Consider the following 42,514-nt stretch of genomic DNA (forward strand, 5'->3'; position numbering starts at 1 on the left):
TCACCGCGGTTGCTCCTGCGGGGCTCGGTACGGTGCAGGTGAAGGTCACCACTGCGGCGGGTACGAGTAACGGGCTGCCGTTCACCTACGTGTCCGTTCCCGCGGTTCCCATCGTGGCTTCGATCACTCCGAATTCGGGGCCGGCGTTCGGGGGAACTTTGGTGATCTTGACCGGCACCGGATTCACAGGCGCTTCCGCGGTGAGTTTCGGCGCTACTCCGGCGACAATCTATTTCGTGCTCTCGGATACGTTGATCATTGCGTTGGCACCTGCGGGGACCGGTACCGTGCAGGTCACAGTCACCACTGCGGCTGGAACGAGCAACGGCGTTTCGTACACCTACGTCTGACCGCACCCCGCACGGGCTTCAGCCCAGGGCTAGGGCCTTCCCGAACACCGGAGGGACCGATCCGGATTCACGGACCGGTCCCTTCGGTTGTTGTTGTTCCCGCAACGATGTCCCCCAGCGGTCAACGCGTCGTGTCTACTTTCGCGGTGCTGATGGCGAGTCGAGGCGCGCCGTAGCCGATCCGCACGAGTGGAAACATATCCGCAACCTCCGACAGGTTGGCATTGCCGTGTAGACGGCAACCTTTACAGAGCCGGACCGCGGAAACGGTCGGCGGCACAGGGTGTCTCACCAACGAACGTTATCGACCCACTGCGGTCGCACGCCCTGCGGCAGAATCGGACGTTCGCCGACACGCCGCGCGGCATGGGCTGCGTTTCGCTTCGCCGCAGGCGATCAACGTCGGAAACCGTTGTGAAAGACAGTGATCAACGCCTCTGGCCGCATCGTCTTCGGTCGGTCGCTGACCTGCCCATCGCCGAGTTCCACCAACCGCCATACTCCATCAGCACGTAAAGCGAAGTCAGCTGTTACGAAAGGGAGGCCGAGACGAGCGATGGTATGCCCGACCACGATCGGATCGAGTTCAGCAGGGGGCATGTCCTCCGGGGTGTCGGGGTGCGGTCCGATCAACCGGCACCTGCCGTCGACCCACCAGGTACGAACCTCGGCCGAGAGGAAGTTCTCGAATCGGCGGACAACGAATCCGCCTGTCATGTCTTCTCCGCGGAGCTCTTGGAATCTGGTCGCCACACGCCAGGCGCTGTCTGCGTCGTCCACCTCGGGGATGAACGCAGCCTCGTGCCAGTAATGCTTCATCGACTTGGTGTAGTCGCGGAGCACGGCAGGGCCGGATCTCAGTTCTCGCAGCGCGCGGTCGAATGCGGTGCGATCGGTTCCGCTGGTCCATATCGACCGAGGTGTCATGTCGGAGAGCGCGGAGTACCAGCGCGGTAACTCATGGGCGCGCCGGTACTGCTCGGCGCTGGTTCGCAGTGTGACGTTTCGACGTCGCAACGCTTGATCGAATGCCGCGTACTGGTCGCTGCGCAGCATCCAGCCGCGGTAAACCGCCTCACCGCGCGCTCGAACGCGGCGAACGGCTTCGTCCGCATCGTCTGGACGGGTCAGCGCATCATGATCGACCAAGGCCACATCCATACCCGCAGCACGGGCCGCATCGGCCTCAGCGGCGAAATGCTCATCGACGCGGGATGGGTGAATTACGTCGGCTGGCACGAGGAGAATCACAGAACTCAGCCTCCTGGTCACCCAGCTTACCTTCAACCGGTTTCCGTGTTATGCATACCTTCCTCGATGTCACCAGCACTGTCTTGGCCGAGTCGAACAGTGCCGAGAGCGACTGCCGGATGGACTGCTGATCGCAACACCCTTGGTCCGTATCGCTTGTGGGCTGCCGCCCCGGCTCACTGGGGCGTTGGTCAGTTCGGGTCGGTGCCGAGCTGCGGGACGAAATGAGGTTGGTGGGTTTCGTGCATGCGGACTGCCACGAGCAGAGCTGTGGCGGCGGCCACCCAGACGGCGGCGTGCAGACCCATCGGGTCGGCGACGACGCCGCCCAGCACCGCGCCGACGGCGTAGCCGAGGTCTCGCCAGACGCGGCAGACCCCACCGCGCGGCCGCGCCTAACTGCAAGCGCTGGCGTCAGTCTCGAGTAGCCGATTTCAGGAGTTCGCCTTTCGCCCCCAGGCGTGCCGCTGTTGAGCGGGTGGGCGATCAGAACGTTGGGGCAATAAGCTCAGCGTCGACCGCACAGCTTCGATGGTGTAGCGGCGGTCGATCAGCAGTCGATCTCGTATCGATACCACTGGCGGGGATTGCCGTCCTCGTGCAACCAGAGCGTCGCGTCGCGTCCGATCTTTCCCCGCGCCCAGCCTGCTGGTGACCGGCCGCCGGGCAGAGCCAGAATTTCCGTGCCGGTCTCGGTCACCACGCCATCCTCGCGGCGGGCTTTGCGGATCGTCCAAACCGGCTTGTCGTTGCGGCGGTATTGATCCAGAAAGGCGAGTGCGGAATCCGATACCGCTAGGCCGGAGCATCCCGTAATTGGATTCGGTGTGATCGACCGAACCCCGCTCGCATCGACCTCGACTAGTGGAAATTTGGTGTAGGGGCAGGCGTGAACCAGTGCCTGGCCCACGTTGAGCGCGTAGCAGTCACACCAGTCGACCTCGTTACCGGTGTCGTTGTAGGCGAACCAGGGGTCTCCGTCAGGGTCGTTCCAGCGGGCTAGCCCGACCATGGAGCTGACCGACCACGTGCCATCCGGCATGGCGAATCGGTAGGTGGATTCGTCGAAGTAGCTGATCCAGATCCTGCCGCGGGGATCCGTCGACAACTGCTCGATGCCGTCTCCAGCATAAAAAGCACCTGCTCGCGTGCCGCCGCTATCGAAGGCAATGACGTTGCGGGTCAGTTCGCTTTCATGCGCCGGGGCGGATTGCTCATGTGGCCGTTGGGCGTTCGCCGCATGGATACGTGCCGCGCCCACAACGACGCCATCGCTCAGGGCATCGATTTCGGAGAACCATTGATCGAGGCCGTAGAGCAGGATCTGGTGCTCGTCGTCCCCGTCGCAGATGACGACGGTCGCGTCGAAAAGTGGTATCGGTGGCTTCCAAGGCCCTCGGCGGCGCCACGGCAAGGCCTCCGCCGCGCCCTGGGCGGGATCGACTAGCAAGGCCAGTAGCCGGCCTCGGTGGTCGATAGTGGAGGCGAGGACATCGAATCGTACGTAGCGCTCCGGCAGGGTTGCGTGAAGCGCGAGGTTGCGACTATCGGCCATTGGCCTTTCCGGTTGTCATGTGCTCGATCATGGCACGGCCCACCGGCTTTCCCACATGCGCCAGGGGCAAACGCACTGTAGCGGCTCCCAAGGCACGCGGCATCGTGGATCGGAAACAATCGTTCGCGGGTGCAGCGGCCACCGCGCCGGGGTGCTCGGATACGACTACACGGATCGATGAAATCTCACGCATAGGCCCGGCTTGGCGGGCCCTAGCCGATTCGAAACGCGCACTATGCGGCAAGAGAGGATGTTGTTAGCCGTGGCAACAGACCCGAACAAGCACTGTGTCGTCGGGCAGTGTCTCCAGGTAGTTTTCGATGCCGTCCGGTGGTATCGGGCAGTCGGGTCGGTCCTCACAGAACGTGGTCTCGCCCCAATCCTTATGTCGGCAAATGCCGCTCGACTCGACCCACCAACCGTCCAGGGTGAGCACATCGGGCCACGACAGGTTGTGCACCGCGACATTCAGCAAGGACTTCGGGCCGCCCGCGCACTCGCCTCGCTCGGGGCGCAGCACGATGCCGAATTGGTTGGGGCCGTCGTGAATCAGCCGAGGATCGTCCTCATGACCCGGTCGGACGTAGAACCCGGCTCCTTCCCCGCCACCCCGAATCCGCCACGTGTCCCACATATCTCGCTCCGGGAACCCTTGCCGCGTCTCGAATGGAGCGAGAGCTCGCGTGATCGCGGCTTCCACGTCATCGATCGCATCCGGCGGCAGACAGATCGTCACCCAACGTTGCGCCAACCCACATCCCTCCCGCCGTACCGCGCGGCCCAGGCTACCTCTCGGAATCGACGAACGCAGCGGAAGAGGACGACGAAAGACTCAGGCTGCTACGCCTGGCCGAAGTACTCGACCTGACCGTTCACGACGTCACCGTCGAGGACGACGGGAGCTTGATGGTGAGTTTTCACGACAACGTCTGCTTGCGTGTGTCTGGACGGAAGCAAGATTTGCCTCCATGGCCCAGCGAACTTTGAGGTAGTCGACTACTCGTGTCCGCGCTCGTAGTGGGTCCTAACTTTGGCGGTGCTCGACGAGGTGGGCGCCATCGCCACAGCGTCGGCACTTCGCTCCCCGTGGGTGCAATGCGAGTTCGCTCGCGAACTAGAGGAGGCCGCCATGACCCACAACCTTGGGCGCGTCGTCGCCGATGGCAGGTCGGTGACCGAGGCGTCGGGCATCGACCTGGTCCCGTCTGCTGGGTCGGTCGGACCGGCGAGGTTCGTGATCCTTCACTTCGACAACGTCAACCTGCACGGCGGGGCCGAACTGACCGTCGATTTGGGTTACGGGCAGGACGTGTTCGCCGCTGGCTCTGGTACGTCTTTCTGGACCCGGCCCGCCGATCCCGGGGCCGGACCGGTTCAGAGACCGATCCAGATCCGCATCATCGGCGGCACTGGCAGTGCCCGGCTGGTTGAGTACGGCGTCGGTGAGCCTTCGATCACGCCTGGCAATTCGCCGGGAACCGCCTCGGGCAGTCAGAGCAATCCAGACGTCTTCCTGCACACCAGCCCCTACGAGGAGCCGATTTACGAGACTCGGCTGGAGTGCAATCCGGGCTTCGCGTGGCACAACGCCGCTTGCTCGCTGGCACCTGCTGTACCGGATTCGGTCAAGGACCGGGTCGAAGCCGCCACCGGCATCATCGTGGAGATACACGAGGGCCACGTCTCCAGCTGCACGGGAACGCTGATCGGCGCCGACCTCTTCCTCACCGCTCGGCACTGCCTGACCGATCCCGCGCGGGAGGATCTGCGCAGCGCCTCGGTGACGTTCGACTATCACTACAACTGCGACGGGAGCCGACCGGACGGCCATGTCACCCGCTTCTTCAAGGTGCTCGCCGACGTCGCCTCCGGTAGCCCGCCAACGGGCGTCAATCCGCCGGTCGCGGACGATTGGGTGGTGCTACGGCTGGATGCGGCTCCCGGCGCTCTGCCAACACCCCTGTCGATGCGCAGCGCCGAGCTGATGGTAGGCGAGACCATCTTCACCATGCATCACCCGAATGGGGCGGCGAAGAAGACCCAGGCCGGCATGTACGACGGCGGCGGCGCGATCTCTCACTTCGACTACGCCGGCGGCAGTTCCGGTTCATCGTTGTTCGACGTGAACGGCCAAGTGATCAGGGGGCCGCTGGCCCAGGGCTCGGGGTGCAGTGTCTCCTACGCGCCCGTAGCCAATGTGATTGCGGGTCTCGCGGCCCCGCCTGCTCTACCGACGCCGGTGGATGTCATGTTGGTGTTCGACCGGTCGGGCAGCATGTCGAGCAGCGCCCCGCCGGTTGGGCGGAGCAAGCTCGACGAGGCCAAGGATGCGGCCGCGCTTTTCGTGCAGTTGGTGCGTGAGGGAGGCGGGGACCGTCTTGGGCTGGTGAGCTATTCCTCGACGTCGAATCTCGACACCCCGCCTGCTGCCGTGGCAACGGCCAAGCCCGCCCTCGTCGGGCCGCCGCCGTTCTCGACCGGCACGATCGGCGGCATCAGCGCGGGCGGGTCGACCAGCATCGGCGCGGGACTCGAGTCCGCGGGGGTCGCGCTGACCAGCGGACCGGCTGACAACGCCATCCTGTTGCTTACCGACGGACTCCAGAACACCGCTCCGATGATCGAGGAGATCGAGCCGAGCCTGGGCGCAACCCGGATCAACGCCATCGGGTTCGGCTGCGACGCCGAAATCGACGGAGCGCTGCTCAACCGGCTTGCGCAAGACCACGGTGGCCACTTCACCCGCGCCATCGACGGCCTGTCCTTGCGCAAGTTCTTCGGCCTGGCGTTCGGCAATATCTTCGAGAGCGGTGCGATCACCGATCCCGGCTTCCTGCTGCCCGCCGCGAAGACACAATCCGATCCGCACCGTTTCGGCGTCTGTGGAGAGAAGCGGATCACCGTCATCCTCGGCTGGGACGATCCAGCGACTCCCCTGCAGGCGTGGGTGCGCACACCCTCGGGAAAAGTGGTGGGCGACAAACGGATTCAGCCGGTCCGGGGTCGCAGTTGGCTCTTCTGGCGCATCCCTCTGCCCTATGAGTCGGAGCGCGACGGCACATGGCAGTGTGTCGTCGAACGGGTGCCTACCGACGGCGAGTTCTCGCCCCCACCTACGGATGTTCGTTATGTCTTCCTGGTGGTCTGCTCTGGCGGGCCGAAGCTCACGCCACTGGTGAACCGGCGGCGGGTCTACACAGGGGACGTGGTCGATCCGATGCTTGGACTTCACTATCCGGATCGAACCACGCCGCACGGCGCCGGCGTCTCGCTCACCGTCGATGCCCCGGCGGTGGCGCTGGGCGAGCTGACCGCTCAGGCACACCTCGCCGCGCCTGTGATCACCGGCGATGCCGTGGATTCCTTCCACGCCACGTTGCAGTCGATCGCCAAGTCGGCGGGCGGCGAGCTACCGGTGGCAGCCTCGACCATCACCGTGCCACTGTTCGACGACGGCATGCACGGCGACGGTGCCATGGAACCCGACGGAATCTTCAACAATCCGCTGAAAGACCTCACCAAGGCCGAGGGAACCTACCACTTCCGCGCCGTGGCTACCTACGGCGAAAAGTGCCGGGCGAGCCGTGAGGCGCATTGGTCGATCCACGTCGAGCCCGGCATCGATCCGGGCAGAACCGGAGTCGTGTTCGAACGCGTCGACGACAACGGGGTGCTGGTGATCACCCCGCGCGATATCTACGGCAACCGGATCGGACCGGGGCGCGGCAACATCTTCGACGTCTCGCCGTTACCGGGCGTCAGGATCGGCGGCAAGATCAAAGACCGCGGGGATGGATCGTATGAGGTTCCAGTTATCTGGGACGAATCCGTCGCACCAGCCCCCGGCGTCGTCCTGCAGCAGCCCGAACGCGATCCGGTGATCATCCAGGTGCCGGGCGGCAAGCCGCCAGGCGGCGACTGCGCCGGGCCGGCCGAGGACCTTCTCGAGTGCATCGGCGTGGCAAACCCGGAAGTGAAGCGCGTGCGGGTCAAGAAGGTCGTGCTGGAAGTCGACCTCGCGCATGATGACTGCGGCTGCTGATGAGCCGGGCTCGAGTAGGTTCTACGCAATTGTCGAAGCACATGAAGTGACCGCCCGTCGGCTGGCTCGACGAGCATGGTGGCCAGATACCCGCCGATCGGGCGGCGAGTGCCGGTCATGGGCGGAATACCGCCCGGATACAGCCGTCCCGTTTGTACTTGAAGATGTTGTAACCGTGGACCGCGTCTTCGAGCGGCATGTCGCGGGTGATGAGGTAGGAGGGGTCGAGGTCGCCTGTCGTCTCACGCAGCGTCTCCTGGATGCTGTCGACCGCGGTGTAGTCGATTGCCTCCGCCTCGAACTGCTTGCGCGCCAAGTCCAATCGTTCCGGGAACCGAGATATCGAGCTCTTCGCCACGCGTGTAGTCGATCTCGAAGGGTGCCATCGCGTGCGCAACCGCCGCCTCCACCCGCGCGGCCTCGAGCCGTGATACTCATACTGGCCATGACGATAGTCGATCACTTCACCGGCGTTGGGACACAATGGATTCAGTCCGCAGCTCAGGAAGCGCATCTGATCTCGATGCACGCGCGTGAACGCGCCCGATCACACGAGCGATAGTGCCGCTGGTCCGTCGTCAGGTGGACGCATCCGATGTCGATGGTTGCTGTGCCTGCCCGCGGTAGGGAAAAGCACCATGGCCCGGTTCGAGCAACGGTTCGGCCCTGCAGCCGATTTCACCATCGCGGAATTCGTTGGTGTTCACTGCGGACGGATCGAACTGGTCGACCTGGCAACGCTTGTCCCGTCGTTGACACTTCCGCCAGAGCTGATCTGAGGGTCGGATACACCCGCAATCCGACACTCACGGCCTGCCAACTTTTGAGGCCGACAAGGCGTTCGCGATACACCGGCCAGCCGGATCGCTGCGGCGACGTCCGCAGCGATCCGCGGCGCCGACGAAATGCTCCGCCGCGCGGCGCACATGCCTCCGAAGCGACCGGCTTCTTCGGTCGTAATCCGTCCAGGGATCTCAGGTTGGAAGCCAATACTGGCAGATGCCGTCGCCAGTGATGGTGCCGAGCTCTTCAGCGCACACAGTGATTACTCGGTGAGAGGCGAGGTTTTCGGCACGGAGGAGAACGCAGTGAGCACGCCAGTGACCCAGCGTCACAGGCTGATCGGTGGCGTACATCCTGTGTTGGTCGACGGCCAGGGGTGGTACTTGTTCGGGCGCCGCGCCGACAGGGGCTCGACCGCTCAGCCGATGGGCGCGGTCAAGCGCAGGCTCGGTTGAGTTCGTCGGTGAAGGGAGTGAGGTCCGGGACCGCGTCATCGATCAGGGCGCCGGCGTAGGCCGCGATGGCATCCCGTTCGGCGCCCTGCGCCGTCTCGGCCAGGCCGCTCAGCCTGCCGGACAGCGCGGTCGCGGTCGCCTCGTCCATGGTGCCGCCGGTGGCGTCGATGGCGATGTTGATCAGCTCAATGGCTTTGGCACAGCTCGGGGACTGGGCGTGCGCGGGCGTGGCGGGCAGCGCGATCAGCGCGCCGACAGCGATGGCGAGGGCGGCGGCGGACGAAGACTTGATCATGATTTCCTCTCGGAGGTGTACGAAGCGAGACCGTAGCAGAGATGACGACATCGAAGCTGGAGAGTATTAGCTGGGGTGTCATGTGACCTCACATTTGCGGTGGCCGCGACGACTAGAGCGGCCGCTGATGACGCTACTTTCAAGCGATTAGGTCCTTGCCTCCCAAGTGATTTCAGCAATTCGACGATGAGGGAAGGGTGGGCGCCGAAACCTGTTTTCGGGGTTCGAGTTGGGGCGCGTTGCGATCAGGAGCAGGTCGGGCTTCCGTACTGGGCGGCGCTGAGGATCAGGAGGTAGCCGGAGGCGATGATCAGCATCCCGGTGCTGAGCACTGCCCTGGGGAGCGGGGCCTACTCTTCGGGGGTTGTGCCACAGGTAGGTGAGTGCGAGCGCGCCGAGCAGGAGCATGACAATTGCGCCGGTGGTTTGGATTGTGTGGATCAGGGCGTAGTCGCGGTCGCGTTGTTCACGGAAGCCATGGACTGCCACGTCGCAGAAGTCGCCGTTCGCTCAGGTGATGAGGTAGCCAGCCAGGAAGATGGTGGGGCCGAAGAGGATTGAGCCGAGGATATAGAGAAGCGCCGCGGGGATTGGGCGGATCCGCATTCGAACAGGCCGCGCGCGAGGCCATCATCGCCGCGGCCCGGTCCGGCGGCAATCGAGAGCCGTCCACGGGTCGTGAGTGTGTGGTGGATGGATGCCGCATCGGGAACGACCTATGGACCGTCGTTGCCATCGCGCAGGGAGTGGATCATGCTCCGCAGGATCCGGAACGCGTCCGACTGCTCGGCCTCGGTCATGCCGGCCAGCATTCTGACCTCGACGGACCGGACCGCTACGGACGCCTTCTCGAGGCTCCGCCGGCCGCGAGGCGTGAGCCGCGTGGGAAGAACCTTCCCGACGGGCGCCTCCGCGGGCCTGATCACGTAGCCGTCTCGTTCCAGGGCCTGGAGCAGCACGTTCATCGTCTGCCGTGTCACGAACGCGCCCCGCGCGAGCTCGGAGTTCGACAAGCCCGGTCGTTGAGCCAACAGCTCGAGGCAGGAGTAGTGCGTCACGCTCATCCCGAGCGGCCGCAGCACCTCCTCCATGGCTACGCGCAGCGCGCTCGACGCCTCTTTCAGCAGGTAGCCCAGTGACGTCTCCAGGTCGACGCCGACACCGTCTCGACTCATGTCAGTATTCTGACATAGACTTCCTCATGTCAGAAAGCTGACACACACTGAGGAGTATCACCATGCCCGTCACCGGCCCCGACTTCATCTCGCTCCAAGCGCGCGACCTCGACGCTTCGCAGGCGTTCTACGAGCGGTACCTCGGCCTCGTCCGCTCGCAGACCGGACCTCCGCACGCCGTCGTCTTCGAGACGAAGCCGATCGCGTTCGCACTCCGCGACGTCGTTCCCGGCACCGATCTCGCATCCGCTGCTCACCCCGGCATCGGTGCTGCGATCTGGCTCCACGCCACAGACGTCCAGGCCATTCACGATGCTCTGGTAGCCGACGGTCACACCATCGTCTCCGCACCGATCGACGGCCCCTTCGGTCGGACATTCACCTTCGCCGACCCCGACGGCTACCACGTCACTCTCCACGACCGCACCTGACAGGCCAAACGCACCGACAACTGGCCTCGGAATGCCTGCGTTCGGGTCATTTCCGGGAGAACCTCCACCTGATGAGAATCAGGTTCGTAGGCCGCAACCGCCCGATACGCGGCAATATCGGACGGTCCCCGCGGACGCCGACGGCCCGAGATAGCCTCGGGCCGTCGGTCTTCGGACTGTCGTATCTTGTTGCCGGCAGGTATGCAAAATCCCCTTGGGGACTTCGAATTTGCCGCTACTTGACCGAGTTGGCCAACTGATCGGCATACGGGGCGGTGAGCTTTCCGACAAGGGGAAGCTCAGCGCGGACACCGCCGGTGTTGTTCGCCTGGACCATGGCCAAGACCCAGACGACGACCGCGAAGACCGCGACCGCGAGTCCGGCGAGGCTGAAGATGATTCCCGCGACTCCGAGGAGCGAGCCGACGATGCTCAGAACAATATTGACCACCGAGACCGCCCCGAAGAAGACGATCGATTGCGAGGCATGGAATTTCACGTCGGGGTCGTTCTTGCCAACGAACAGGAAGACGATTCCGGTGAGCCACCCCAGTGCGTAGGACAGGATCGCGCTGGTCTTCTTGTCCAAGCCGGCGGGCTGCGGTTGGTTCGTGTGAGGTTGAGAAGATGTCATGGGGAAAGTAGACGCCGCGCGCGCCACCTACCGATCCCAAGTTTCGCCCGAACCCCCAGGTCGAGGGCCGGCCGGCGACCGGGATCCTGGCGTGGTTCTCGCGACGAGATGACTGCCAACGACCTCGAAACGCCCGTCGGTCTCCGAGCAGGGCCCGACGCCCGTCGATACCCGGTGCCGGTTCGGTTGGGACGACCACTGACCAAACTGGCCCTGCTCCGACCTCGACCACAGATGCCGCAGCGGACTCACCGAGGGGTCCGCAGCCAGATAATCCGACCACGTCAAGGCCAGACGCCAGTTCTGGTGAGACAAAAACGAGGCCAGTGTCTGCGCCGACAGTACTGACCACTGGGTGAATGCACAGTCCCGACGACGACTGCCGCGAGAACGACAACCATCGCGGCATCACGACGGCAACGAAGGAGGTACCTTTTACTCAGGAGAGCCGGGAAGTCTGGTCGGCGTGTCGCATTCACCGACCCGAAAGGGCTTTCATGTCCACAGCAGCCGCGCCGCCCGCGCGGGCCATCGATACCCGCGCCGCCATCTCGCTCGAGCATCTGTCCAAGCACTTCGGCCGTACAGTCGCAGTCGACGACCTCACCCTGACCGTCGCGCCCGGTGAAGTGTTCGGCTTCCTCGGACCCAACGGGGCGGGCAAGTCGACCACCATTCGGCTACTTCTCGGCCTGATCCGCCCCACCGCCGGCACCGTAAGGGTGTTCGGTGAGGACGCCGGCAACGTGCGGCGCGCGCACCGCCACCTCGCCTACGTGCCCGCCGATGTGGCGCTGTGGCCGTCATTGACCGGCGCCGAGACCCTCGAACTACTCGCCGAGGTCGGCGCGGGCATCGACCTGTCCTACCGGTCCGAGTTGATCGAGCGCCTCGACCTCGATGTCGACAAGCCCGGCAAGACCTATTCCACCGGCAACAGGCAGAAGGTCGCCTTGGTCGCCGCCTTCGCCTCCCGGGCGCCGCTGCTCGTGCTCGACGAGCCGACCAGCGGGCTGGATCCGCTGATGGAACGCGAATTCCGCCGGTGCGTCGCCGAGGCCCGCGAGCGCGGGCAGACGGTGTTCCTTAGTTCACACCAGCTCGGCGAGGTCGAGGCGCTGTGCGATCGGGTCGCGATCCTGCGCGCCGGACGACTGGTGGAGATCGCGACCCTGGCGGAGCTGCGCCGACTGCACCGCACCATCGTGGAGGTCGCTTACCAGGGCGAGGCGCCGGTGCTGGACGGGGTGGACGGTGTCGAGGCCGTCGAAGCGCTCGATGAGGGCCGGATGCGGTTCACCCTGTCCGGGCCGCCGGCGGCCGCGCTGCGCGCGCTCGCTGCGGCGCAAGTGACAGCGCTGTCTTCTCGGGAACCCACCCTCGAGGAAATCTTCCTCGACTACTACGGGCAGGCGCAGCGATGACCGTCACGACGATCCGAGCGGAGCGGGTGAACGGTTCCCGACCCGGGCGGGCGGCGGCCCGGCTCGCCCGCCGCCAAGCGCGGCGAGCGGCGGCGATGGTGGCGCTCACCGCCGGCGGCCTCTCGGCTCTCGTCGCGGCTCAGTACCGCACTACTTTCGCCGACAGCATCGACGCGGGCGCGCTGCGCGCGCTGGCCGAAAACCCCGCTGTGCGAATCTTGTTCGGAGCCCCACTCGCCCTCGATGACCCCGGCGGGTTCACCGTCTGGCGCACCGGCACCCCGGTGCTGGTGCTGTGCGGTCTGTGGGCACTGCTGGCCGCCACCCGCCTCACTCGCGGCGAGGAGGACGCCGGGCATTGGGACCTGCTCCTCAGCGGCACGCTGCGCCCGGTGGACCTGGTCGCACGCTGCGCCGCCACATTGTGCCTGGCTGCCGCCGTGATCGCGACGGGCCTCGTGACCGGTCTGGTCGTGACTGGTACAGACCCCACCGGAGCGCTCCTGCACGCCCTGTGTGTGTTCGGCGCGACCGTGGCCTTCGCGAGCGTGGGACTGCTGGCCGCGCAACTGCTGCCGTCCCGGGCGGCAGCCGCCGGTCTCGCCTCGGCCGTGCTCGGCGCGAGCCTGCTGCTGCGGATGCTCGCCGACGGCGTCCCCGCGCTCGCGTGGACCGCCTGGCTCACCCCCTTCGGGCTCGCCGCCCGCGTCGCCCCCTACGCCCACAACCGGATCGAGCCGCTACCCGTCCTGGCGGTACTCGCCATCGCGCCCACTGCGGCGGCGCTCGTCATCGCCCGCAGGCGCGACCTCGGCGGCGCTCCGATCACCTTGTCCGGCACCAGGCCCGCCCGCACACGGCTGCTCGGATCGGTGCACGGCTTTGCCGTGCGGCGCGCCCTCGCACCCACCACCGGTTGGGGCGCGGGCATCGCTGTCTACTTCTTGCTGATCGGCGCGCTGATCTCCTCGATCCTCGAATTCTTCGCCGAGAACCCGCGTTTCGCCGAACTCGCCGCCACCGCTGGCTTCGGCGGACTCAACTCGGCCACCGGGTTCGCCGCCGCGATCTTCGCCCTGCTCGCCATCCCCACTGGCCTCTACGCCGCCACCCGCGTCGCCGCCCTGACTGCCGACGAGAAGGCGCGCCGCTGGACTGCGCTGCACGCGCTCCCGCTGTCCCGATACAGGTCAGCGGGAACCGAAATCGCTGTCACCGCCGCAGGCCTCGCGGTGTTGTTGCTCACCGCAGCGCTAGCGATGTGGGCCGGTGCGGTGCTCACGGGTGCACCGCTGAGTCTGTCCGACGCTATCGCCGGTGCCGCCAATGTTTCCCCGGTCGCCCTGCTTTCCCTCGGCGCGGCGGCACTGGCACTGGGCTGGCTCCCGGAAGCCGTCGGTGCAGTCGGCGCGGTGCCCGTCGTCGGCGGGTTCCTCCTCGACGTCATCACCCAGAGCACCGACGCGCCCACCTGGGTCGGCGAAATCTCCCCCTTCGCGCACCTCGCCGCCGTGCCGGACACCGCACCCGACTGGCGAGCGAGCCTCACCCTCACCGCCATCGCGATCGTCGCCGCGATGATCGGACTGTACGGCTACACCCGCCGCGACCTGAGAGGCTGAATCGCCATGTCACCGTTCACGATTGGTCACGGGCGCGGAAAGGAGCGTGTCCGTTCGAACTGCGGGTGCCCGTGACCTCACCGCGTCCGGATCAGATGTCGGATCGCGACAAGTAAGGTGCGATCGCGGGTACTGCCGCGACCGGATGGCCGACCGCCAAGCCCTGCTCGATACGCCGAAGCTCCATACAGGTTCGCCGCGGTGCAGCACACCCGTCAGAAATCCGGTGACCGCACCGGCTCCGGCCAGATCGTAGCGAGACAGCGCCACGTCGGCGGTGCCGTCGACCAGTCGGCAGAACGCGTTGTCGATCCGGTCGAAGCCTCGCCCGGTGTAGCAGCTCACCAGCAGCGCGCTCGCGGTCACACGGGCCGCCGGGCGGGTCAGGTCGATCGTGACGCCCCAGCGCCGGAGGAGCTTGCGAAACCGCATCCGCCGTCCTGGCGCTTCACCACTCGGCAAGTTCCTCTACGCTCTCGTCATGGAACCAGGCGGCCTGGTGATGGAGCGAAAGATGTTGCGTGGGATGAAGCAACCCGCTGAGCGCGCTGCCATGCCGCCTAGCCGTACACACGACATCGTCCAGCAGCCGCTGACAGACGATCGATCGACGCCTACCGGTCCATCTCAGGACATCCGGTGACCCTGCGCTCGAAGCGCCCGATCGTCGTCGGCGTCGACGGCTCCACGCACGCCTTACTCGCCGTGGAATGGGCCGCCCACAGCGCCGTGCGCCACGGCGCGCCGCTTCACCTTGTCCACGCGATCGGTACTGGCTGGGATTTCGGACCACGAATCGGGGTCCTGGCTCTGCACAACCAGGCGTACCGGGACGAGGGCGCGGCGGCACTGGCCGCTGCCGAGCAGGTTGCACGAGCAGCTGTGAAGTCGCATCTTGTCGACATCACCACCGAGGTCGAGGCACCGCCGCCGATTTCGGTGCTCACCGGACGATCGCGCACTGCGCAACTCTTGGTCGTCGGCACTCGCGGAATGGACAGATTCGAACGAGCATTGCTCGGCTCGGTCAGCACTGCGCTGACCAACCGCGCCAAATGTCCCCTCGCCGTCATTCCCACCCGTAGCGCAGCCGAGCCCTCACATCTCCCCGTCCTGGTGGGCGTCGATGGTTCGGCCTGCAGCCTGCTTGCTGTCGAGATCGCCTTCGACGAGGCGTCCTCGCGGGGTGTCGACGTGGTCGCGGTTCTCACCTGGACCGACCCAGATCCCGGCAACCCCTCCGCCGAGACCGCGGAACAGGCAAGCGCATTACTCTCCCAGAGCCTGGCGGGCTACATCGAGAAACACCCGGACGTGCACGTCAGACGAGTCCTCCTCGAGGGCGACCCTGCGCGGCGCCTACTCCGGGAAGCCGAACGAGCACAGCTGGTGGTGGTCGGCAGCCGTGGTCGCAGCGGACTGACGAGCCTGGCGCTCGGCTCGGTCAGCAGCACCGTATTGCACCGGGCCAAGATCCCGATCATCATCGCCCGCCCACCCGCATAATCGGCAGTCCCTGCAGACCACTAGCCACACTCACTGCGCATCGCTTGCCCCTCCGAAATTGGTGAACAGGTGACGAACGGTCGCTCAAGTCTCGCGTGTGGCCGTTGTATAGCGGGCGGCGATTACCGTGACGGCGGCTGCGAGTTCCGGTGCCTGTTCGGTGTCGAGGTGGAAGTCCAGGTCCATTGCGGCGAGGTATGCCGCAAGCAGTTGGGGGCTGTGAGCGCCGGCTTCCAGCGCGCTGGTGTGTGCATCGATCGGTTCGACGGTCCAGATGCCGGTGGGGATGCGGGCTGCGACGGTGTCGGCGGGCGCGTGAACTGTGACTCGTGCGGTGTAGTTCCACAGGGCTGCCATCCGCCCGCGGGTCACGAAGGTCGCCAGATCCGGGCCGGGTAGTTCCCTGATCGCGAAGCCGGGGCCGGTCGGTGTCTTCGGGTCGATGCGATCGACGCGATAGCTACGCCAGTCGTCGCGATCGAGGTCGTAGCCGACGAGGTACCAGCGTCCGCCGCTGTGCACCATCCGGTGTGGTTCGACTCGACGACAACTGGTCGTCGCGTGCCGATCGGAGTAGTCGAATCGGAGTATCTCGGTGCGCTCGATCGCCGTGGCGACAGCCCGAAAAACGCTGGTGTCCAACAGGTTGCCGGTATCGAGGACTGGTTCGGTCGCCGAATGCACCGTGTGCAGCCGGTGACGCAGCCGCGGCGGGAGCAGTTGCTCTAGTTTGGCGCCCGCGCGGGCCGCGGCGTCACCGATACCGACCACACCTGAGCGCGCCGCGGTGCGAAGCGCCACCGCGACCGCGACGGCCTCGTCGTCATCGAATCGAAGGGGCGGCAGCATGGCACCGGCGCGGAGTCGATACCCGCCGGCCACACCGGGCGCAGCGTCGATCTCATAGTCCAGCCGACGCAGCCGGGCGATATCGACACGGATCGTGCGGGTGTTCACGCCCAGACGCGTAGCCAACTCGGCCCCGGTCCAGCAACGCTGGGTTTGCAGTAGACCGAGCAGCCGCAAAAGCCGGACAGCGGTATCGACCATGCCGATCAGCCTCTCATCTATCGCGGAGCGATTCATGCCGCGATAGATGCAACTGTTACCGGCATGACCACTTCGATGAATTCCGCTGCCACTTCCTCCCGATGGCTGGCCGGTCGCGGCGCCCTGATCACCGGAGGATCGCGCGGTATCGGTCGCGCCATCGCTGCCAGGTTGGCTGCTTCTGGCGCCACTGTGGTGTTCACCTATCACACGCGGTCCGATGCTGCCGAGACGTTGGTCGCCGAGATCGCCGAACGCGACGGATATGCCTCGGCGGTGCGGCTGGATCTCGGCGACCCCGAGCAGGTCACCGCGGCGTTCGCCGCCGCAGACACTGTGTTCGAGCAGGTCGGTGTCGGGCTCGACATTCTGGTCGCGAATGCCGGTGTGTTCGCCAGTGCGCCACTGGCCGAGGCGGGCATCGAGGAGTGGGAGCGTGTGATGGCCGTAAACGCCCGCGGTACGTTCCTAACCCTTCAGCAAGCAGCGCCGCGACTGCGCGACGGCGGACGGGTCGTCACCCTCTCCACGGTCGGCACCCATTGGCCCAGTCCTGGGGAAGCGATCTACGCGGCGAGCAAAGCGGCAGTAGAACAGCTCACCCGCGTCGCCTCACGCGAATTCGGACACCGAGGCATCACGGCCAACACCATCTCTCTCGGTCCGACCGACACCGACCTGCTCCGCTCCAGCGCTCAACCGGGCGCTCTGGACGGAGCCGCAGCGATGACCGCACTCGGACGCATCGGCCGACCCACCGACATCGCAGACCTCGTAGCCCTGCTGGTCCATCCGGACAACCGATGGGTCACCGGCCAGAACATCCGTGCGGACGGCGGACTGACTTGACAGTTCATCCGAAAGTCGCGATCCCCACGATCCGCTGAAGGCGCACCGTAAGCGATCGGCGCGTGCGAGCGGCGGGCGCAGTCGCTGAAAATCTTGGACCCAACCGGCTGTCGACCACTTCGACGGCCTGACACCGGTGGTCGCCGTCTAGCAGTGACGACTCGGCGGCAACGCCTGCTCGATTGCAGGCACTCGCCGCCATATCGATCGATGACGTCGCTGAAAGGACTGAGTCATAATGAACGATTTTCCCGTTGTCGTAGTCGGATCCGGGCCGATCCGCTTGGCCGGCCCGGTACCACGTGAACGCGAATCGACCCCCCTGGTCCTCGAACGCGGCGCCGCCCTGGCCAGGTACCACGGGTGCGCCGAACGCGTCGAACCCGTTCTGCCCGACACCGGCGTGTGTGACGGCGCAGGCGTCTTCGACGACACCACCTCCGAGCAAACCGCCGATGCCGCTGCTGGTGGTGGTGGCTGCTGGGGTGGGGCCGCGACGACAGCGCAGGCGCCGCTGACAGCGCCGACCGCGCCGCAGCAGTTGCCGTTCATCGCGCCCGCTCGCTGAGCGGCGGTCGTGATGGAGGCTGTTCCCGCTCCACCACAGCCGGTCGTCACCTCGGCCGGGCTGCGCCGGGTGTTGGTGGTGCTGTGCGTCACCGAGATCACCAGTTGGGGAATCTTGTTCTACGCCTTTCCCGTGCTGCTCGGGCACATCACCACCGACACCGGCTGGTCGGCCACCGCCCTGACCGCCGCCTTCTCCGCCGGACAACTCGTGTCCGCGTTGGCCGGGATCCCGGTCGGACGCTGGATCGACCGCCACGGTCCCCGTGGCGTGATGAGCGCGGGGTCGATGCTGGCGATCCCGGCGCTGATCGTGGTGGCGACCGCATCGCATCCGGTGTGGTTCTTCGCCGGCTGGCTGTTGACCGGCATCGCCATGGCGGCGATGCTGTATCCCCCCGCCTTCGCCGCGCTGACCCGCTGGCACGGCCCCAACAGGGTTCGTGCTCTCACAGTGCTCACGTTGGCTGCGGGCCTGGCTTCGACGGTATTCGCCCCGTTGACCGCCGCGATCTCCACGCACTTGGATTGGCGTGCAACATATTTGGTGCTCATGATGGTTCTGGCCGTGGTGACCGTGCCGGGGCACTGGTTCGGGCTGCGGCTGCCGTGGCCGCCCCGCACGGTCACCGAACCTGAGCACGCACACCTCACCGATCCCGGGCCGATTGTCCGTAGCCGCCCCTTCCTCACGCTGGCGCTCGCGTTGAGCGCCGCCGGTTTCGCGTCGTTCGCGGTGGTGGTCACCCTGGTGCCGCTGCTGATTGAACGCGGTCTCGACAACGGACTGGCGGCGGTCGCGCTCGGGCTCGGCGGCGCCGGGCAGGTCGCCAGCCGTATCGGCTACTCCGCGTTCGCCGCGCGCACCAGCATCCGCACCCGCACCGTGGCGATCCTGCTGGCCATCGCCGCGACCACCGCCCTGCTGGGGGTCTTCACCACCGCATGGACGTTGATCGCGGCGGCGATCGCCGCCGGCATGTCGCGCGGAGTGTTCACCCTGTTGCAAGCCACCGCGGTCAGCGACCGCTGGGGAACCGGGCACTACGGGCACCTCACCGGCCTGCTCTCGGCACCGCTGATGATCACCATGGCCTCGGCGCCGTTCGCCGCGACCGCTCTGGCCTCCGCCCTCGATGGCTACGCCACCACCTTCCTGCTCCTAGCCGCCCTCGCCGCCGCGGCCGCCGCGCTGTCGACCGCGAGCATCCCGAAACCCGGACCGAAATGACCTGATCATGACCGACCTCATTGCTGCCTGATCCCGCTTGACCGGGTGCTGCTACATCGCGGCCGCGCACCCTCGACGGACGGCACACGGGTAGGACGATGACAGCGAGACCCGCAAGTCGACAACGCGCACCGTCTCGGCCGATGCCACCGCGTACACCGCTCGGAACCAGTCGTCGGATCGATCCGGCCGAAAGCGTGCGCCATGTTGGCTGTGTCCCGTTCTCTACGAGGAGATCCGAAGTCCCGGTTATGCGCTGAAGAGGGAATAATGGCTACCTGGAGTTGCGCCGTTACGGCAGACACCGAGTTGCTTGCGCTGGTGTGATGCGTGCTGCGTCGACATACCGAAGTCGGTTCTCGCTGTCCCATCGTGAACCGAGAAGTTTTCTACTACGGGCTCCGATCCGTCGATCTCCCCTATCGTCCGCCCGCCCCTCGTCGTCTACGAGGAATTCTTCGGCGCACCAGTGCGCACGGACCGCCCCGCCGCCGCACTCCGCGCGCCAAGAAGCCTCATCGACCGTCCTCTGCGTGGCGGCGACGAGCATCTGATGCGCCTGGCCTTGACGGTGCTGGCCGAGCTGGACCCCGGTGGGCGCGCACGCCGAACGAGTGCAGTTGCTACTCCAAAGGCGCCTTGGCACGACCCCACCGGAGATCGCAGTGATCGCGCCGCTGTCGACCATGCACCCCCGCACTTTGCAGCGCCGACTCGCCGCCGAGAACACCTCGTTCGCAACGATTCTGGACGACGTCCGTCGGCGACAGGCGCACCGCTACCTGACCACGACCGAGATGCCGACGAGACAGATCGCTCATCTCGTCGGCTCGCCGACCGATCCATCCTCACTCGCCATGCGCGACGCCGGTGGAACGCCACACCACGCGAAATCCGCCGGGGCGTCGCCGTTGACCAGTTTCGGCCGTTCACACTAGATGAGCCGACAGTTGTTCTGACACAACGGATTCTGCCGATCGACCGCAGTGGCACGGCCCGCGCCCTTGGGTCGACGACGCTGGCGTCAGGCACCGAATCGGTCGCGGGCGAACGCGAGTGCCGCCACCGCAGTGCACGCTTGGTACACCAGCGAGGAGATCGCCAAGAAACGCCGAAGGCGTTCGTCGTGCCGCGGGCCGACACCGACCTCGATGCCCAGCAGGTCATCGACTATGTCGCCGGGCGGGTCGCCCCGTACAAGAAGGTCCGCCACGTCGCATTCGTCGATGCCATCCCGAAATCGGTCACCGGCAAGATCCTGCGCAAGGACTGGCGCGAGCTGGAAGCCGCGCGCTGACCGTGGGCCGTTGCCGCCGGCTCATCGAGCGCGTCGGCGGCAGCGCGCCCGCGGCACTGGCCCGTTACGCGTGCGTGGCGATGCGTCGGTCGATCGCCGCCAGGGCGAACTCCGCCCAGCGAATGTTCTCCTGTTCGAAGGAGATTCCGCGCAGCAGCGTCAGGTAGGGGCCCACGCGTTCGGCCTCGGCGAGGTAGGCCTGTTCGCTGCGGCCGTCCAGCAGACGGGTGCGCAGGCGTTCGTAGCGGGCCAGTTTCGCCTTCGACCACTCCATCCGCTCGGCCACCGCCGCGCGGACCGCCGGGGCGTCCTCGACGTCCATGCCCTGCACCTTCACCATCATCTCGTCGCGGATGGCGGTGGGTTTGGCTTGCGACGCTATGAATTCGCGCAGAGCGGCGCGCCCGGCGGGAGTGATGGTGTGCAGGCGTTTGTTCGGCCGGCGCTCCTGCTGCACGACCCGGGTCTCGATGAGCCCGTCGGCGGCCATCCGCTCGAGTTCCTTGTACAGCTGCTGCGGGGTGGCCATCCAGAAATTGGCGACCGAGGCGTCGAAGCTCTTGGCCAGGTCATAGCCCGAGGCCTCGCCGTCGAGCAGGGCGGCCAACACCGCGTTACGTAGCGCCATCCACCCAATCTAGCACGTGAAGAGATTATTCAAATATTTGCGTCAGCGCCTCTGGACACAAGGGCGAGACCTCGTTACCGTCATAGCCACTTATTCAACAAATTGAGTATGAAAGGTGGAGGCATGCACCCCTTCCGAGCGGCCGTGGAGGCCCGCGATGAGGCGGCCATCGAGGCGCTGTTGGCGGACAACGTGGTGTTCACCAGTCCGGTGGCGTTCAAGCCGTATCCGGGCAAGGCGATCACCGCGGCGATCCTGCGCGCGGTGATCAGGGTCTTCGAGGACTTCCGCTACGTGCGTGAGATCGCCGACGCCGACGGGCGCGACCACGCGTTCGTCTTCGAGGCGACCGTGGACGGCAAGCAGATCACCGGCTGCGACTTCCTGCACTTCGACGAGCAGGGCAGGATCGACGAGTTCATGGTGATGGTGCGTCCGCTGTCAGCGGCCCAAGCGCTCGCGGCGCGGATGGGTGAGCAGTTCGAGCAGATCAAGACCGAGGCCGCCGCGCAGCTCGCCCGTGAGGGGGCCGGGGCGTGACCGACTACGACGCGATTGTCATCGGCGCGGGCAACGCCGGGCTGACCGCGGCCGCCACCTTGCAGCGCGCGGGCGCCCGCACCCTGTTGCTTGAGCGGCACAACGTGCCCGGCGGGTGCGGAACCTCGTTCCGCCGTGGCCGTTTCGAGTTCGAGGTGGCACTGCACCAGCTCTCCGGCGTCGGCGTCGAGGGCCAAGCGCTCTCATTGCGCGAGGGGCTGTTTCAGCAACTCGGTATCGCCGACAAGCTGGAGTTCGTGCAGGAGCACGACCTGTACCGGGCCGTGATCCCCGGCCAGTTGGATCTCACCCTGCCCGCGGACTGGGACGGCGCGATCGAGGCCATCGAGGCGGAGTTCCCCGGTAATCGCGATCGGGCCGCGCGATTCTTCGAGCTGCTCCAGCAGGTGACGTTCTGGCAGATCGCCGCTATGCGCGGCATGCCGGTCGAGCAGATCGACCCGGTGCTGTTCACCTACGGGCTGCGTCCGCTGAAGGATGTGCTCGACGAGTACTTCGACGACGAGCGGCTCAAGACCGCGCTCGGCATCTACTGGACCTACCTCGGCCAGCCGCCGTCGAAGCTGGCGTTCCAGGACCTGGCGCTGACGCTGTTCGCCTACTTCGAGTTCAAGCCCTGGCACGTGCGCGGCGGTTCACAGGCCATGTCCACCGCCATCCTGGACGCCTTCCTCGCCGCAGGCGGCGAGGTGCGATTCAACACCGGCGTCGAAGCCATCCTCACCACGGCCGGGCGCGCGTTCGGAGTCCGACTAGAGGACGGCACCGAAATCACCGCCTCCGATGTGATCTCCAACGCCTCGCTTCCCACCACCTACGGCATGCTCGACGGCATCGACCTGCCCGCCGCTGTCCGAGACGACCTTTCCACCCGCCGGATCGGTGTGTCCGGCTTCGTGCTGCACATGGGCTTGGACGCCACCCCCGCCGAGCTCGGCTTCACCACCAGCACCACCTTCGTCAACCGCGACAGCGACGACGACCGCACCTACGACTCGTGGCGTTCGTTCGAGCCCGCGCGCGGAATCTGCGTCAGCTCTTACGATGTCGCACCGATCGGTTTCGCGCCCTCCGGCGCGACCCACGTCAGCCTGATGACACTGCAATACGCCGACATCTGGAAGAACGTCGCCCCCTCGGAGTACGCGCGCACCAAGTTCGCCTACGCCGAGACCCTGCTCGACCTGTGCGAGACCATCACCCCGGGCATCCGCGACGCCATCGAGGAGGTCGACGTCGCGACGCCGTTGACGATGATGCGCTACCTCGGACACCCCGGCGGCGCGATCTACGGCTACGACCAGGACGCCACCGAAGGCTGGCTGTTCCGCAACAGCGAACGCCGCCCCCACGTTCCCGGACTGCACCTGGCCGGCTCCTGGTCCGGAATCGGCGGCTTCCAACCCACTCTCGAAGCGGGCGCGCGCGTCGCCCGCCGCCTCCTGCGCACCAAAGCCGCCTGAACCCCGAGGATTCCGATGACACACCCTCTCGCACAACGATTCGACGGCGCGACCGAAATCCTCGCCGAGATCGACGCCCGCATCCCCGACACTCGCGACCACCTGGCCGAGACTCGGGCCACCGTCGACGCCTATCATCCCAAGCGGCTGCAACTGGTCGTCACCGAGATCATCGATGAGACCCCCACCACCAAGACCTTGCGGATGCAGGGCCTCGACCAGGCCGCTCTGCCGCCGTTCTCGGCCGGGCAGTACGTCAACGTATTCGTCGACGGCACCAGCCGCCCGTACGCGATCTCCTCGTCCCCGACCCAGCGCGGCCACTACGACCTGACCGTCCGCCGCGTTCCCGGCGGCCGCATCAGCAACCTGCTCATCGACACCGTCGTGATCGGGCAGATACTGACCACCTCCGGCCCGATGGGCACCTTCCACCACAACCCGCTCTTCCACGGCAACGACGTCGTCTTCCTCGCCGGCGGCTCCGGTGTCGCCCCGGCGATGAGCATGCTGCGTGAGATCGCCGACCTCGGCCTGGACCGCTCCCTCCACCTGATCTACGGTTCCCGCCACGCCTCCGATGTGATCTTCCGCGCCGAGCTCGACGCCCTGGCGGCGGCGCATCCCGGGATCACGGTCGACCACGTGATCGCCGAACCCGATGCCGACTGGACCGGTGCCACCGGTTATCTCACCGCCGACACCATCGCCGCACTGGCCGGCGAGCTGAACGAACGCATGGTCTACGTGTGCGGCCCACAGGCGCTCTACCCCTACGCCCTCGACCAGCTCACCGCGCTGGGCCAGCCGCGCAAGCGAATTCGCTTCGAGGCCAACGGCGCACCCAGCGACCCGACGGCGCAGCCGCACTGGCCGATCGGCGTCGACCCCACGGAGGAGGTCACGGTCACCGTGAGCGGCGCCTCCTTCCGCACCCCGCGTAACCGCCCGCTCCTGGACGCGATGGAAGACAACGGCATTCGCCCCGAGGCTGCCTGTCGCTCCGGCGAATGCAGCCTGTGCCGGGTGCGCGTCGTGAAAGGCGAGGTACACACCGCCGAGGAGGCCAAAATGCGGCTGTCGGACGCACGGTTCGGCTACACGCACTCCTGTGTGGCCTATCCGATCAGCGATGTGGAACTCGATCTGTGATTTCGGGCCACTATCGGGCCGCGCGGGTGAGCGATCTGCTGTTCCCGATCGTCCAGGGTGTCGGCCCGGAAGCACTTTTCGAGACCGAGATCGACTTCGGAGGCGATACTCAGCTGTGTCCCGGGTGTCCGACGGACAATATCGTCGACATCCACTGATCCAGGCCCGTTCGCGCGGCGCCTGCTGCCGGGAGGGCAGTCGGAATGTTCGTCGAACCGCTGTCGGGGCATCGCTATTTTCGGACCGACGACCCCGAGGTGGCCCGAGCGGGGATGGCCGGCATCCTGCGCGAGCACCGGCTCGACCCTGGCGCCTCCACCATGGAGGCCAGCTGCAATATCGTCCGGTACGGCGATATCGGCCTGGTCTACAAGCATTACGGGGTTCAGGTTCGGATCCGGACCGACCCCATCGAAACCTTCCGCCTGATTCAAATACCGCTGGCCGGGTGGGTCCGGGTGCTCGACGGGACCGCCGATATTGCCTGCGACCCGGCGGTGGCCTCGGTTCCGGACCCGGACGCGCCCCTGGACATGAACTGGCACGAGAGCAGCAGGCAACTCCTGGTCCGATTCGACCGTGCCGCGTTGGACGACCATTTGCGGCGGATGCTGGGCCGGCCGCCGGATCGTCCGTTGCGGATGGCCATCGCCATGCAGTTGCGATCACCGGCCGCTCGGACCTGGTTCGAATCGCTGCGCATGCTGCGGACCGACGCCGAAGGTCCGGGCCTGTTTCTGGATCCGCGGCTGCGGCCGCAGGTCGAGCAGCTGATGATGTCCCAATTCCTGCTGGCCCAGCCGAACAGCTGTTCGGAACTCCTGCTCGACGACGCCCCCGGAAAGTCGACGCCACGACCCATCCGCCTGGCCGAGCAACTCATCGCCGACCATGCGCACGAAATGCTCACCGTCACCGATATCGCAGAGGCGGTGGGACTCTCGGTGCGGAGTCTCCAGGAGGGCTTCCGGCGATACCTCGACACCACACCGACGGCGCGATTGCGTGAAGCCCGGCTGGTGGGCGTGCACTCCGCGCTGGTCGCCGCGGACCCCACGACGACCACGGTCGCCGCGGTGGCCGCGGACTGGGGATTCTGGCATCTGGGCCGTTTCTCGGCCCTGTACCGGCGGCGATGGGGTGTGCCGCCGTCGGTGACGCTGCGCGCCTGACGAACCGCGCAGCCCGGACAGAACTCGCGCGAGGTGGATAGTCGCGGACGGTCCGGTCCACCCATCATGAGTGCGGCGGATTTCCGCCCACCGATACTCGATCCCACCGGCTTCGAAGGGTCAATCATGTTGCCACTCAGATTGTTCAGCCGTCTCAGCGTCGCGGCGGCGGCCACCATCGCGGTCGCCGGGTACGGCGCAGCCCTCGCGCCGACGCCGGCGTCGGCGGCCTACGACTGCCCGGGCGGACTGTTCTGCGGCTACGACCACCGCGACGGCACCGGCATGTTCGTGCAGGTCGACAACAACTGCCTGCTGCACGACATCGGCAACGGAGGAATGGGAGATCGTCTGAGCTCGTACTGGAACCGCACCGGAAAGACGGTCGGCGTCTACAACTGGACCGGTCAGAAGTGGCAACTCCTCGTCTCGGTCCCCGACAACAGCAAGGGCAATGTGCCCGCCGACGGTGACAACAAGGCCGATGCCCTGTGGGTCTGCGGCTGAGGCTCGCAGTACGCTCATCACCGCGTACGCCCGCGCCTATCACCAGATCGTTGACCGACCACAGATCTTCACCGACCCCCTGGCGGCACGTCTGCTCGGCCTCACCGCAGAGGAACTGGCCGAATCGGGCACGCCCACAACCAATCACCCCGGCGACGGGGCCAGCGATCGACCCCGCCGACTGTTCTTCGCCGCACGCGCGCGCTTCGCCGAAGACGCCGTGGCCGCGGCCATCGCCGCTGGTGTGCGGCAGGTCGTGATCCTCGGCGCAGGCCTGGACACCTTCGCCTATCGCAATCCTCTCCCGGACTTGCGTGTCTTCGAGGTCGACCACCCCGCCACCCAAGCGTGGAAACGCGAACGCCTCACTACCGCCGGAATCGACCGCCCTCAGACGTTGACCTTCGTGCCGGTCGATTTCGAAACCCAGACGCTGAAAGCAGGATTGGAATCCACCGGATTCAAACCGACGGACCCCACCGTATTCCTGTGGCTCGGCGTCGTCTTCTATCTGACTCCGAACGCCGCCCACACCACTCTCGAATACATCGCTGGTCAAGCCCAGCCGGTCGAGGTGGTCTTCGACTACCTGCAGCCCGCCAACAGCGACGAAGAACGTGCGCACCAACAGGCACGCGCCGATCGGCTCGCCGACCTCGGCGAACCCGTGCTCAGCTACCTCACGCCCGACGACATCGCCGCACAGCTGCGCGCCCTCGGCTTCACCGACCTCGAAGACCACTCCGCGCCCGACCTCATCACCCGCTACCTCGACGGATCCACAAAATTCGGAGACGAACCGCCCCGCGCACTGCGCGCGATCCGCATACTGCGCGCGCGCCGCTGAGGACTGCCCGCCACGTCGACTCACACCACAACCTGCCGCGACGGCCAGCACCTCCGGCATCAGCCTCTGAACTGCACAAACTATCAACGCCGTTCGCACCGTACTGGATGCCGGGGCCGTCGACGCGCTCGCCACCCGGGGCAGAGAGGTGCCGGACATGGAGCTGACCAAGCGGCGCCGCCAGATCGGCACCCACACCGTCGCGGTCCTGATCTACAACCGGCGACCGGAGACTGAACCGTGACGGGTCCGGCATTGTTCCTTGGTGATCGGTGCGATCTCGCGTGCAGACCGCATTCTCGCCGCCGGACAAGCGGGGGTTTCGGTTACGGACCACAAGATGGTGGACTATCGCTGTGACCGGTTCGTTCTGGTTGGATCTGCTGATCGGCGTCGTGGCCGCGCTCTTGCTGACCTGGCTCGCGCTGGTAGTCGCGCTGGTGATTGTGCGTCCTCGCGGCGGGCTGCTCCGGGAAGCGCTGCGAATTCTGCCCGACACCCTGCGCCTGATCCGCCGCCTGGCCGCCGACCGGTCTCTGCCCCGCGGCGTTCGGATCCGGCTGTGGCTGGTCCTGGCCTACCTCGCCTCACCGCTGGACCTGATACCAGACTTCATCCCTCTCATCGGCTACGCCGACGACGCCATCATCATCACCGCGGTCCTGCGCAGCGTCGTCCGCACCGCCAGCGGCGCCGCGGTCCGCGAACATTGGCAGGGCACCGACGACGGATTCGCCGCGCTCGCCCGGCTCACCGGGCTGCCGACGTCGTAAATCGTTCGGTTCTCCGACACACCCGGCGGCGGTGCGGTCCGGAGTTTCAGTCTTCTCACACCTCACAGAAGATTCAGCGGAAGTCGTTTGCGTGAGCCACTGCCCATTGATGAAAAGTACGAGGTGGATGGCCTGTCACCTCCCCCACCGTGGGGTAGATCAGGGACTCGTCGAGTGTCCGGTCGCTGTAGAAGCTGAGGAAGGCGTGGACATATTCCTCCGGCATCCGTTCGCTCATGTCGGCACGGGCCTGCTCATCGGTGAGCGGATGGAAGCGCAGATCGCGACCGAGCACCTGTGCGAGAATGGCCAGCCGCTCGGCCGGCAACAGCCGTTGCGGGCCGCTCAGCATGTGGATGCGTTCCTCGTGTCCGGAGTCGAGCAGTGCCCGCACGGCGACGGCCGCGATGTCATAGGGGTCGACGGATGCGATGGGCACATCACCGAAACCATCTTCGACGACGTCACTGGACCGTAGCTGGGGCAGCCAGCGCAGTGCGTTGGACATGAACGCGTTGGGACGCAGAAAAGTCCAGGCCAGACCGGACTCACGGACTGCGCCTTCGGACCGGATCATGAACTCCGAGACAGCATTTCGGGTGTCGGTGGCGACTGTGGCCAGACTGGACAGCAACACAACTCGTTTCACTCCTGCCTGCCGCATCGCGGTGAGCAGGCCCGGCATGTCGCGGTAGCCGGGCAGCAGGAACACCGCACCGACACCGTCGAGGGCGGTGGCGAGCGAGGCCGGCTCGTTCAGATCGCCGACGGCCTGCTCGACCGGCAGGTCGGTCTGCTCGCGTACCAACGCGCGGACCGGCTGCTGCTCCCGGACGAGCGCCTGGACCACTTCGCCACCGACGTTGCCGGTGGCGCCTGTCACGAGGATCATCGAAGGGTCCTTCCGAAGTGTGCGGCGGCGGTGTCTGCGGCCAGCGTGACCTGGGGCTCCTGGTCGTAGAAGTCGAACTGGCTGCCCTGGGTCCACAGGATGTCCTTACGGCTGGCGAGTCCGGCGTGGAAACGGCGGGCACCGTCGGGGATCGCGGCGTCCTCGCTGTGCACGAGCAGGGTGGGCTGGGTGATCTGTGGCGCCAAAGCGATGGAGTCGTAGCTGAGCCAGCCCTCCCAGGCCATGAGAGCGAAACGGTTGGGCCAGGCGGGAATCCCGCCGCGGGCCGGGTTGAGGTAGAAGTCGATGTCGTAGGGCATGGCCGCGTGTGCGTCGGTCGCGCTGACCACCGGGACGTAGTCGATCTCGCCGGTCTCATCGAAGTGCGCCCGAGCCTGCTTGGCGATCTGAATCTTCTCGGCGACCGCGTCCGCCCCACCGTAGGCGAGCTCGCAGATGGCCGCGTCGTGCAGCCATGGCGCGATCAGGGCGAGGGAGCCGATGCGCGGGTCACGGGCGGCGTTACCTGCCATGTACATCGCGGCCGCGCAGATTCCCAGCGCGCCCAGCCGGTTGGCGTCGATCGACGCCTGCGCAGCCAGGAACGTCACGGCGTGGTGGATGTCGTCGACCTTGCGTGCCGGATTCTCCACCTCGCGCGGCTTGCCACTGGATTCGCCGAAGCCGGCGAAGTCGAACGACAGCGCGGCATACCCGCGGTCGGCGAGTTGTTCGGCGTAGCGGTCGGCCATGAGCTCCTTGACACTGGTCCAAGTCCCAGCCACCACAATTCCAGGAACTGGGTCATTGCTCTCAGGGAGAAACAGCGTGCCGGTGAGGGTGGCGTCCCCGCTGGGGAAGCTGACCTTGTGTTGAGTCGTCACGAAATGCCTTTCATGCGAACAATGGCGCAATGCACGGTGGGCCCGCCATCGCCCGTTGATATCGAATTTGCATGCATTTGCCGGTCAGTTCGTGGCTTGGTCACTTCTCATCCTGTTCTTTCTGAGTCACACCGGGCATGTCGGCGCGTCCGCGTGCGCTGGGCGGACGCTCACGCTGCCCCGGTTCGAATGTGTTGCACTGCCTGCGAATGATCTTGGCGACGCCAGCGGCGGGACGGAAACAGCGATCCTCTGTGGCAGGGCACCACGAATCGTTGTGACAGCTAGGGTGATGCCGTGAGCGAGCTCGATCTTCGGCATCTGCGTTCGTTTCTGGCCGTGGCGCAGCAGCGGTCCATCACCCGCGCCGGTGTAGCGCTGCACCTGACACAACAGGCGGTGTCAACGCACGTGCAACAGCTGGAACGTTCGTTGGGGGTGGCGCTGTTGGTGCGCACCTCGCGCGGTGTTCTCCTAACCTCTGCCGGTGAGGAACTCGCGCTCGGCGCGGCGACGGTCATCGACGACCTCACCCGTCTGGTCGAACGAGTGCGCGCGGTCGCCGACGCCCAGACCGGCACTCTCCGATTGGCCTGCTGTCCAGCCGCTACCGCGCTGTTCGCCGTCGCCGTGGCCGATGCACTCGAGACGCAGGTCCCCGGGCTGCGAGTGATGTTGAGCAGTGCCCAACACCCCAAGCACGAACTCGAACTTCTTCACACCGGGCGCGCAGACGCGGCCTTCATGTGGTTGCCGATCGCTGACGCCGGTCTTCACCACGCGACGGTGCGTCGCGATCCCCGTGCCGTGGCGCTGTCGCCGCGCCACCCTCTGGCCCACCGCACGACTGTGACGCTCATTGACATCGCCGAGGATCCTGTCCTGCGTCCCGATGTCCTCACCTCTGAACAGGCACAACGGTTCTGGATCGCCGACCCGAGACCTGACGGCCGCTCAGCTCCGCTCGGTCCGGTAGTGCCCACCGTGGAGGACTGCCTGCTCGAGGTCGGCCGCAACCGCGGTATCTGGATCGCGCCGCAGCCGCTCGGCGCCGCGATGCCCATCGGCGATCTGCGCTGGGTCCAGCTCACCGACGCCGAACCCTTCGACCTGGCTGTCGTATGGACCGACCAGGCGCCCCAGCCCCTGATTACACGGTTGATAGCCGAGGTCCGTGCCGTTGTCGGTCACGATCGGCGACGGGATGCCGCATAAGGGTGACGCTGTCGATCACTGAGGCCAATCGTGCCGTCGCGCCGCTCTCCATCCGAGTGGTCGAGGCCCGGCGAACGCCGGGCGCCCGGTCCGGTCACGCTGCTCGGCGATGCCATTCCACGCCACCTCACCGACCGGCGGCAACGGCGCCGACACCGCCTTGCGCGACGCCGACCTGCTCCGCCGCTGCCTCACCGGAGGCCGCGACCTCCTCGGCGCGATCGGCGACTAGAGCGCCAGATGTTCGAATACGGCGCCGAGGCCGTCCGCTTCAGCCTCGAGGCGCTGCCCGCCATCGCCCCGCAGACAGAACCGGCCTGACACAAACCGAAGGTGCTGACTCTGGCCTCGGAGCCCCCATCCGGACATGGGTAAGGCAATCCGTGGGCTGCGCGGTGACGATGCATCCAGATTCTCCGGCTGACGCTCTTCGACTGAACTGCGCCCTACCGCGCACTCTGCCGCCGCGCCGGCGGTAGCTGGTGCATCTGCGTCGATAGGCCGAGACTGTTATTGGCTGCCCGCGCCATACGGCACGCGACCACACGGGTCGCGCTCGCCTCGGAACCGCCAGATCGGGCGAGGTGCGTGGATCTCCGCCTATCGACATGAAGGAGGCTGGAAATGAATCACTCAGACTTGGACCCGACCTTCTATCGGAGCGCAGCGGAGGCGGCGGCCGCGCCACCGGAGCGGCTCGCATACGTTGTTGCGTTCGACCGCGCGGCACAGAAGCCAGATGCGCTGTCAGTAATCGATGTGGATCCGGGCTCGGCCACCTACGGCCAGGTGGTGGGCTGGACCGAGGTACCCCACCTGGGCAACGAGCTGCACCATTTCGGCTGGAACGCCTGCAGCAGCGCGCTGAAGCACGAGGGCCACCAGATGGAGGGGCTGGCTCGGCGGTACCTGATCGTGCCGGGTCTGCGCTCGTCGCGCCTGTACGTGTTCGACACCCAGCCCGACCCACGCCAGCCCACCCTGTCCAAGATCGTGGACAGCTCCGAGCTCGCGGCCAAGGCCGGCTACTCCCGTCCACACACGCTGCACTGCGGGCCGGACGGTGTGTTCATGACCTGCCTCGGCGGGGCAGACGGATCGGACGGGCCGGGCGGGATCGCGCTGCTCGATCACGGCACGTTCGATGTGCTGCGGCAATGGGAGACCGACCGTGGGCCGCAATACCTCGCGTACGACGCCTGGTGGCATCTCAATCAGAACACGCTGATCAGCAGCGAGTGGGGCACCCCAGCCATGATCGAGGACGGGCTGAACCCGGAGCTGCTGCTGGCCAACAAGTACGGCCACGCGATCCACTTCTGGGACCTCAGCGCCGGTCGGCACCAGCAGCGGATCGATCTCGGCGAGCAATACCAGATGGCACTCGAGCTGCGCCCGTCGCACGATCCGGACGCCGCTTGGGGGTTCGTCGGCGTGGTGATCTCGACCGAGGATCTGTCGGCCTCCGTGTGGCGTTGGCACCGCGACGGCGGCGTGTGGGCGGTCGACAAGGTGATCACCATCCCGGCCGAGCCGGCCGATCCCGACCTGCTGCCGCCGGCACTGAAACCGTTCGGCGCGGTGCCGCCACTGGTCACCGACATCGACCTGTCGGTCGATGACGCATACCTCTACGTCTCGTGCTGGGGTACCGGGGAGCTGAAACAGTTCGACGTGCGCGATCCGGCAGACCCGAAAGAGACCGGGTCGGTCCGGCTCGGCGGGATCGTGGGCCGCACCGCCCACCCGGCCGCGCCGAACCAGCAGCTTGCCGGCGGCCCCCAGATGGTCGAGATCAGCCGTAACGGTCGGCGGGTCTACGTCACCAACTCGCTCTATGGCGCGTGGGACGACCAGTTCTACCCGGATGGGGTTGGCGCCTGGATGGCCGTGATGCGCATCGATCCCGACGGCGGAATGACCATCGACGAGTCGTTCTTCCCGCACGACGAGGACTTTCGAGGTCTGCGGGTGCACCAGGTGCGCCTCCAGGGCGGCGACGCTTCCTCCGACTCCTACTGCTACCGGTAGTCGGGTCGAGCGGGGACCACTGGATCTCTACCGCGTATGCCCGGTCGGCGAAGTGTCCGCACACGTCAAACCTTGGCCACGCTGTTGGCGCTAGGAGATCCTCCCCAGAGGTGCTCGCCGAAAGCCCCAGGCGGCTTGGGGTTTGAACTCAGCAGCCTCGTCGGCGTAGCGGGACGATCGTCGTGTCGGTTGCCATGCTCGGCCGGGCTGCTTCCGGGGTGGTCGGCAACGCGACGTCGACGTGGTTGTTCTGTTCTGCCGCCCGTGGTCTCGAGCCGGATTATTCAGAGCCATCTTCTAATTAGTGTGGTGAGAGCGGGGCAGCATCCAAGGAAGGGCCTGACGATATGACTGCGGCGTTCGCGGGAGTTTCTTCCGTCCACGCAGAAGCGGGACAGCACCGCTCCTCATCCCTCTGAGTTGATTGCGCCTGTCGGTCACCAAGACGCGAAGTCCTGGTCGGCAGTCCCGAGGCCGACCCGCTCAAGCGTCCGGGGCGCGGCTGGGCGGCACTGCCAGTATGCGCTCGAGGTACTGCCGGACATGATCGGCGTCGTGGCGTTCTTCATTGAGTGCCCGAGCTCCGGCTTCCGCCATGCCCATCACGATGTAGGAGACGAATTCCGCGTCGCCATCGAAGCGAAGCCCAGCATCGAGCATCGCCAGCTCGCGAGCGAGCGGTGCGACGATCGTGTCGATCAAACGGAGGTACTCCTCGCTGAAGGTACGGTTTCCGATGGCCAAGCCCCGGACCAGGTCCATCATCGGAGCCCAATCGGCGAAGGATTCGACGAACGCCTGCCAGCGGAAGCGCAGGCGCTCGTCCGCTGTCTGCGCTTGGCTGATGGCAGGCCAGATGTCGGCATAGAGGCGGTGGAACACCCGCTCGGCGCACGCCATGAAGATCTCCTCCTTCGAGGAGAAATGGTGGTAGAGCGTGGCCTTGCTCATTGATGCGCCGCGCGCGATTGCGCCGAGGCTCGTGCCCGCGAAGCCTGCGGTGAGAAAGCACTTGGTTGCTGCCTCGAGCAGGTCGTTGCGTCGTGCCTCGGCGACGGCGGAGTCACTGGATGCGTCGGTGTCAGGGCTCGCGTGTGACCGGATCTCGGTGAGCGGGACCCCGGCCTCGCGCAGCGCCTTGATGGTCTCCAGGGCCTTCAGGTGCTCCTGGTTGTAGATACTGCGGGTACGAGACAGGCGTTGGCCGGCCGGCATGAGTCCTTGGCGTACGTAGTACCGGATGGTCGAGACCGGCAGGCCGGAGCGTTCCGCCAGGTCGGAGACGGTCCACTGTGCATCGACGGTGTGCTCAGGCACGGATGTGTCCCGCCAGGACGATCTTCCAGCCGCGCCGGATGAGGTCCGAGATCTGGCCCGAGCCGGACCTCGCGGCATAGACCAAGGCGTACTCGGCAGCCGCGAGCAGCATCTCCGCTTGCAGTCGTTCGTCACCCGCGAACGCGCCGGCCGTTTCCTGTGCTGCCCGCAGGTCGGCTTCGAGTGGCGCTCGCAGTCGCGCACGCGCTTCCTGAAGGGCTTCGTCATGGTCGGTCGTGCCACCACTCGCTTCGGCCTGTCTGAGTAGAGCGAACAGGCTGATCAGGGCGCGAAGACGGCGATGTTCGAAGAGGTCCGGGTGGCTCATCAGTCGTTCCAGCGATGGTTCGCCACCGCTCGTGGCAACGTCGTACCAGTCGAGTTCACTCGCGATGCATGCGGCCAGAAGGTCACGCTTTCCGGTGAAGTGCCGGTAGAAGGCGCCCTTGCCCACGCCGGCTCGGGCCACCACATCTTCGATACTGGCCGCTTCGAAACCAGCGCGCAGGAAGACGGCAGACCCGGCCTCGATCAGACGCGCCCGCTGACTGGAATGCACTGGCTGATCGTCCTCGGCTCGCGCCGGTGGGGAGGTTTGGCCGGCCAGTTCCCGACGAACCTCCTGCAACGTCGCGCCTGCCTCGAGGCGACGCCTGATGTGCATCAGCCGTTCCCGGTGTTCGGGTCCGTAGTAGGCCATCGTCGGGGCGGTACGCAGCGGCTCGGGAAGCAGGCCCAGGCGCAGGTAGTGCCGGATGGTCGATGCGGGGAGACCCGACGACGAACTCAGCTCGGCCATCTTCAGGTGTCGAACACCGGTCGTCATCTGCCCTCCTATCGCTGCAAGTCTAAGGCTCCTCGCCGGTCAGGTCCTTCCCGCCGCGGTCATTGCGTTCTCGCCGAAGGTCGTCTAGTTTCAACTCCGGAACGTGACGGTACCGTCTTATAGTTATGAGCATCGGCGGTGGCGCTGCGGATGCCGGCAAGGTGAGAGGAACAAGCGTGGGTGACATTGCGATCGTCGGGATCGGCGAGGTGCCGACGGCGTCGATGCCTGAGCGGACTCCGTGGGACATCGTGTTCGACACGTGCATCGAGGCGGTTGAGGACTCTGGGATCGGCAAGGACGAGATCCAGGGCGTGATCTCGGTAGCGCCGATCGCGCAGCCCGTCATCGAGACCGAACTGGCCTACGGGCAGTTGCCCGAGCGGCTGGGCCTGAGGGGTGTGCGCGATTGCGCCATGGTGAACGCGGGCGGCGCCTCGACGTCGAACGCCCTGCGTCTGGCAGAGCAGTGGATCGCCTCAGGTATCGCCGACTCTGTGCTTGTACAGCAGGTCACCGTGCACTCGACGATGCCGCTCGCCCAGCAGATCGACGCGTTCGCTCGAGCAGGCGTCGACATGCAGTGGGAGTACCCGTACGGGACCACCTACAACATCATCATGGGGCTCCTGGCGAACCGGTACATGTACGAGTCCGGTGCCAGCGCGGAAGACATGGCCTCGGTCGTCACCGCACTGCGCAGCTGGGCCGAGCACGATCCCTATTCGCTGTTCTACGGCCGCCCCGCTCCGTCGGTCGAGCAGGTCCTCGGCTCGGAGCTGCTCAACACCCCTCTACACAAGCGTGAGAGCAACGTCCTCGCGGACGGCGGTGCTGCCCTCGTGGTGGTGTCGGCCCAGAAGGCGAAGGAGCTCGGTACGCCGGCGGCGTACAAGCTGGGTGACTCGTCGCGCTACTTCAGCGGAACCTGCGTGGCACGGGACTTCGACACGGTGGCCGACGGCGTGCGGGTCACCGCAGCGGAAGCGATGGCTCGCGCCGGAGTGGCACGCGAGGACATCGATCTGTGGAACGTGTATGTCGCCTACCCACTGGCACATCCGCTCATGGCGGAGAATCTCGGAGTTGCGCCTGCGGGCCAGGGGGCTCGGTACTTCGCCGAGGGGCGGATGTCGTTCGGGGGTGATATCGCCTGGTCGACGATCGGCGATGCCCCGGGTCGAGGCCACACCGGATCCGGGGTGGGAACCGCGTGCTACGTCGAGACCGCACGCCAGCTGATGGGTCGCGCGGGAAGGCGCCAGGTCGCCGATTGCAGGTTCGTCTACCAGAACAGCGCCGGCGGCTCGGGCTTCAACAACATCGCCACTATCTGGGGAAGGGACGCCTGAGGTGGATTTCGACATGTCGAAGCCGGTGCCCGAGGTGCAACCCTGGACAGAGGCGTTCTGGGGAGGAACTCGGGCGGGAAAGCTGCTCGTCCAGGTCTGTCGGCAGTGCGAGGCGAGGATCTTCGCCCCCCGCAAGCGGTGCCCGGAGTGCTGGTCGGCGGACCTCGGATGGATCGAGTCGGCGGGCCGCGGACGGGTGTTCACTTTCTCGACCGCGTACTCGATGGTCGAGCCGAGGTTCATGGACGAGCTTCCCTACACCATCGCCTACATCGACCTCCCGGAAGGCGTGCGCATGATGACTCGCATTGTCGACTGCGATCCGGCCGAGGTGGCCATCGGCGCGGAGGTCGAAGTGGTCTTCCACGAACGGGGCGACTTCCGGCTTCCCTACTTCCGCCCAGCCCAGAACAGGAACATCGATGGCTGACTACTCCACGATCAGCTATGAGGTCGACGGCCCGGTCGCGACCATCACGCTGAATCGCCCTGACAAGTACAACGCGATCAACCGCACCATGGCGGCCGAGCTGCTCGCCGGCTTCCGGCGAGTCCGAGACGAGGACGGTGTGAGCGTGGTCGTCCTCGCCGGCGCCGGGCGCGCGTTCTGCGCTGGCGGTGACCTCGACATCTTCCCCTCCTTGGCCGACCACACCGCGGCACTGAACTGGCTGGCGCACGAGGGCTACGAGATCGGAAAGGCCATCGAGCTGTGCGAGAAGGTCGTGATCGCCAAGGTCCATGGCCACTGCCTGGCCGGAGGTCTCGAGCTGGCGCTGATGTGCGACCTCGTCTACGCCACTGACTCCGCCAGGTTCGGCGCCACCGAGATCAACATGGGCCTGCTGCCCGGCTGGGGAGGGACCGTGCGGATCACTCGAGCCATGCCGCTGCATCGAGCCCGCGAGGTCATCTACAGCGGTCGCAAGGACTACACCGCGCGGGACTTCTACGAGATGGGGCTCCTGACCAGAGTCTTCGACGCCGACCGGTTCGAGGAGCAGTTTGCCGAGACGGTGGCCAACATCGCCGGGAAGAAGGCGATCGCCTTGCGCATGGGCAAGGAAGTGCTGGCCCGGTCGCTGGAAACGCCCAGCCTGGACGCTGCCCTCGCGCTGGAGCGCAACGCCATCCAGTGGCTCAACCACGCACCCGACATCCAGGCCGCCATGGCCATGTTCCGTGAGAACCCGGACGCACTGGTCAAGAGCCAGCGCGCCGCCAATGTCGACTCCGACCAGAAAGCCTGACCCATGGACTTCTCATTCACCGATGAGCAGCGCTCGATCGCCGAGACCTTCGACAGGTTCTGCGACAAGGAACTGAACTACGACTACGTCCGGTGGATGGACGAGAACGTCGACTTCCCGCCCGACGAGCTGTGGGACAAGTTCGCCGACCTCGGCCTCTTCGCCGCAGCCGTTCCGGTCGAGTACGGCGGCCAGGGCCTCGGTTCGGTCGACACCATGATCGCCTACGAGCAGATCTGCAAGCGTTCGATGTCCGTCGCCCTCGCCGTCGGAACGGTGATCGGCTTCGGCGCGCGTTTCCTCACCGAACTCGGGACCGACGAGCAGAAGCAGCGCTACCTACCCCGGTTGGCCCAAGGCCGACTGCGTACTTCGATGGCCCTCACGGAGTCGGGCGGAGGCACCGACATCCTCGGATCACTGTCGACCTTCGCCGAGGACGCAGGCGACTCCTGGGTCATCAACGGCAGCAAGATCTTCATCACCGGCGCACACGCCGCAGACCTGATCTTCACGGTCTGCCGAACCGAACGTGACACCCGACGCCGCGAATCCTGGTCGACGATCATCGTTCCTCGGCGGACCGAGGGGCTGACCATGCGCCCGGTCGAGAAGATCAGCTGTCATCACTGTGACAGCATGGAGATCACCTTCGACAACGTCGTGGTGCCGAAGGACAACCTCATCGGCACCCGTGGCCAGGCCTACCGCGAGATCATGACCGTGCTCAACCCCGAGCGCATCGGGGTCGCCATGCTCGGCGTCGGCGCCATCGCCGCCATCTACGACTACTGCATGCGCTATGTCCAGGAACGGCACGCCTTCGGTGGTCCGATCGGCCGGTTCCAGTCACTCCAGCACTACCTCGCGGACATGCGCATCCACCTCGAGAATGCCCGGAACCTCACCTACAAGGCCGCCTGGCTCTGCGACACGGGACAGCCCTACCACCTCGAGGCGACGATGGCGAAGCTCGTCGCGGCCGAAGGAGCCCGGCACGCCGGCACCTACGGCACCGAGATCTTCGGTGGCTACGGCATCTGCAACGAGTACCCGGTCTCCATGTTCGCGCGTGACTCCTACCAGATCCAGTTCTCGCCGATCTCCAACGAAATGAGCCGCAACATGCTCATGCAGTTCCAGGGCCTGCCCAAATCCTGGGCCTGACCGATCATCGCCTGAGCCTGCCCACCTATCGGAGGAACTGATGTACACACTCGCCGACCTGCCACGGCACGGAGCCGCCAGGCACGGCTTCCGAACCGCCGTCGTCTTCGAAGGCACGAGGCTGACCTACGCCGACCTCAACCGGCGGGTCAATCAAGCGGCGCACGCCATGATCGATCTGGGACTGCAACCCGGCGAGCGGCTCGCGATCCTGTCCGACAACAGCGCGCGATATCTCGAGACGTACCTGGCCGCCGCCAAGCTCGGTGTCAGCGTGACCCCGTTGAACACGAGGCTCAGCGAGCCCGAACTCGAGTACATCGTCAACGACAGCGACGCCGTGGTCATGGTCGTGGGTGACGGATACGAGCAGCTGGCCTCCGCCCTGCTCTCATCGACCTCGGCACTCCGGCGGGGCCTCTCTCTCGACAATCACGTGGACGGTTTCGTCGCGTACGAGGAGGCCCTGGCCCAGGCGCCCGATCATGAGCCCGATCCGGACTTCTATCGGGTGTCCGAGGACGACTTGGCTGTCCTGATGTACACCGGCGGAACCACGGGCACCCCCAAGGGGGTCATGCTCAGCCACCGCAACCTGCTGACGGCCGCGATAGCAGCAGGCCTCGGCGGTGAGATCACCAAGGACGACTCGACGTGTTTCGTCCTCCCGATCTTCCACGTCTCCTGGTGGCCGATCCTCACGCTGCTGCTGGTCGGAGGGAAGGTCGTCATCAACCGCAAGCCCGACCTCGATGAGATCCTGCGGCTCATCCAGGACGAGAAGTGCACTCATATGAACCTGGTCCCCGCCATCTACGGCTGGCTCACCGGCCACCCCGCGCTCGACTCCTACGATCTGAGCAGCCTGCGATCACTCACCTACGCCGGTAGCCCGTTCCCCGCCGAGGTTCTCAAGCGCGCCATCACCGTCTTCGGGCCGCTGTTCGCTCAGGGGTACGGCGCTACCGAGACCGCGGGCGGGCCGATCACGATGCTCGACGCCGCGGACCACCACCTCGACGGGGAAGACAGCCACCTGCTGGCCAGCGCAGGAAGAGCGGCGATCTGCTCAGAGATCGAGGTCGTCGACGCTGACGACGAGCGCGTCGAACCTGGTCAGATCGGTGAGGTCTGCGTCCGGGGAAAGCACGTCATGGTCGGCTACTGGAAGAACCCGGACCTGACGGCTGATGTGCTCAGGAATGGCTGGTACCACACGGGAGACTTGGGCTATCTCGATGACCGCGGCTTCCTGTTCCTTACCGGCCGCAAGTCGGACATGATCATCAGCGGCGGCGAGAACGTGTATCCCAGCGAAGTCGAGAACGTCATCCACTCCCACCCCGCCGTCCTCGAATGCTCCGTCCTCGGCACCCCGGACGAACGCTGGGGTGAACTCGTGCATGCGGTCATCGTCGTCCGCGACAGCGCGCAGGTCGGCGCCGAGGAGATCATCGAGCACTGCCGCGGCCACCTGGCCGGCTACAAGTGCCCCAAGAAGGTGACCTTCCTCAACAGCCTGCCCAAGACAGTAGTCGGCAAGATCAACCGCAAGGACCTCGAGGAGCTGGTCCGATGAGTACCTCGCTGAGCCGGAAGGTCGCCTTCGTCACCGGCGGACGACAAGGAATCGGAAGGGCCGTCGTCGAGACGCTCGCCGGCGCCGGCGCGAGCGTCGCGGTCGTCGATGTCGACCCATCCGTGGCGGACGTGGCGGCCGAAATCAGTCGGCGGACGCCAGGAGGCAAGGTCATCGCTGTGCAGGCCGACGTCACCTCGAGTGAGGAGATCGGCGCCGCGGTCGCGGAGGCCAACCGGCGTCTGGGCCGGATCGACATCCTGGTCAACAATGCCGGAGTCGTCGGCACCAGGGTGTTGTCCTGGGAGGGCGACGAGGATGTGTGGCGGGCGACCGTCGACATCAACCTGGTCGGGACCTACCGCGTCACCAAGGCCGTCGTTCCGCAGATGGTCCAGGCACGATCCGGACGCGTCATCTACATCGCTTCGATCTCCGGGAAGCAGGGCAGCGTCGGGAACTCCGCGTACAGCGCGTCCAAGCATGGGGTCGTCGGCCTGACCCGCACGCTCGCCCAGGAGTTCGGCATCCTGGGACTCGGTGAGCTCACCGCCAACGCGGTCTGCCCCGGCGTCGTCGACACGCCACTGGTGCGCGGCAAGGGCGGACTCCTGGATGGCGTCTCGGCGCTCACCGGCGAGAGCCATGAGGTCGTGATGGAGAAGTACATCCTCACCCAGTCGCTGCAGCACCGCCTGCTTGATCCGCAAGAGGTCGCGGACATGGTGCTCTACCTCGCGTCCGACCGGGCGCGCGGCATCACAGGGCAGGCGATCAACGTCTGCGGCGGGTCGGTGTTCAACTGATGATTGCGCAAATCAACCGAATCGTCGACGCCCACGTCCACTGGTGGGACGTCGAGGCGAACCCCTGGTACGAGTACATCCGGAACGTCAGCGAGATGACCGGTACGAACCTGCACAGCAACTACCTCCCCGCCGACTACCGTCGCAGCATCGGGGACGCCAGGGTGTCGAAGCTGATCCACGTCTCCGCCGTGGCCGGAACCCAGCACTACCTGGACGAACTACGTTGGGTGGACGGTGTCGCCGCCGACTCGGGCTTCGAAGTCGGCTGCGTCGGATCCGTGGACCCGGCCCTGGACAGCGTCGAGCTTCGCGCACACCTCGACGCCCAGTTCGACACCGGCCGACTGCGCGGCATCCGAGTCCTCCAAGGCCTCGACCCGGACGGTGACGCCGCCTGCACACTCGCCGACTGGCTGATCCAGCGTGATCTCGTCCTCGATCTGGTCGCTCGACCCGACACGCTCGAACGATGGACCCGCTTCGTTGCCGACCGCCCGCGTCTGCGGGTGGTTCTGGAGCACGCCGGATGGCCTCTCGGAGCTGATGAGGGGTCCTATCAGGCATGGGAGCAGTCCCTGACTCGCTTCGCCAGCAACACCGACGCCGCTGTAAAGGTCTCCGGACTCGCCATGGTTACCTTCGAGATAAGCGAAGCAAGTATGAGGCCCTGGATCGAGTGCTGCGTCGACCGGTTCGGTTGGGACCGCATGGTGTTCGCCAGCAATTTCCCCGTCGACGGTCTCGCCGGCTCCTACGGGGACTTGATTCGCGTCTTCGACGAGGTGCTCACTCCGGACGACGGAGTCCAGCTCGAGAAGTTCTTCGCTACCAACGCCGAACGTATCTACCGACTCTAGAGTGCCTCGCTGATCGGCCGTGTATTTGCTGGTCAGCGGCCATAAACCGGGGCGGCGTCGGCCGAGTGATGTGCGGGCTGGACGTAATCTGCCGGCTGACAGTGTCTTCGGACGCACCGGCATAGCCGGTGTCATGCACACTATCCACCAAAGCCCTTGGGTTGAGGTTGCTTCTGTCGCAAGAGGATTCATCACCCAAGGGCTTCGCTCAAGATCAAAGGTGGCGTCGCGGAACTCGGCGGTGCTGGAGAAGGTCGCGCCACCGAACCTTGCGGTGCCAGAGAAGGTCGCGTCACCGAACCGGGCAGCGCCCGAGAATTCACCTCGCTGAGGTCGACGTTCTCGAGATGTGCTGTGCGGAAGTCGAAGTCGCTTGTCGACCAGCTGTATTCGGCTGAGGGGCGGAGGTCAACCTTCTCCAGCACCACCGTGTTCCGCAACGCCACGTTCTCCAGCACCGCCGACTTCGGTGGCACGACCTTCTCCGGTGACGCATCGTTCGTGCAGGTAGATTTCGGTACTGAGACCATCTCTTTTGTCCGGCCGAAGCAGTGGGGTCCTCCAGCACCGGTGGTCGACTGGGCTCTGGATATCAGCCAGAAGCCCGCCAATGTCGAGCCGCAGGATTGGCCGCCGACTGTCGTATCGGCCCCTGTGGGCGCTCCGCCCAAAAGTGTTGAAAATCGTTCATTCACGAGACACCCTGCCGCGCCTC

Annotated in this window: 48 protein-coding genes and 2 pseudogenes (1 of these 50 cut by a window edge); 33 read left to right on the forward strand and 17 right to left on the reverse strand. The window is 66.1% G+C overall.

Annotated features, from left to right (window positions below; genetic code table 11):
* Positions 1–350, forward strand: the end of a protein-coding gene (locus tag NX1_RS04360; protein WP_218024046.1) for an IPT/TIG domain-containing protein. Its footprint begins 979 nt before the window's first position; 350 of the gene's 1,329 nt are visible here — the last part of the coding sequence; its start codon lies beyond the left edge, outside the window; its stop codon occupies positions 348–350.
* A 396-nt stretch (positions 351–746) separates the two neighbouring features.
* Here NX1_RS04360 and NX1_RS04365 read toward each other — a convergent pair whose 3' ends face one another.
* The 4 genes from NX1_RS04365 to NX1_RS04375 form a co-directional block, all read right to left on the reverse strand.
* Positions 747–1,601 (reverse strand): ATP-grasp domain-containing protein, encoded by an 855-nt coding sequence (locus NX1_RS04365; RefSeq protein WP_169812177.1) that lies wholly within the window; start codon positions 1,599–1,601, stop codon positions 747–749.
* A gap of 191 nt (positions 1,602–1,792) precedes the next feature.
* Positions 1,793–1,936, reverse strand: a complete 144-nt coding sequence (locus NX1_RS35035; protein ID WP_281216017.1) for a hypothetical protein — start codon at positions 1,934–1,936, stop codon at positions 1,793–1,795.
* Positions 1,937–2,151: 215 nt separating this feature from the next.
* Positions 2,152–3,156 carry a hypothetical protein gene (locus NX1_RS04370; protein ID WP_068053949.1) on the reverse strand — a complete coding sequence of 335 codons (1,005 nt, stop codon included), beginning with the start codon at positions 3,154–3,156 and terminating at the stop codon, positions 2,152–2,154.
* A 256-nt stretch (positions 3,157–3,412) separates the two neighbouring features.
* On the reverse strand, positions 3,413–3,907 hold the full coding sequence (locus NX1_RS04375; RefSeq protein WP_169812178.1) for a hypothetical protein: 495 nt from the start codon (positions 3,905–3,907) through the stop codon (positions 3,413–3,415).
* Between the two features lie 378 nt (positions 3,908–4,285).
* Between NX1_RS04375 and NX1_RS04380 the strand changes: the two genes are divergently transcribed.
* Complete coding sequence (locus tag NX1_RS04380) at positions 4,286–7,198, forward strand: VWA domain-containing protein (RefSeq protein WP_157119523.1); 2,913 nt, start codon at positions 4,286–4,288, stop codon at positions 7,196–7,198.
* Positions 7,199–7,313: 115 nt separating this feature from the next.
* On the opposite strand, the gene NX1_RS37180 is transcribed toward NX1_RS04380, so the two are convergent.
* Complete coding sequence (locus NX1_RS37180) at positions 7,314–7,556, reverse strand: MDR/zinc-dependent alcohol dehydrogenase-like family protein (RefSeq protein ID WP_174555453.1); 243 nt, start codon at positions 7,554–7,556, stop codon at positions 7,314–7,316.
* A gap of 280 nt (positions 7,557–7,836) precedes the next feature.
* On the opposite strand from NX1_RS37180, the gene NX1_RS35960 reads away from it, so the two are divergent.
* Together NX1_RS35960 and NX1_RS35965 are read left to right on the forward strand one after the other, a co-directional pair.
* Positions 7,837–7,977, forward strand: coding sequence for a hypothetical protein (locus NX1_RS35960; protein ID WP_157119524.1), 141 nt, complete (start codon positions 7,837–7,839; stop codon positions 7,975–7,977).
* A 309-nt stretch (positions 7,978–8,286) separates the two neighbouring features.
* The gene (locus tag NX1_RS35965) at positions 8,287–8,436 is read left to right on the forward strand and encodes a hypothetical protein (protein ID WP_157119525.1); all 150 of its coding nucleotides are present in this window, start codon (positions 8,287–8,289) and stop codon (positions 8,434–8,436) included.
* On the opposite strand, the gene NX1_RS04390 is transcribed toward NX1_RS35965, so the two are convergent.
* The gene (locus NX1_RS04390; RefSeq protein WP_068053961.1) at positions 8,417–8,731 is read right to left on the reverse strand and encodes a hypothetical protein; all 315 of its coding nucleotides are present in this window, start codon (positions 8,729–8,731) and stop codon (positions 8,417–8,419) included. The two genes, NX1_RS35965 and NX1_RS04390, sit on opposite strands and share 20 nt — an antisense overlap.
* A gap of 306 nt (positions 8,732–9,037) precedes the next feature.
* Here NX1_RS04390 and NX1_RS35970 point away from each other — a divergent pair, with 306 nt between their 5' ends.
* Positions 9,038–9,292 carry a hypothetical protein gene (locus NX1_RS35970; RefSeq protein WP_157119526.1) on the forward strand — a complete coding sequence of 85 codons (255 nt, stop codon included), beginning with the start codon at positions 9,038–9,040 and terminating at the stop codon, positions 9,290–9,292.
* Between the two features lie 155 nt (positions 9,293–9,447).
* Here NX1_RS35970 and NX1_RS04395 read toward each other — a convergent pair whose 3' ends face one another.
* Positions 9,448–9,906: a MarR family winged helix-turn-helix transcriptional regulator gene (locus NX1_RS04395; protein ID WP_068053965.1), complete on the reverse strand. Its 459-nt coding sequence runs from the start codon at positions 9,904–9,906 to the stop codon at positions 9,448–9,450.
* A gap of 62 nt (positions 9,907–9,968) precedes the next feature.
* On the opposite strand from NX1_RS04395, the gene NX1_RS04400 reads away from it, so the two are divergent.
* Positions 9,969–10,337: a VOC family protein gene (locus NX1_RS04400; protein WP_068053967.1), complete on the forward strand. Its 369-nt coding sequence runs from the start codon at positions 9,969–9,971 to the stop codon at positions 10,335–10,337.
* Between the two features lie 235 nt (positions 10,338–10,572).
* Here the strand turns inward: NX1_RS04400 and NX1_RS04405 are convergent, their stop codons facing one another.
* On the reverse strand, positions 10,573–10,971 hold the full coding sequence (locus tag NX1_RS04405; protein WP_068053968.1) for a DUF4870 domain-containing protein: 399 nt from the start codon (positions 10,969–10,971) through the stop codon (positions 10,573–10,575).
* Between the two features lie 204 nt (positions 10,972–11,175).
* Positions 11,176–11,432 (reverse strand): annotated as a pseudogene (locus NX1_RS38795) (acyltransferase family protein); the annotation flags it as partial.
* 36 nt (positions 11,433–11,468) lie between these two features.
* On the opposite strand from NX1_RS38795, the gene NX1_RS04410 reads away from it, so the two are divergent.
* Together NX1_RS04410 and NX1_RS04415 are read left to right on the forward strand one after the other, a co-directional pair.
* Positions 11,469–12,395: an ABC transporter ATP-binding protein gene (locus NX1_RS04410; RefSeq protein ID WP_068053974.1), complete on the forward strand. Its 927-nt coding sequence runs from the start codon at positions 11,469–11,471 to the stop codon at positions 12,393–12,395.
* Positions 12,392–14,017, forward strand: coding sequence for an efflux permease Rv1217c-related protein (locus NX1_RS04415; protein ID WP_068053978.1), 1,626 nt, complete (start codon positions 12,392–12,394; stop codon positions 14,015–14,017). The genes NX1_RS04410 and NX1_RS04415 overlap by 4 nt, the downstream gene beginning before the upstream one ends.
* Before the next feature lie 9 nt (positions 14,018–14,026).
* Here NX1_RS04415 and NX1_RS38620 read toward each other — a convergent pair whose 3' ends face one another.
* Entirely contained in the window at positions 14,027–14,449 is a 423-nt protein-coding gene (locus NX1_RS38620) for a TerD family protein (protein WP_068053981.1), read from the reverse strand.
* A gap of 207 nt (positions 14,450–14,656) precedes the next feature.
* Here NX1_RS38620 and NX1_RS04425 point away from each other — a divergent pair, with 207 nt between their 5' ends.
* Positions 14,657–15,523, forward strand: coding sequence for a universal stress protein (locus tag NX1_RS04425; protein WP_068053987.1), 867 nt, complete (start codon positions 14,657–14,659; stop codon positions 15,521–15,523).
* Between the two features lie 84 nt (positions 15,524–15,607).
* Here the strand turns inward: NX1_RS04425 and NX1_RS04430 are convergent, their stop codons facing one another.
* On the reverse strand, positions 15,608–16,573 hold the full coding sequence (locus NX1_RS04430) for a helix-turn-helix transcriptional regulator (protein ID WP_068054274.1): 966 nt from the start codon (positions 16,571–16,573) through the stop codon (positions 15,608–15,610).
* Positions 16,574–16,636: 63 nt separating this feature from the next.
* Between NX1_RS04430 and NX1_RS04435 the strand changes: the two genes are divergently transcribed.
* From NX1_RS04435 to NX1_RS37685, 5 genes are all read left to right on the forward strand, one after another.
* Positions 16,637–17,422: an SDR family oxidoreductase gene (locus NX1_RS04435; protein WP_245668310.1), complete on the forward strand. Its 786-nt coding sequence runs from the start codon at positions 16,637–16,639 to the stop codon at positions 17,420–17,422.
* 238 nt (positions 17,423–17,660) lie between these two features.
* Complete coding sequence (locus NX1_RS04440; protein ID WP_068053990.1) at positions 17,661–17,990, forward strand: hypothetical protein; 330 nt, start codon at positions 17,661–17,663, stop codon at positions 17,988–17,990.
* Positions 17,991–18,002: 12 nt separating this feature from the next.
* Positions 18,003–19,220 (forward strand): MFS transporter, encoded by a 1,218-nt coding sequence (locus NX1_RS04445; protein WP_068053993.1) that lies wholly within the window; start codon positions 18,003–18,005, stop codon positions 19,218–19,220.
* Positions 19,221–19,885: 665 nt separating this feature from the next.
* Entirely contained in the window at positions 19,886–20,158 is a 273-nt protein-coding gene (locus NX1_RS36795) for a helix-turn-helix transcriptional regulator (RefSeq protein ID WP_068053997.1), read from the forward strand.
* Positions 20,159–20,298: 140 nt separating this feature from the next.
* Positions 20,299–20,517, forward strand: coding sequence for an AMP-binding enzyme (locus tag NX1_RS37685; protein ID WP_307649845.1), 219 nt, complete (start codon positions 20,299–20,301; stop codon positions 20,515–20,517).
* A 64-nt stretch (positions 20,518–20,581) separates the two neighbouring features.
* On the opposite strand, the gene NX1_RS04455 is transcribed toward NX1_RS37685, so the two are convergent.
* Entirely contained in the window at positions 20,582–21,145 is a 564-nt protein-coding gene (locus NX1_RS04455) for a PadR family transcriptional regulator (protein ID WP_068053999.1), read from the reverse strand.
* A 123-nt stretch (positions 21,146–21,268) separates the two neighbouring features.
* Here NX1_RS04455 and NX1_RS04460 point away from each other — a divergent pair, with 123 nt between their 5' ends.
* From NX1_RS04460 to NX1_RS04490, 8 genes are all read left to right on the forward strand, one after another.
* On the forward strand, positions 21,269–21,685 hold the full coding sequence (locus NX1_RS04460) for a nuclear transport factor 2 family protein (RefSeq protein ID WP_068054000.1): 417 nt from the start codon (positions 21,269–21,271) through the stop codon (positions 21,683–21,685).
* Entirely contained in the window at positions 21,682–23,169 is a 1,488-nt protein-coding gene (locus NX1_RS04465; protein ID WP_068054002.1) for a phytoene desaturase family protein, read from the forward strand. The genes NX1_RS04460 and NX1_RS04465 overlap by 4 nt, the downstream gene beginning before the upstream one ends.
* A gap of 15 nt (positions 23,170–23,184) precedes the next feature.
* A complete protein-coding gene (locus tag NX1_RS04470; RefSeq protein ID WP_084500958.1) occupies positions 23,185–24,321 on the forward strand; it encodes a 2Fe-2S iron-sulfur cluster-binding protein in 1,137 nt (378 codons plus the stop codon).
* A gap of 26 nt (positions 24,322–24,347) precedes the next feature.
* Complete coding sequence (locus NX1_RS38320) at positions 24,348–24,479, forward strand: hypothetical protein (RefSeq protein WP_281216018.1); 132 nt, start codon at positions 24,348–24,350, stop codon at positions 24,477–24,479.
* Positions 24,480–24,524: 45 nt separating this feature from the next.
* Positions 24,525–25,493 carry an AraC family transcriptional regulator gene (locus NX1_RS04475; RefSeq protein WP_068054012.1) on the forward strand — a complete coding sequence of 323 codons (969 nt, stop codon included), beginning with the start codon at positions 24,525–24,527 and terminating at the stop codon, positions 25,491–25,493.
* A gap of 126 nt (positions 25,494–25,619) precedes the next feature.
* The gene (locus tag NX1_RS04480) at positions 25,620–26,000 is read left to right on the forward strand and encodes a peptidase inhibitor family I36 protein (RefSeq protein ID WP_068054015.1); all 381 of its coding nucleotides are present in this window, start codon (positions 25,620–25,622) and stop codon (positions 25,998–26,000) included.
* Positions 25,978–26,847: a class I SAM-dependent methyltransferase gene (locus NX1_RS04485; RefSeq protein ID WP_068054018.1), complete on the forward strand. Its 870-nt coding sequence runs from the start codon at positions 25,978–25,980 to the stop codon at positions 26,845–26,847. Before NX1_RS04480 ends, NX1_RS04485 begins: the two co-directional genes overlap by 23 nt.
* Positions 26,848–27,203: 356 nt before the next feature.
* A complete protein-coding gene (locus tag NX1_RS04490; protein ID WP_068054021.1) occupies positions 27,204–27,620 on the forward strand; it encodes a YkvA family protein in 417 nt (138 codons plus the stop codon).
* Between the two features lie 73 nt (positions 27,621–27,693).
* On the opposite strand, the gene NX1_RS04495 is transcribed toward NX1_RS04490, so the two are convergent.
* Positions 27,694–28,503, reverse strand: coding sequence for an NAD(P)H-binding protein (locus tag NX1_RS04495; RefSeq protein ID WP_218024047.1), 810 nt, complete (start codon positions 28,501–28,503; stop codon positions 27,694–27,696).
* A gap of 5 nt (positions 28,504–28,508) precedes the next feature.
* Positions 28,509–29,426, reverse strand: a complete 918-nt coding sequence (locus NX1_RS04500) for an alpha/beta hydrolase (protein ID WP_157119527.1) — start codon at positions 29,424–29,426, stop codon at positions 28,509–28,511.
* Positions 29,427–29,693: 267 nt separating this feature from the next.
* On the opposite strand from NX1_RS04500, the gene NX1_RS04505 reads away from it, so the two are divergent.
* The 3 genes from NX1_RS04505 (at position 29,694) to NX1_RS04510 (ending at position 32,642) form a co-directional block, all read left to right on the forward strand.
* A complete protein-coding gene (locus NX1_RS04505) occupies positions 29,694–30,611 on the forward strand; it encodes a LysR family transcriptional regulator (RefSeq protein WP_068054029.1) in 918 nt (305 codons plus the stop codon).
* A 109-nt stretch (positions 30,612–30,720) separates the two neighbouring features.
* Positions 30,721–30,843 (forward strand): hypothetical protein, encoded by a 123-nt coding sequence (locus NX1_RS38325; RefSeq protein WP_281216019.1) that lies wholly within the window; start codon positions 30,721–30,723, stop codon positions 30,841–30,843.
* Positions 30,844–31,235: 392 nt separating this feature from the next.
* The gene (locus NX1_RS04510) at positions 31,236–32,642 is read left to right on the forward strand and encodes a selenium-binding protein SBP56-related protein (protein WP_068054032.1); all 1,407 of its coding nucleotides are present in this window, start codon (positions 31,236–31,238) and stop codon (positions 32,640–32,642) included.
* A 483-nt stretch (positions 32,643–33,125) separates the two neighbouring features.
* Here NX1_RS04510 and NX1_RS38330 read toward each other — a convergent pair whose 3' ends face one another.
* Entirely contained in the window at positions 33,126–33,959 is an 834-nt protein-coding gene (locus NX1_RS38330) for a MerR family transcriptional regulator (protein ID WP_068054036.1), read from the reverse strand.
* The gene (locus tag NX1_RS04520; protein ID WP_068054042.1) at positions 33,952–34,785 is read right to left on the reverse strand and encodes a TetR family transcriptional regulator; all 834 of its coding nucleotides are present in this window, start codon (positions 34,783–34,785) and stop codon (positions 33,952–33,954) included. The genes NX1_RS38330 and NX1_RS04520 overlap by 8 nt, the downstream gene beginning before the upstream one ends.
* Positions 34,786–34,910: 125 nt before the next feature.
* Between NX1_RS04520 and NX1_RS04525 the strand changes: the two genes are divergently transcribed.
* The 7 genes from NX1_RS04525 to NX1_RS04555 are packed head-to-tail and all read left to right on the forward strand — an operon-like array spanning position 34,911 to position 41,799.
* Positions 34,911–36,137: a thiolase family protein gene (locus tag NX1_RS04525; RefSeq protein WP_068054047.1), complete on the forward strand. Its 1,227-nt coding sequence runs from the start codon at positions 34,911–34,913 to the stop codon at positions 36,135–36,137.
* Between the two features lie 13 nt (positions 36,138–36,150).
* Positions 36,151–36,567: a Zn-ribbon domain-containing OB-fold protein gene (locus tag NX1_RS04530; protein WP_068054281.1), complete on the forward strand. Its 417-nt coding sequence runs from the start codon at positions 36,151–36,153 to the stop codon at positions 36,565–36,567.
* The gene (locus tag NX1_RS04535) at positions 36,560–37,387 is read left to right on the forward strand and encodes an enoyl-CoA hydratase/isomerase family protein (protein WP_068054049.1); all 828 of its coding nucleotides are present in this window, start codon (positions 36,560–36,562) and stop codon (positions 37,385–37,387) included. Before NX1_RS04530 ends, NX1_RS04535 begins: the two co-directional genes overlap by 8 nt.
* 3 nt (positions 37,388–37,390) lie before the next feature.
* Positions 37,391–38,554 (forward strand): acyl-CoA dehydrogenase family protein, encoded by a 1,164-nt coding sequence (locus NX1_RS04540; protein WP_068054051.1) that lies wholly within the window; start codon positions 37,391–37,393, stop codon positions 38,552–38,554.
* A 40-nt stretch (positions 38,555–38,594) separates the two neighbouring features.
* Positions 38,595–40,133, forward strand: coding sequence for a long-chain-fatty-acid--CoA ligase (locus NX1_RS04545; RefSeq protein ID WP_068054054.1), 1,539 nt, complete (start codon positions 38,595–38,597; stop codon positions 40,131–40,133).
* A complete protein-coding gene (locus NX1_RS04550) occupies positions 40,130–40,939 on the forward strand; it encodes an SDR family NAD(P)-dependent oxidoreductase (RefSeq protein WP_068054057.1) in 810 nt (269 codons plus the stop codon). The genes NX1_RS04545 and NX1_RS04550 overlap by 4 nt, the downstream gene beginning before the upstream one ends.
* Positions 40,939–41,799 (forward strand): amidohydrolase family protein, encoded by an 861-nt coding sequence (locus NX1_RS04555; RefSeq protein WP_068054059.1) that lies wholly within the window; start codon positions 40,939–40,941, stop codon positions 41,797–41,799. Before NX1_RS04550 ends, NX1_RS04555 begins: the two co-directional genes overlap by 1 nt.
* A gap of 225 nt (positions 41,800–42,024) precedes the next feature.
* On the opposite strand, the pseudogene NX1_RS38625 reads toward NX1_RS04555, so the two are convergent.
* Positions 42,025–42,189, reverse strand: a pseudogene (locus NX1_RS38625) (pentapeptide repeat-containing protein); the annotation flags it as partial.
* Between NX1_RS38625 and NX1_RS36800 the strand changes: the two are divergent.
* On the forward strand, positions 42,154–42,514 hold a 361-nt coding region (locus NX1_RS36800), incomplete at its 3' end, for a pentapeptide repeat-containing protein (protein WP_169812179.1). The pseudogene NX1_RS38625 and the gene NX1_RS36800 overlap by 36 nt on opposite strands.

Origin of the sequence: Nocardia xishanensis NBRC 101358 (assembly GCF_001613365.1) — a bacterium.
GTDB lineage: Bacteria > Actinomycetota > Actinomycetes > Mycobacteriales > Mycobacteriaceae > Nocardia > Nocardia xishanensis.

Excerpts from the sequence above, each read along its gene's own strand:
- NX1_RS04370 (WP_068053949.1), bottom strand. The coding sequence starts at position 3,156 with ATGGCCGATAGTCGCAACCTCGCGCTTCACGCAACCCTGCCGGAGCGC.
- NX1_RS04380 (WP_157119523.1), top strand. The coding sequence starts at position 4,286 with ATGACCCACAACCTTGGGCGCGTCGTCGCCGATGGCAGGTCGGTGACC.
- NX1_RS35960 (WP_157119524.1), top strand. The coding sequence starts at position 7,837 with ATGGCCCGGTTCGAGCAACGGTTCGGCCCTGCAGCCGATTTCACCATC.
- NX1_RS04390 (WP_068053961.1), bottom strand. The coding sequence starts at position 8,731 with ATGATCAAGTCTTCGTCCGCCGCCGCCCTCGCCATCGCTGTCGGCGCG.
- NX1_RS35970 (WP_157119526.1), top strand. The coding sequence starts at position 9,038 with ATGATCAGCATCCCGGTGCTGAGCACTGCCCTGGGGAGCGGGGCCTAC.
- NX1_RS04395 (WP_068053965.1), bottom strand. The coding sequence starts at position 9,906 with ATGAGTCGAGACGGTGTCGGCGTCGACCTGGAGACGTCACTGGGCTAC.
- NX1_RS04400 (WP_068053967.1), top strand. The coding sequence starts at position 9,969 with ATGCCCGTCACCGGCCCCGACTTCATCTCGCTCCAAGCGCGCGACCTC.
- NX1_RS04405 (WP_068053968.1), bottom strand. The coding sequence starts at position 10,971 with ATGACATCTTCTCAACCTCACACGAACCAACCGCAGCCCGCCGGCTTG.
- NX1_RS04410 (WP_068053974.1), top strand. The coding sequence starts at position 11,469 with ATGTCCACAGCAGCCGCGCCGCCCGCGCGGGCCATCGATACCCGCGCC.
- NX1_RS04415 (WP_068053978.1), top strand. The coding sequence starts at position 12,392 with ATGACCGTCACGACGATCCGAGCGGAGCGGGTGAACGGTTCCCGACCC.
- NX1_RS38620 (WP_068053981.1), bottom strand. The coding sequence starts at position 14,449 with ATGCGGTTTCGCAAGCTCCTCCGGCGCTGGGGCGTCACGATCGACCTG.
- NX1_RS04430 (WP_068054274.1), bottom strand. The coding sequence starts at position 16,573 with ATGGTCGATACCGCTGTCCGGCTTTTGCGGCTGCTCGGTCTACTGCAA.
- NX1_RS04435 (WP_245668310.1), top strand. The coding sequence starts at position 16,637 with ATGACCACTTCGATGAATTCCGCTGCCACTTCCTCCCGATGGCTGGCC.
- NX1_RS04440 (WP_068053990.1), top strand. The coding sequence starts at position 17,661 with ATGAACGATTTTCCCGTTGTCGTAGTCGGATCCGGGCCGATCCGCTTG.
- NX1_RS04445 (WP_068053993.1), top strand. The coding sequence starts at position 18,003 with ATGGAGGCTGTTCCCGCTCCACCACAGCCGGTCGTCACCTCGGCCGGG.
- NX1_RS04455 (WP_068053999.1), bottom strand. The coding sequence starts at position 21,145 with ATGGCGCTACGTAACGCGGTGTTGGCCGCCCTGCTCGACGGCGAGGCC.
- NX1_RS04460 (WP_068054000.1), top strand. The coding sequence starts at position 21,269 with ATGCACCCCTTCCGAGCGGCCGTGGAGGCCCGCGATGAGGCGGCCATC.
- NX1_RS04470 (WP_084500958.1), top strand. The coding sequence starts at position 23,185 with ATGACACACCCTCTCGCACAACGATTCGACGGCGCGACCGAAATCCTC.
- NX1_RS04475 (WP_068054012.1), top strand. The coding sequence starts at position 24,525 with ATGTTCGTCGAACCGCTGTCGGGGCATCGCTATTTTCGGACCGACGAC.
- NX1_RS04480 (WP_068054015.1), top strand. The coding sequence starts at position 25,620 with ATGTTGCCACTCAGATTGTTCAGCCGTCTCAGCGTCGCGGCGGCGGCC.
- NX1_RS04485 (WP_068054018.1), top strand. The coding sequence starts at position 25,978 with ATGCCCTGTGGGTCTGCGGCTGAGGCTCGCAGTACGCTCATCACCGCG.
- NX1_RS38325 (WP_281216019.1), top strand. The coding sequence starts at position 30,721 with ATGCCATTCCACGCCACCTCACCGACCGGCGGCAACGGCGCCGACACC.
- NX1_RS04510 (WP_068054032.1), top strand. The coding sequence starts at position 31,236 with ATGAATCACTCAGACTTGGACCCGACCTTCTATCGGAGCGCAGCGGAG.
- NX1_RS04520 (WP_068054042.1), bottom strand. The coding sequence starts at position 34,785 with ATGACGACCGGTGTTCGACACCTGAAGATGGCCGAGCTGAGTTCGTCG.
- NX1_RS04525 (WP_068054047.1), top strand. The coding sequence starts at position 34,911 with ATGAGCATCGGCGGTGGCGCTGCGGATGCCGGCAAGGTGAGAGGAACA.
- NX1_RS04530 (WP_068054281.1), top strand. The coding sequence starts at position 36,151 with ATGTCGAAGCCGGTGCCCGAGGTGCAACCCTGGACAGAGGCGTTCTGG.
- NX1_RS04535 (WP_068054049.1), top strand. The coding sequence starts at position 36,560 with ATGGCTGACTACTCCACGATCAGCTATGAGGTCGACGGCCCGGTCGCG.
- NX1_RS04540 (WP_068054051.1), top strand. The coding sequence starts at position 37,391 with ATGGACTTCTCATTCACCGATGAGCAGCGCTCGATCGCCGAGACCTTC.
- NX1_RS04545 (WP_068054054.1), top strand. The coding sequence starts at position 38,595 with ATGTACACACTCGCCGACCTGCCACGGCACGGAGCCGCCAGGCACGGC.
- NX1_RS04550 (WP_068054057.1), top strand. The coding sequence starts at position 40,130 with ATGAGTACCTCGCTGAGCCGGAAGGTCGCCTTCGTCACCGGCGGACGA.
- NX1_RS04555 (WP_068054059.1), top strand. The coding sequence starts at position 40,939 with ATGATTGCGCAAATCAACCGAATCGTCGACGCCCACGTCCACTGGTGG.